Origin of the sequence: Rhodoferax sp. (genome assembly GCF_010365055.1) — a bacterium.
Lineage (GTDB): Bacteria > Pseudomonadota > Gammaproteobacteria > Burkholderiales > Burkholderiaceae_C > Rhodoferax.
Genome location: NZ_JAAFHA010000004.1, coordinates 1 through 54998, shown reverse-complemented (window position 1 = coordinate 54998; position 54998 = coordinate 1). Strand labels below are relative to the sequence as shown.

Genomic DNA, 54998 nt, shown 5'->3' with positions numbered 1-54998 from the left:
ATTGTTTTGTGAATACGACTGGATCGACTTTCAAAGTTTTGGTGATTGACGATAGCAACACCATTCGACGCAGTGCCGAGATTTTTTTGAAGCAGGGCGGGCATGAAGTCATGCTTGCCGAGGATGGCTTTGATGCCCTGGCAAAAGTCAATGATTACCAGCCCCATCTTATTTTTTGCGACATCCTGATGCCCAGGCTGGATGGTTACCAGACCTGTGCGATCATCAAGCGAAACGCCAGGTACTCAGAGGTGCCCATTGTCATGCTGTCGTCCAAGGACGGAGTTTTTGACAAAGCGCGCGGACGCATGGTCGGGGCGCAGGATTATTTAACAAAACCCTTTACCAAAGACCAATTGTTGCAGGCTGTGCAGCAGTTTGGCAAACAGACGCAAGGAGTGAATTAATGGCTATCCATAAAGTGCTGATCGTGGACGACTCAAAAACTGAGTTGATGTTCATGACCAATTTGTTGCAGAAAAACGGTATGTCGGTGCGCACGGCAGAGGGCGCTGATGAAGCGTTGCGCCGCCTTGCGGAGGACAAGCCCGATCTGATCCTGATGGACGTGGTGATGCCGGGCCAAAACGGCTTTCAGCTGACACGGTCCATCAACCGTACGCCTGAGTATTCTGATATTCCGATCATCATTTGCACCAGTAAGAGTCTGGAGACGGATCGGGTGTGGGGCATGCGCCAAGGCGCGCGTGACTACATCACCAAACCGGTTGATGCAGCCGAGTTGTTGGCCAAAATCAAGGCATTGGGCTGAAATTCTCAGGATCGCATGGCTAATCGCGAAGCACTTCGAGAACTCCAGACCCGCCTCGCCAGTCGATTGCAGGCGGCTCGCTCAGGCGGCATAGCCGTTGCGTGGCTGGCAGTCAAGGCGGGCGAGTCCAACTACCTCTTTCCACTGGCGCAATCCGGCGAGATATTTCCACTGATCAACGTTCAGGTTGTTCCCTATTGCCGCCAATGGTTCATGGGTGTTGTCAATCTTCGCGGTGGTCTTTATGGCGTTGTGGACTTGGCAAGCTTTATCAGCGATGGTTCGACTCGGGTCAGAACCGAACAGTCGCTCGCCGAGTCCAGTGTTATCACTGTCAATGCCACGTTGGAACTCAATTGTGCCTTGGTGGTGGATGGCCTTGCCGGCCTTCGCAAGCGTGACGCGTTTGCCGAGGCCGAGTTGCCACCCGAGGGGTCTCCAGTTTTTTTTGGCACGCGGTTTACTGATCGCAATGGCGCGCACTGGCAGGAGATCAACCTGCAGGCTTTGTCTCAACTTCCCGAATTTCTCAGCATTAGCGCTTAAGTCTTTACCTAGGGTTTCATTATGTCCGTCGTTGATCAACTGAAAAATCTGTTTATCAAAAAGAACCCCGAGTCTGAGCAAGATTCCCGCTTGAGCATTGACGTGCCGGGCGCCACTGTCTATCCGACAGACTTGGACCAAATGCCGCGGACTGCAGAGAGCGGACAGCGAAGTCCGGTTGCGCCAAGCCAGTCCACCGGCGATGCGGGCGAGCGGACTGATGAAGAATCGGCCAGCCTGATAGCCCTTCCGGTTCTAGGACGAAAAACGGTCCTCCAGCATCAGCGCATCCTGTCGACCCTGTTGGGCCTGGCGCTGGTCTTGCTCGCTGTTGTGACCTTGTTTGCGTTAAACCAAGCGGACAAGGTGGCACAGCAATTGGGGGCCACGGGACAGTCGCTAATGCAGTCACAACGTCTGGCGAAGTCGGTTTCCCAGGCGCTGGTGGGCGTGGCCGAGGCATTCCCGGACGTGGTGGAAAGTTCGGGCGTCTTGGCTAAATCCGTGCGCGGCCTGAAGGCCGGTGATGAGCAATTGGGCCTGAGCGCATTGAGTGCAGATTACTTGCCGGAGCTTGAAAAGATCACGCCCCTGATGGAACGGGCAGAAAAGAATGCGGCGACCGTGCTGGGGCAGCAAAAAATCTTGACACAGGTCGGTACTGCGCTTCGTCTGATTAATCGGCAATCTTCAGATTTGCTGGAAATTGCGGAGACGGTGTCGTCTCTCAAATTGCAACAAAACGCCGCCGTGACCGAGATTTCCGCGGCTGGTCAGTTGGTGATGCTGACGCAGCGTATTGGCAAGTCTTCAAACGAGTTCCTGACGGCTGAAGGGGTGAGTCCAGAGGCGGTTTTCCTGCTGGGCAAGGACTTGAACTCGTTCAAGGAAATTGCCCAGGGCATGCTTGACGGCAGTCCAGAGTTGCGTTTGGTCGCTACGAAGGATCCACAAACACGTGAGCAGCTGGTTGCCTTGATTGATCTTTTTGAGGAGACTCGCGTGCAGGCGGGCGCCATTCTGGGTAATTTGCAGGGGCTTGTTTCGGCTCGCGAAGCGCAGGTCTCCATTATTTCGGACAGTGAGCCCCTGCGCCGAAGTCTTGAAGAGTTGCAGGGCAAACTGTCATCACACGCCGGTCTTGGCGCTGGTGCCTTGTCGCTGCTCGTGGGTTCTGTCTTGTTGGCACTGCTTTGCGCCGGTGGCTTGTCCTATGTCCAGTTGCTTGACAGCCGCACGCGCCAGGTCGCGGCAGAAACTCAGCGCCTGGAAGCCGAGCGGCAGGAGAAAGAGGCGAAGCGGGTGAACGATGCGAACCAGGCGGCCATTTTGCGTTTGATGAACGAGTTGCAGACTGTTGCCGAAGGCGATTTGACCCAAGAAGCGACTGTGACCGAGGACATCACGGGCGCCATTGCCGATTCGGTGAATTACACGGTGGAAGAATTGCGATCTTTGGTGGGTAACGTGCAAAGCACAGTGACCCGTGTGGCGCAGACCACGGCTGAAGTGGACACCACTTCAACGGAGTTGTTGGCAGCCTCAAATGAACAATTGCATGAAATTCGGGAAACGGGTCGATCAGTCGTCGATATGGCTTCACGGATCAATGATGTGTCTGTGCAGGCGCAGGAGTCTGCCTCGGTGGCCAGACAGTCGCTGCTGGCCGCGGAAGTGGGTTTGAAGGCTGTGCAGAACACCATTGGTGGTATGAACTCGATTCGGGACCAGATTCAGGAGACCTCTAAACGTATCAAGCGGCTGGGTGAATCGTCCCAGGAAATTGGTGAAATCACAGAGCTGATCTCCGACATTACCGAACAGACCAACGTGTTGGCGCTCAACGCCGCCATTCAAGCGGCGTCGGCTGGCGAAGCTGGTCGAGGCTTCTCGGTCGTGGCCGAGGAAGTGCAGCGACTTGCCGAACGGTCGGCCGATGCAACCCGTCAGATTTCGGCACTGGTCAAGGCGATTCAGACCGATACCCAGGATGCGGTGGGTGCCATGGAGCGGTCAACGCAAGGGGTGGTGGAGGGCGCCAAGCTCTCGGACAACGCGGGTACGGCGTTGACTGAGATCGACCAGGTGTCCAGGCGTCTGGCCGATCTGATCGAACAGATTTCCAATTCGACCTCACGCGAGGCAAACCTGGCGAACGTGGTGGCCGACAACATTCAGCATATTTTTGCGGTTACCGAACAGACGGGGGAGGGGACGCGGTCTACGGCTACTCAAGTCCGGGAGCTCTCGAAAATGGCTGAGGAGTTGCGCCAGTCAGTGTCTCGGTTCAAGATTGCCTGACCCTCATCAATCTGAACTTGTTGTCCCCACGAGAACACGATCCCATGCAAGTAAACGCTGCCCCGACTGGCGCCAATGAGCCGGCGACCCACGACCTTGGGCCTTTGGCTTGGGTGCTCGACGAGCTGCGCAAATCATTGACGGGTGCGACCAAAGCCCTCCGTCGTTTCGTTCGTGATGCCGAACTGGCGCGTGGTTCTGATCTGGCTGCGCTGGACGCAAGTCAGTTGCGTATCGCCCGCCAGCAACTGCATCAGGCAGTTGGTGCCCTGGAGATGGTCGGCATGGCCGCACCGGCCAAGATATTGCGATCCATGGAGGCGCTGGCGCAGCGGTTCGTGCAACGCCCCGAGCTCTGCAGTGACGAGGCGGCCAACAAGGTGGAGCGTGCCAGTTTTGCGCTGACCGAATATCTGGAAGGTGTACTCAAGGGGAAAAGCGCTTCATCAGTGGCCTTGTTTCCGCAATACCGCGATGTTCTGGAATTGGTGGGCAATGATCGCGTTCATCCTGCGGATTTGTGGCCACTCGAGTTGCGCTGGATTGATGTGGTCTTGCCGCAAGCCGCGCAAGCGCTGGCTTACGACTCATCGGTTCGGCCTCGCCTCGATCGGGCGGTTTTGGAAATCGTCAAGTCGGGCGATGTTGCTGCGGCACAATCCATGTGCGGGATCAGTCTGGGGTTTGCTGCGGCTCAAACTGAATTGGAAGCGCGAGTCTTCTGGAAGATTTCTGCCGCTTATTTTGAAGCCGTTTCTTTGGGCCTGTGTCCCGCTGACGTCTACGGCAAACTGGCCGCTTCGCGAATTCTCCTTCAGTTCAGAACCCTGGCCCGGGGTGAGCCGGGCATCTCCGAGCGGTTGGTGCAGGACTTGCTGTTCTTTTGTGCGCAAGCTGTGCCGATGGGGGCGGCCGATGCGCCAGTATTGGCCGCTGTTCGCGCTGCCTATGGGCTGACCCAGACGAAATCATTCGATTACGAACGGCCCCAATTTGGGCGTTTTGATCCGGCGCTACTGGTTCAGGCCCGCAAGCGTATTGCGGCTGTCACTGAAACCTGGTCTGCGCTTGCCGGAGGTGATACCAACCGCTTGAAGGTGGCGCTTGACCAATTCAGTCTGGTCACCGATTCAGTATTGAAAATGCACCCCGAGAGTGGCGACCTGGTGCGGGCCTTGATGCAGGCGATTGAGAAAACGGCGCTATCAGGTGAGGCGCCTGCGCCCGCGCTGGCCATGGAAGTGGCTACCGTGGTTTTATACCTGGAAGCTGCCTATGACGACCTGGATCCGACCGACTCGCAGATGAGGGAACGCAGTAGCAGTCTCGCGGCACGGATGGAGCATGTCAACGCGGGCGGGCAACCGGAGCCGCTTGAAGCCTGGATGGAGGAGTTGTACCGCAGGGTGAGCGATCGCCAGATCATGGGTAGCGTTGTTGACGAGTTGCGAACGACGCTTGGGGGGGTTGAGAAATCTCTGGATTCATTCTTTCGAAATCCCCTTGACAAGGTTCCATTGCATGAGGTTCCCAGCCAGTTGGCCCAAATGCGAGGTGTGTTCTCGGTGTTGGGCCTTGACCAGGCCGCGCTGGCCGCGCTGCGCATGCGCGACAGCGTCGAGAAATTTCTCGTTGACGACGTTGACGCTGATGCCGCGCGAGCGGGCATTTTTGAGAAGTTGGGTAACAGCCTGGGGGCACTTGGGTTTCTGATTGACATGCTGAGTTACCAGCGCACGCTGGCCAAGAAGCTTTTTGTGTACGACGAGGAGTTGGGTGAATTCAAGCCTCTCATGGGGCGTGAAAAGACGACCGACCGGACCGCAGAGATCATGCCGGTGCCGAACGTTGATGACGTTGATGACGTTGCCGACGATGTGCCGGCTGTCGTTGAGATTCCCTTTGCAGGCCAGCCGACAGCGGTTTTTGCCGAAGCACCAGCGCCGGTTGTGGTTTTGGCCCCAGAACTGGTCAGTCCGGTGGTGGCAGCGCCAGAGGACGACGATGAAACCGAATTGAAGGATATTTTCCTGGAAGAAGCGCGTGAAGTGGTTCAGGCCGGGCTTGAGGCGATCCGTGCGTTGGCAGACGACCCCTCAGATATGGGACAACAGACGACATTGAGGCGCGCCTTTCATACGCTCAAGGGCAGTTCTCGCATGGTGGGCTTCAATGAGTTCGGTGAAGCCGCCTGGTCCTTGGAGCAGTTGCTCAATACCTGGCTGGCTGAGCAAAAGCCTGCCAGCCCTGAGTTGGTCAGTCTGGCAAACCGGGCCATGCATGGCTTCGACCGATGGGTTGAGGACATTGCGGCAGGAGAAGACGCCCAGTGGAATGCGCAGGCGTTTCGCAGGGCTGCCGATGGTTTGCGCCTCGATAATACTGAAGTCGCACTTGTGTTTCCGGGCGAAGAGGTTCAGGGCGCATTGCCGGATGAGACCCCACACGTCGATTTTGTCTCGACACAAATTATTGACCTGGACGTGACACAGTCTCTTGATGTCAGTCGCGCTCTGGCTGTCGATGGCGCCGGGGGACCATCGCAGGCTGTCTGGGCCGCGGACGAGCCGCTTGCGCTTGATGACTTCGATTTTGGCGTTGACGTTGATGTGACGCCATCACCTGACGAGGCCGACGCTGGATTGAACGCTCAGGACCAGGTGGAGACGTTCTCGGGCGAGCTTGCTGAGCTTGCGAGTGAAGTCGACGACTTTGAGCCAGAGCCGCATCAGGCCAGTCTTTTGGATATGGATCTGGAAGAACAGGTCAAGGTTATCGGGTCGCTGCGCATTGGTATCCCGCTTTACAACGTCTATCTGAATGAGGCGGACGAGTTGTCGCGCCGCTTGCTGACGGAATTGAGCGAATGGGCTTTGGAGTTGCATCGACCGGTGGCAGAGACAACGGTGGCACTGGCGCATTCGTTGGCTGGCAGTTCGGCAACTGTTGGTTTTTTTGCCCTGTCCGAGATGGCGCGGGCATTGGAACACGCCTTGCAGCATGTGCGCCTTCATGTTCAGGGCATTCCAGAGCACGCCCAGGCATTTATTGCGGCGGCAGAAGACATGCGTCGCCTGTTGCATCAATTTGCCGCCGGGTTCCTCAAGGAGCCCGACCAAGCCCTGCTCGACGCACTCAAGGCTATTCTGGACATCGAGTTCCCAGGCGTTTCTGCGGGTGTTGTTGACAGCTTTTACTATGAAATGCTGGATGAGTCGCAGATTCTGGAGCCGTTCGACGTTGATCAGAGCGCGGACGATGTTATGCCAGACGGAGAAGCAGAAGCAGAAGCAGAAGCAGAAGCAGTTCCCCTTGTAGTGGCCGAGACTGATCTGTCTGATGCTGGTTTGACACCGGTGCCTGCAGGTCCAGATGTTCTGGCCGATGCCGTGTTGTCCGATCAGAACTTGGCAGAGCCGCTCGAACCGCCGCCTGACGTCGCTGCCCTGGTCATCCCCGCCGTTGCTGGTGCCGAAGTTGAGCATATTGACGCACTTGATGCGCTGGACGTTGACCTCTTTCCTATTTTTGAGGAGGAGGCGCTTGAGTTGCTGCCGCAACTCGGCGGCGCGTTGAGACAATGGATGGCGCGCCCCGACAACCTGGGCGCTCGCAATGAAGTGTTGCGGGTTTTGCATACGGTCAAAGGCAGCGGGCGTTTGGCCGGCGCCATGCAATTGGGTGAGATGACCCACCGCATGGAGAGCGCGATTGAGCAGATGGGCACCGAATCCTTGTCGACGGCGCAACTGGAGCCGTTATTGGCTCGCTTTGATGCAATACAGGCCAACTTTGACCAATTGCGTTCGACGCCTGAGCAGGCCCTGAGTCTGCCCGAACTCAGTTTAGCGATTCAAGAGGAAACAGCTCCTGTCGCGCTCAGCGAGACGATGCCTGCAGGTAGCGAAGCGACAAAAGCGGCAACACCCGATAGATCAGCATTTATCCCCCGGGCAGCGCCGCGCCCTGGCGCGCAGCAAACGGTGCGCGTGCGGTCACAGCTACTGGACCGTCTCGTCAATCAAGCGGGCGAGGTCATGATCACGCGCTCCCGGATGGAGGCTCGCTTAGGTCAGTTGCGTGGGTCCTTGGGTGAACTGACCGGCAATTTGGATCGTTTGAGAAGCCAGCTGCGCGACATCGAGGTGCAGTCGGAGTCGCAGATGCAGTCACGACTGGCACAGGCCAAGGACACGGCGAAAGGGTTTGATCCGCTGGAGTTTGACCGCTTTACCCGGGTGCAGGAAATCACGCGCATGATGGCCGAGTCCGTGCATGACGTCGCGACGGTTCAGCGCAATTTGCAGCGGGCGGTGGAGGGCAGTGAGGATGATCTGATCGCCCAAGGCCGCCAAGCCCGGGAGTTGCAGCGCGACCTGCTACGCACTCGAATGGTGGAGTTTGACGGGATTTCAGACCGTTTGTACGGTGTTGTTCGCCAAGCCGCCAAGGAGGCCAACAAGCAGGTCAAGCTCGACATCAAAGGGGGCTCACTGGATATGGATCGTGGTGTGCTTGATCGCATGGCACCCGTGTTTGAGCATTTGCTGCGCAATTCGGTGGCGCATGGCATCGAAGACTCGGCGCTGCGCGTGGCAGCCGGAAAACCGGCGGCCGGTAGCATAGGCATCCATCTGCAGCAACAAAGCAATGATGTCACGGTGGAGTTCAGTGACGATGGCGCCGGGCTGGACCTGGATCGAGTCCGGGAGAAGGCACGTGCCAATGGTCTGACGCCTGAAGGGGGCACATTGACCGATGCTGAGGCCGTCGATTTGATCTTCTCCGCGGGTTTTTCCACCGCCGCGCAGGTCACTGAGTTGGCCGGTCGCGGCATTGGCATGGATATCGTGCGTTCTGAAGTCAACGCCTTGGGTGGGCGCATTGAAACCTCGACCGAGCGTGGACAAGGGACGAAGTTCAAGCTGGTGTTGCCGCTTACCACCGCTGTGACACAAGTGGTCATGTTGCGCATCGGTGAGTCTGTGGTGGGGGTGTCGGCCAATCTGGTTGAGATGGTGCGCCGCGTACCGGCTGCTGATCTTGAGCGCGCTTATCAGGATCAGGTGTTTGCGTTTGATGGCGAACAGCTCCCCTTCTTCTGGGGCGGTGCGCTATTGCAGGCCTCGACGCATAGCCACGAAGCTATCGCCAAGACACTGCCGGTGGTTATCTTCCGCAGTGCCGGTCAAAGAATTGCGGCGCATATCGATGAAGTGCTGGGCAATCAGGAAGTTGTGGTCAAAAACCTTGGGCCGCAATTGTCCCGTTTGCCGGGTCTCACCGGCATGTCGGTGTTGGCCTCCGGTGCCGTGGTCTTGATCTACAACCCAGTGGCATTGGCATCCGTTTATGGCGAACGAGCACGCCACCTTAGCCGCAATGCAATGCAGCCTGTGGGCGAGGCAGCCACCTCATCGCAGGACTTCCCCTTGGCCAGTGTCAGCCAGATGCCCCTGGTGCTGGTGGTTGACGATTCGATCACGGTGCGCCGTGTCACCCAGCGCCTGCTCAAGCGCGAGGGCTTCCGGGTGGCCCTGGCAATCGATGGCCTGCAGGCGTTGGAGCGTTTGCAGGAGGAAAAACCGGCGGTGGTTCTCTCTGACATCGAAATGCCACGCATGGATGGTTTCGACCTGGTGCGCAACATTCGCGGCGATGTCAGACTGCGCGATCTGCCCATCATCATGATTACCTCGCGCATTGCCGAGAAGCACCGTGAACGCGCGCGCGAACTCGGTGTTGACCATTACTTGGGAAAACCGTATTCAGAGGATGAGTTGATTGGCTTGGTGCGCCAATACTGCCTGTCCACGGTTGAGAACTAAATAAGCCTCTAGCCCGCGTTGATACTTAATAGTACGCTATTTATTATGTAGCAAATCAGCTGGCTGGCGGATTTTTCTTGACGATCGCATAGCGCTGCAATGTGAGGGCGCGCGCCGCATCGTGCGCCACGATGGGCGTGGGGTAGTTTTGTCCCATGGTCACCTGAGCCATTTGTAATTCAAGCGGTTTGGCATTCCAGGGCGCGTGGATGGCTTTGTTGGACAGCCCGTCCAGTTGCGGCAAGTAGCGACGGATAAATTTACCCTCGGCATCAAACTTCTCACTTTGGCTTACCGGATTGAAAATCCGGAAATACGGCTGGGCATCGCAACCGCTGGAGCTGACCCACTGCCAGCCGCCGTTGTTGGCCGCCAGGTCAAAGTCATTGAGTTGCTGGGCAAAGTATTTTTCGCCCCAACGCCAGTCGATGCCGAGGTCTTTCACCAAAAAGCTGCCCACCACCATGCGCAAGCGGTTGTGCATGTAGCCGGTCTGGTTGATCTGGGCCATGGCCGCGTCCACCAGCGGATAGCCGGTGCGTCCCTCGCACCAGGCCTGGAACAAGGAATCAGCGTGCGGGCCCTGCTCCCAGGAAATAGCGTCGTACTCTGCTTTGAAGGCGCCCTGCGCCACCTGCGGGAAATTCGCCAGGATCGAGAAATAGAAATCGCGCCAGATCAACTCGCCCAGCCAGACCGCCGCGCCCCGACTCCCTTGAATCTGCCGCTGCCAGGCGGTCGCCACGAGTTGGCGAATCGACACGGTACCAAAGCGCAGGTGCACACCCAGATAGCTCGGCCCCTTGACCGCCGGGAAGTCCCGTGTTTCATGGTAGTTGTCGATGCGTTCAAAAAAATCTTCAAACAGTTGGGCCGCGCCCGATGCACCCGTGGGAATTTTGAGTTGACTCAGGTTGGTCTTTTCAAAGCCGATGGCGGCTAGAAGCGGCACTGCTTGTTGCAGCTCCTCAGGCCGGGGGGTCAGTGCCTGCGCAAGCGTTGCGCAATCATGGCTGCGCAAATGCTGCGGCGTCACCGTCGCCAGCCAGGTGTTCTTGTAGGGTGTGAACACGCCGTAGGGCGTGCCGGCCTTGGTCAATAGCTCGCGACCTTCAAAAATCACATGGTCCTTGCAGGTGTGCAGGGCGATACCAGCGTGCGCCAGGGCAGCCCGGACCTTCTCATCGCGCACCAGCGCCTGGGGCTCGTAGTCATGGGCCGCAAACACTGCCTGCACCTGCAGTGCGGCGGCGAGCGTCACGATTTCCTCGCTGGCCACCGCGTGGCGCACGATCAGGCCGACCCCGGCCTTGCCGCTGATCTGGCGCAAGGCCAGGTCCAGCTCGCACAGCGACTCCCGGATGAATTCGACCCGCCGATCCGCGCGTGGCAAGCTGTCGAGGATGTCACGTTCAAAGACAAAAACACAGTGGAGCCCGCGGCAGGACCTCAGCGCCAGGCACAGGGCGGCGTTGTCCGTTACCCGCAGATCACGGCGAAACCACATCAAACCCGAATTGAATTGCTTGTCCATGATCACCGTTAAAATTATCAAATGCCAGCAGATTTTGCACTGACCAACCTGACGAATCATTTTTTGATCGCCATGCCCAGCCTGCAGGACGACATCTTCTCCCGCAGCGTTGTCTATGTCTGCGAGCACAGCGAGCGCGGCGCACTCGGTCTGGTCATCAACAAGCCCTGTGACATTGACATGAAGCGCCTGTTTGAAAAGGTCGAATTGCCGCTGTGCCGCGCCGACCTCTTCGGCACACCGGTTTTTTTGGGTGGGCCGGTGCAGACCGAGCGCGGTTTTGTGCTGCATGAAGCGACTTTTGCCGACGCCGACAAACCGGCCGAGTCGGTTTACGCCTCGACCATGGTCATTCCTGGTGGGCTGGAGATGACCACGTCCAAGGATGTGCTGGAAGCTATTTCCACCGGGGCCGGGCCACGCAAAGTGCTGGTGTCGCTGGGCTATGCTGCCTGGGGTGAAGGGCAACTGGAGTCGGAAATTTCACGCAACAGCTGGTTGACCGTGGCCGCCAGCAACAGCGTTATCTTTGACACACCAGTGGCCCAGCGCTACGACCAGGCCTTGCTGCTGCTCGGTCTGGAGCTGTGGATGCTGTCACCCGACACCGGGCATGCATGACGCGCTGAACCATGCCTTTACCGTCCATGCCTGAACCCTTAGCTAAGCCGCTGGCGGACGCGGCGCCCGTGCAGAAATCAGTGGACATTCCGGCGAACCTGCAGACTTTTCTGGCCCTTGACTTCGGTCTCAAGCGCACCGGCTTTGCGGTCGGCAACCGGCTGCTCCGCACGGCGCAGCCGCAGGGCACGATTGCCGCTGAAGGCGATGCGCGCTTTGTCAAGATTGCGCGCGAGCTCAAGGAATGGCAGCCCGACGCGCTGGTGGTCGGCGTGCCTTTTCACCCGGACGGCGCCGCGCACGAGAACACCTTGCGGGCGCGGCGCTTTGCGCGCCAGTTGCATGGCCGTTTCAGACTGCCGGTGTTTGAGGTCGATGAGCGCTACACCACAACCGAAGCGCTGGGGCGGGGCGCGCGCGACGCCGATGCGATGGCTGCCTGCATCATTCTGGAACAGTTTTTAAGGAGTATTCCATGAGCATATTGGCGTTGGACGCTGAAGGCCTTTATTCTGAGTTGTTGATGGGCGTGCGCGCCCTGTTTCGCCCCGGCATGCAGTTGGTCGGCGTCACATCAGGCGGGGCCTGGCTGGCCGAGCGTTTGCAGCGCGACCTGAACTTGTCTGAGCCCCATGGGGTGATTTCATCGGCCCTGCACCGGGATGATTACGCCCGCCGGGGCATGACCGCTGCGGCGCAAACGCAGATTCCTTTCGATGTCAATAACGCCAGCATCATCCTGCTCGATGATGTTCTGTTCACCGGGCGCACCATCCGCGCGGTCATCAACGAGTTGTTTGACTTCGGTCGCCCGGCGATGGTGAAGTTGGCGGTGCTGGTGGACCGCGGCGGGCGTGAGCTGCCCATTCAGGCCGACGTGTGTGCAGCCCGCATCGTGTTGCCCGCAACCCAGTCCTTGGCCCTGGCGCGCAGTGACGCCGGGGTGTTCAGTTTCAACGTGAAGGCGCGCTAGATCATGCTTTACAAACGCAACCTCCAGCTCAATAAAAATGGCGAGCTCATTCACCTGCTCTCGACCGAGGGCCTGCCCAAGAGCATCCTGACCCAGGTGCTCGACACCGCCAGCAATTTCGTCAGCATCGGGGACCGCGAGGTCAAAAAAGTGCCGCTCTTACGGGGCAAGAGTGTGTTCAACCTATTTTTCGAGAACTCGACACGCACCCGCACCACCTTTGAGATTGCGGCCAAGCGACTCAGCGCCGATGTCATCAACCTCGACATTGCGCGTTCCTCGGCGGCCAAAGGCGAGTCGCTGCTCGACACCATTGCCAACCTGAGCGCCATGGCCGCCGACCTGTTTGTGGTGCGGCACAGCGAATCGGGTGCACCCTACCTGATCGCGCAGCACGTGGCGCCGCACGTCCATGTGATCAATGCGGGTGACGGGCGCCATGCGCACCCGACCCAAGGCTTGCTCGACATGTACACCATCCGCCATTACAAGAAGGATTTCTCCAACCTCACGGTGGCTATCGTCGGCGACGTGCTGCACTCGCGCGTGGCGCGGTCCGACATTCATGCCCTGACCACGCTCGGCTGCCCCGAAGTGCGCGTGGTGGGTCCCAAGACCATCGTGCCGGGCGACATGGCGCAAATGGGCGTGCGCGTATGCCACACGCTGGAAGAAGGCATCAAAGGCGCCGACGTGATCATCATGCTGCGTCTGCAAAACGAGCGCATGAGCGGGGCGCTCTTGCCGTCGAGTCAGGAGTTCTTCAAGAGCTTTGGACTCACGCCGGAAAAACTGCGATTGGCCCAGCCCGATGCCATCGTGATGCACCCGGGGCCCATCAACCGCGGCGTCGAGATTGACTCGGCTGTGGTGGACGGCGGACAGAGTGTGATCCTGCCGCAAGTTACTTTTGGTATTGCCGTGCGCATGGCGGTGATGAGCATCGTCGCAGGGAATGAGGCCTGATATGAAAACACTGACAAATATTCTGATCAAAGGCGGCCGGGTCATGGATCCAGCCAGTGGTTTTGATGAAATAGTGGATGTAGCCCTCGCCAATGGGACGGTTCTAGCTATCAAAAATATAGCTGCTGATTTCCAGCCCGATCAAATCCTGGATGCCACCGGCTGCATCGTGATGCCCGGTTTGGTGGACTTGGCGGTGCGCCTGCGCGAGCCCGGTCATGAGCATGAAGGCATGCTCGAATCCGAAATGGCCGCAGCGATGGCCGGCGGCGTCACCAGCCTGGTGTGCCTGCCTGACACCGACCCGGTGCTCGACGAGCCCGGCCTGGTCGAGATGCTGCGTTTTCGGGCCGAAAAGCTGAATCAGGCCCGGGTCTACCCGCTCGGCGCCCTGACGCGCAACCTGGCCGGTGAATCCCTGTCCGAGATGCAGGAACTCACCGAGGCCGGTTGTGTCGCCTTCAGCCAGGGCGAAGTGCCGCTGCCCAACACCCAAGTCATGCAGCGCGCGTTTCAATACGCGAGCACCTTCGGCTACGCGGTCTGGTTGCGCCCGCAGGATTTGTTTTTGGGTCAGGGTGTGGCTGCCAGTGGCCCATTGGCCACCCGCCTGGGCCTCAGCGGGGTGCCTGTGGCGGCTGAAACCATTGCGCTGCACACCATCTTTGAGCTGATGCGCGCCACCGGGGCACGCGTGCACCTGTGCCGCCTCAGCAGTGCCGCCGGCGTGGCCCTGGTGCGCCAGGCAAAACTCGACGGCTTGCCTGTGAGTTGTGACATCAGCATCAATTCGCTGCATTTGACCGATGCCGACATCGGCTACTTTGACAGTCGGGCGCGCCTGAACCCGCCCTTGCGCCAGCAACGTGACCGCGATGCCCTGAGCGCTGGTCTGCTTGACGGCAGCATTGATGCGCTGGTGTCCGATCACACGCCGGTGGACGCGAACGCCAAGGCGCTGCCCTTTGCCGAAAGCGAGCCCGGTGCCACCGGCGTCGAGTTGTTGCTGAGTCTGGCGGTCAAATGGAGCCAGGACAGGGGCGTCAGTCTGGTGCGCGCCCTGGCTGTGGTGACCCAGGGTCCGGCTGCCGTGCTGGGTGCCTCGCTCGGCAAGCGGCAAGCCAGCACCGGTCGCCTGCTGGCGGGTGGCGCGGCTGACTTGTGCGTGTTTGACCCGGCAGCGGCCTGGACCGTGCAGCCTGATACGTTGCGCAGCCAGGGCAAGCACACGCCGTTCTCGGGATACGAGCTGCCGGGCAAGGTGCGTTGCACGATCATGGCGGGACGAATCGCGTTCGGAAAATAAGGTAGCCCAGGGCTTGGGCGAGCGAGCGAACAAAGCCACCCGGCAATGCGCCGCAATTGACGAACAACAAGGTCATTGCGCCTCGGTCGATTGAAACTACGTGCTGTGTCACGTCATTTCAAGGGACTTTCATGAGCCAGAACCTCTCCAGCACCATTCGCACGGTTGCACTGGTCGGCCACGGTGCGGCCGGCAAAACCACCCTGGCTGAGAGCCTGTTGGCAGCCAGCGGCGCCATCAAGAGCCGGGGCTCGGTTGAAAAAGGCAGCACCGTGTGCGATTTCGACCCCATCGAAAAAGAACTGGGGCACTCACTGCAGTCGGCGCTGGTCAGCTTCAAGACCGGCGGCGCCCACGTTCATCTGATCGACACCCCGGGCTACCCCGACTTTGCCAGCCAGGCCATCAGCGCGCTGGCCGCCGTGGACACCGCACTGGTGGTGATCAACGCGCAGACCGGCATAGAGCTTTCGACCGAGCGCATGTTCACGCTGGCCGGTGAGCGCGGCCTGTGCCGCATGATCGTGGTGAACAAGATCGATGCTGACAACATCGACCTGCTGGCCCTGGTGAACGATATCCGCGCGCGTTTTGGCAAGCAATGCCTGTTGCTGGAGCTGCCGCTGCATCATGGCCAGGACGTGGTGGAGCTGCTGGGACACGCGGACGGCGAGAGCGACTTTGCGTCGGTCGCAGCAGAGCACCGCGCCCTGATCGACCAGCTAATCGAAGAAGACGACAGCCTATTGGCGCGCTACCTGGAAGATGGCCTGGAGCCCAGCCCGCAGGAATTGCATGCGCCTTTTGAGCGCGCGCTGCGCGCCGGCCATCTGATTCCGATCCTGTTTGTCTCGGCCAAGACCGGTGCCGGCGTGCCGCAACTGCTGGACGCGCTGGCCAAGCTGGCGCCGAGCCCGGCAGAGGGCAACCCGCCGCCGTTTTACCAGCTCAAACCGGGCAAGCCGCCGCAAGCCTTTCTGGCGCAGCCCGATGATGCACTGCCCGTGCTGGCGCATGTGTTCAAGCTCGTGGTCGACCCCTTTATCGGCAAGCTCGGTGTGTTTCGGGTGCACCAGGGCACGCTGCGCAAAGACGCCCAGCTGTTTGCCGGCCCGGCCAAGCACGCCTTCAAAGTGACCCATCTGTACCGCCTGCAGGGCAAGGACTATGTTGAAGTGCCGGCGCTGATCCCGGGCGACATCGGGGCGATTGCCAAGGTTGACGACATCGAATTTGACTGCGTGCTGCATGAGTCGCATGAGCAGGACAGCATTCACCTCAAGGCCCTGCAATTCCCGCAGCCCATGCAAGGGCTGGCGGTTCACCCCCGGCGCAAGGGAGACGAGCAGCGCCTGTTTGAAGTCCTGAACAAGCTGGCGCTGGAAGACCCCTGCTTCAAGATCGAGCGCCATCCCGGCACTCATGAGACCGTGATTCGCGGCCTGGGCGACATGCACCTTCGCACCAAGCTGCTGCGCATGCAGCAGCAGTACAAGCTGGAGCTTGACACCAGCGCGCCGCAAATTGCCTACCGCGAGACCATCACAGCGCAGGCCGAGGGCCATTGCCGCCACAAAAAACAAAGCGGCGGTGCCGGCCAGTTTGGCGAGGTGATGCTGCGCGTGGAGCCGCTGGCGCGCGGGGCGGGCTTCGAATTTGCGGACCAGGTCAAGGGCGGCGCCATTCCGGGGGTGTTCATGGCGGCGGTTGAAAAAGGCGTGCGCCAGGCACTTGTCGAGGGCGCAGTGGCGGGTTTTGGGCTGGACGATCTACGCGTCACGGTACTCGATGGCAAAACCCATGCCGTCGACGGCAAAGACATCGCCTTCACGACCGCCGGGCGCAAAGCCACGCTCGATGCGGTGCTCAAGGCCAGCCCGATCGTGCTCGAGCCCCTGGTCAACATCGAGGTACTTTCCCCAGAGGCCAGCATCGGCGACCTCACCGGCGACTTGGCCGCCAGGCGCGGCCATGTCACGAGCACGCAGCCGCGTTCAAACGGCAACGTCGCCATTGGCGGACAAATCCCGCTGGCGGAACTGGACGACTACCAGGGCCGCTTGAAGTCACTTACCGCCGGCCAGGGTTCCTACACCCTCAGCTTTTCGCACTATGCGCCTGTGCCTGGCAGCACCCAGCAGCAGCTCGCGAGCAGGTACCAGGCACTGAACCTGGGCGAAGAGTAAGCGGCACAAAAGCAAAAGCCCGTCAAAGCATGGCTTTGACGGGCTTTTAAGCAGGGCTTGATGGGTGTTTACTTGCGCGGCTCACCCAGGTGGTTCACGGTCACGGTCTGGCCGGGGGGTGTGGTCATCTGAACGCGATGGTCCTGACCCCGGAAGTTGTAGGTGACGTCCCAGTATTGGGGCTTCTGGTTGGGGACGTTTTCGCAGCGACGCACGTCTTGGGTTGCGGCCTGTTGGTTGCCGCCGTTCACTTGGGAACCAAGGGCTGCTCCAGCGATCACGCCGCCGACGGTGGCGAGGTCCTTACCCGTGCCCCCGCCCACCTGATGGCCCAGAATGCCGCCGAGCAAGGCCCCGGCAATCGCGCCCGGAACGTTGTTGTTGCTCTGGGCGACTTGCCCGGGCTCGACCCAGCAGCGCTGCTCAGGCGTACCCATCACAGCACGCACCGAGGTGACGTTGGCTTCAAACAGCCGTTCGTCGCGTTGGGGACGGAAATCGGGCGCCGCCGCCACTGGCGCGGCCAGCGGTGCGGGTGCATAGCGACGCTCGCTGACGCGCTCATTGCGGTTCAGCATGCGCACGGACGACACGCGGTCGTTCAGCCCCATGGCGCGCAGTGACGAATAGGTGCCCTGACGCAAGACCACGCACTGCCCGCGAAAGCGCACATCGTCGCAAACCTCCCAGCGCTCGCCCACCACGGCCGCCGATGAAGCGCGGTTATTGAAGCCAAAGCGGTTGAAGTTGTTCACTTGCCGCTCGGTGGTGAAAGACCGGCCGGACAGGCCTTCATTTTCGTAAAAAGTAATCTGCGGGGTCGCAGCAGCGATCACGGGTGCGGGTGCCGGCGCATAGCGCTGATCCGCAATGCGGGCGTTGCGGCTGACGGCGCGCACCGAGGTGACGCGGTTGCTCAGGCCCATGGCATTGAGTGACGGGTACTTGCCCGGGCGCAGCACGACACAGCGGCCGTTGAAGCGTTGGTCTTCGCACGCTTCCCAGCGCGCCCCGACGACCACTGCCGACGAGGCGCGGTCGTTAAAGCCCCGGCGCTCCAAGTTATCGACTGTTCTGGAGGTCGTGAAGGACTCACCTCGATAGCCATCCTGCTCAAAGAGAGTGACCTGGGCGGACGCTTGCGCGGCCATGGCCACGGCGGTCACTGCCAATGCGTTTTTCAATAATGCGTTCATTCGTTGTTCCTGTAGAAAGTTAGGGTGGGCTGCCGATCCCCACCGACGTGCTACTGGCATCCATCAATCGGGTAGCACAGCGGCGACTATCGCCTCTCAACTCAATGGCGTCTGTGCGCCAGCAAACATAAGTCAAGCAATTCATGATTGCAGCCAAATAGCTACATATTCAATAGCGATATAGTCTTATTCCACGAGGGCTATAGCCTATTTTTCTATATAGAACAGGGCATCGACCCGATGTCTGTTGGGTGCACCTGCTGGCACCTACCGGATGCGCTTGCCAGGACGCCAGCGGCCGCAGAACCGATAATCGGCAGCCCGTGACGAACTGTCGCCCTTTTATGCAAGCCGGAACTCAACTGATGTCCACTGTCCGCCGATCCCTGCTTCTCCCGCCCGCGCCTGCGGCCATGCCGCCTGCCGGTCGCGGCGGAGTCTGCACATGAGCGTCAAGACGCCCGAGCTGCTGGCACCCGCGGGCTCGCTCACGATGCTGGAGACCGCCTTTGCCTTCGGCGCCACCGCGATTTATGCCGGTCAGCCGCGCTACAGCCTGCGCGTGCGCAACAACGATTTTGGCGACCTGGCGGTGCTGCAGCAGGGCATTGAGCACGCCCACGCCCTGGGCAACAAGTTTTACCTGGTGTCCAACATCTTCCCGCACGGCAACAAGATCAAGAGCTATGTGCAAAACATGGCGCCGGTAATTGCGCTCAAGCCCGACGCCATGATCATGTCCGACCCCGGCCTGATCATGATGGTGCGCGAGACCTGGCCCGAGATGGAAATCCACCTCTCGGTGCAGGCCAACACGGTCAACGCCGCCGCCGTGCGTTTCTGGAAAACCGTGGGCGTGAGCCGGGTGATCCTGTCGCGCGAGTTATCGCTCGACCAGGTCGAGCAAATCCGCCAGGACTGCCCGGACACCGAGCTCGAAGTGTTTGTGCACGGCGCGCTGTGCATTGCCTACTCGGGGCGCTGCCTGTTGTCGGGCTACTTCAACCACCGCGATGCCAACCAGGGGAGTTGCACCAACTCCTGCCGCTGGGACTACAAGACCTTGTCCGGCGTGGTCGATGCCTCGGGCGATGTGCTGGCACCGCAGGCGGCGCTTGAGCGCGAGCAGGAACAGGCGCACCGCGGCGCGGCCCCGGATCAGGTCTATCTGATCGAGGAAGGCCAGCGCCCCGGCAGTTACATGCCGATCGAAGAGGACGAGCACGGCACCTACGTGATGAATTCCAAAGATTTGCGCGCCATTGAACACGTCAAGCGCCTGGTCGAGATTGGCGTTGATTCGCTCAAGATCGAGGGCCGCACCAAGAGCCCGTATTACGTGGCGCGCACGGTGCAGAGTTACGCCCGCGCCATTGCCGACGCCGTGGCCGGGCGCGAGCTCGACCCACTGTTGCTCGGTCAGCTTGAAGGCCTGGCCAACCGCGGCTACACCTCGGGCTTTTTCCAGCGCCACACGCCGGAGTCCACGCAAAACTACCTGCGCGGTTATTCCGAGTCCGGCCGCAGCCTGTACGTAGGCGACGTGGCGGCCTTCGATGCGGCGCGCGGCCTGGCGCAAGTCACCGTGAAGAACCGTTTTGCCGTGGGCGACTGGCTCGAGATCATCCACCCGGGCGGCAACTTCGATCTGCAGCTTGAGCGCATGGAAGATGCCCACGGGCAAGCCGTGACGGTAGCGCCCGGCAGTGGCCACATCGTGTGGTTGCCCCTGCCCGCCAGTGCGGTGGGCGCCTTTGTGGCGCGCTACGTGGCGGCGCCAGAAGCTGACTCGGCACTCACAAGCACGAGCGCCTGAGCGCGCGTCATGGTTTCGCCTGCCGCCCTACCCCTGCTGCACATCGACGAAGCCGAGATTGAACTCTCGGCCATTCGGGCGCAAGGTGCGGGCGGGCAAAACGTCAACAAGGTCTCCAGCGCGATCCATTTGCGCTTTGACATTGCGGCCTCGTCCTTGCCGCCCGATGTGAAACAGCGATTGCTCGCGCTGCACGACAGTCGCATCACCAAGGACGGCGTGCTGGTGATCAAGGCGCAGCAGCAGCGCACCCAGGAAATGAACCGGCTCGATGCCCTGATGCGTCTGCATGAACTGGTCAACAGCGTGGCGCTGCCCCCTAAAACCCGCCGCGCCACCAAGCCCAGCTATGCATCCAAGCAGCGACTGCGCGTGGCCAAGAGCCAGCGCTCCCAGACCAAGGCCTCGCGCGGCCGGGTCGACGCGCAATCCTGATTTGAGTCGCCGTTGCTCGTCGGCGATGCGACCCGTGCGCCATTTTTCGCGCGCCAGCGTTGCGCAACATCAAGCCCCCGTGCCAGCGACTTTTCTATGCTTCCAGTTTGTCTAAGGAGGTCAATATGGCTGCACGACGTATTGTTCTGATTCAGGGTCACCCTGACGCTGTGATGCCTCATCTGGGCCACGCGCTGGCAGACGCCTATGCCCAAGGTGCCGAGGCGGCCGGGCATGAGGTGCGCCGGGTCGCGGTGGCACAACTCGATTTTCCGTTGCTGCGCAGCGAGCAGGCCTGGAACGATGGCGCCTTGCCCGAGGCGCTGACGCAGGCGCAGAACGACATTGGCTGGGCGCAGCATATCGTGCTGTTCTTTCCGCTCTGGCTGGGCGACATGCCCGCGCTGCTGAAAGGCTTTCTGGAGCAGGTGGCGCGACCTGGTTTTGCATTCAAGCCCGAGGGCGGCAACCCGTTCGCCAAGAAAGGCTTGAGCGAGCGATCGGCCCGGATCGTGGTCACCATGGGCATGCCGGCTCTGCTGTACCGCTGGTACTTTCGGGCCCACAGTGTCAAGAATCTGGAGCGCAACATCCTCGGCTTTGTCGGCATTGCGCCGGTCAACGAGACCTTGATCGGCCTGGTCGACAAGCTGGGCGAGGCTGGTGTGCAAAAGTGGCAGGCCAAGCTGCGTAGACTGGGCGGCGCCGCTCAATAGGACAATAGCGGGGTCGTCGAGCCGCTGTCGGATCGGCAAAAGGAAAAAAAGAGAATGGCTATCCAGTGGTTTCCGGGTCATATGCATTTGACCCACAAGGCGATTCAAGAACGGATCAAGAACATCGATGTGGTGATTGAGCTGCTCGATGCGCGTCTGCCGGGGTCGAGCGCCAACCCGATGCTGGCCGAGCTCACGGCGGGCAAGCCCACGCTCAAGGTGCTGAACAAACAGGACCTGGCCGACCCGGCGCGCACGACCCTGTGGCTGGCGCATTACAACGCGCTGGCGGACACGCGCGCGATTGGGCTGGATGCCAGTGTCAGCGCACCGGCCAAGGCGCTGATCAAGGAATGTTTTGCGCTGGCCCCAACCCGCGGCGGCATGGTCAAGCCGATGCGGGTGCTGATTTGCGGCATTCCCAATGTCGGCAAGTCCACGCTGATCAACACGCTCACCGGCAAACGCGCCACCAAGACCGGCGACGAGGCCGGCATCACCAAGCTGGAGCAGCGCATCGCCTTGGCCGATGATTTTTACCTGTATGACACACCCGGCATGCTGTGGCCGCGCATCATCGTGGCCAAGAGCGGCTACAACCTGGCCGCCAGCGGCGCCATTGGGCGCAATGCGTTCAACGAAGAAGAGGTGGCGCTGGAACTGCTGGCCTACCTGAAAGTGCATTACGCGGCGTTGCTGGCGGCGCGGTACAAACTCGATGTGGTCGCCGGCCTGCAAGATGAAGAATTGCTGGAGGCGATTGGGCGCAAACGCGGCGCATTGCAGAGCGGCAAGGGCGTCAATCTGCAAAAAGCCGGCGAGATCGTGATTTACGACTTTCGCGCTGCCGCCCTGGGGCGCATCACACTGGAAACCCCGCAGGAATTTGCCGAGTGGCTGGCTGCGGGGCAAAAACTCGATGCCGCGCGCCAGGTCAAGAAAGATGCGATTGAACTCGACCGCAAGATACGGTTCAAAAAGATACCACGACCCGATTCAAGGGCATCCTGAACACAAATGCAAGAATTGACCGTCCCCGCAGGTCGGATGAGCCGCGAGACGCAATCCGGCATGGGTTGGCTCAACTCTCGCGCTGCAGCGTCAAGTCCGAGCACGGATAGGCGACACAGGGCAGCACATAGCCGTCGAACCTTTCCTCAGCGCTCAGGCCCGGCCAGTCGATCTCGTAGCGCACCTGGCCCTGCGCCAATTGGCCGATGCAGGTGCGGCAGGTGCCGTTGCGGCAGGAGCTGGGCCAATCAACGCTGCCCTGTTCCAGCGAGAGCAGCAGCGGTTGATTTAGCCAGGCGTCGACCTGTTGTCCGCCCGGTGCGACACTAGCGGTGAAAAAGAGGGGGTTTTCGGCAGAACTCATTTTTGCATTATATTTTGTATTAAATTCGGCTGCAGCCCTCGTATCCATTGCGTAATAAGCTATAAAATAAGTAGCATCATAAATAAAATCATTTCTCCATGAAAACCATACTTCCCCTGCGTCTCCTGATCAAGCCCGAGCTCACCGACCCGCAGCCGCTCATTCTCTACCACGGCCGCAACTGCCCGGACGGCTTTGCGGCGGCGCTGGCCGCTTGGTTGTTCTACGCCGGCCGGGCTGAGTTTCTGGGGTTGGACCATGGCGATATCAAGGCGGTGGAGGATTTGCCCGCTCTGGCGGGTCGGGCGGTTTACATCCTCGATTTTTCCTTCTCGCCCGAGCTCACGCGCCAGATTGAAGAGCGTGCCGCCAAGTTGGTGATGCTCGATCACCACAAGAGCGCCGCTGACAAGCTGACGGGCTTTGCCTGTCGCTGTGGCGTGGTGCATTTCGACATGCACAAGTCGGGTGCCCGCCTGGCCTGGGAGTTCTTTCACCCCGAGCAGCCCTTGCCCGATCTGGTGCGTTTTGTGGAAGACCGCGACATCTGGGTCTGGCAATACCTCGAGAGCCCGGGTTTCCTGGCGGCACTGGACATGGAACCGTTCGAGTTTGAGCGCTGGCGGGACATTGCGGCCTTTGATGCCGCGCAGCTGGCCAGCTACGTGGAACGCGGCCGCGCCATGGACGAGAAGTTCAGCAAGCTCGCCTTGGACATTGCCGAGGGGGCTCAGCCGATCAGCTTCAATGGCCAGCGCGGCTTGATGGTCAACGCCCCGGGCGTTTTTCACAGCTTGGTGGGTGAGATTTTGAGCAAGAAAAGTGGCAGCTTTGCCCTGATGTGGAGTGTCGACAAGAGTGGCGTGGTCAAGGCCGGTTTGCGCTCACAACGCGGCTTCAGTTGCATTGCGCTGGCCGAAAGCATGGGCGGCGGTGGCCACGCCCAGGCCTGCGGCTTCAAGATGGGTCTGGAGCGCCTGCCTGAGCTGCTGAGCGGGACCCTCGATGCATTCGTGACGCAGTAGGGCAGGCGTTCGGCCGTCGGCCGGTCGCTCGTTGCTGTCAGGCGCTGCGTCCAACTTGGCGTGCCAGCCCGGAAACAGCTGATTCGCGTCAGCGGGCAATGGCTCCAGGGCGCGGGCAAATTCACGCAGTCTTTCAATCCCGCCCTGGGACAGTTCATGAATCTTGATGGCCTGATGGCCGGCACGGCACTGCGCTATTGATCCTTGCACACCGTGCCGCTTGAGCCAGCCAGCGGCCAGGTCGCGCTGCTGGAATTCGAAGGTTCACCTTGGCTGGGTGACTGGCACATCACGCATCTGAGTAACAAGAGGCTGTCTACGGCAGCGCGGGCCGTGAGAGCATGTTTGTTGGAGCAAGGCGCAAGCCTGATGGACGCCTGGAGTTGAAGCAAGGACAGACAGAACGCGTTGATGGTATTGATGGATATCACGTGGGCCTGCAATAGCGACGGACCGGCTTGGCGATGATTGGTTTCAATATATAATATTTAGCTGAGTAAAAAGAGCTCGAGTCATTTTTACTTGGTCCTTGCAGTTTTTCTGCATTGACAATTTCCGGAAATTGTTTCGTTAACTTATTAGGTAATTTTAAAATGAATAAATCACTCGTTTTGGCCGTTGTTATTGCTGCTGCTGCTTTGGTCGCTTGTGGCAAAAAAGAAGAAGCTCCGGCACCTGAGGCAGCTCCTGCGCCCGCCGTTGTTGAGGCTGTCAAAGATGCTGGCACTGCTGCTGCTGCTGCAACTGACGCTGCTGCCGCTGCTACCACCGCCGCATCCGCTGCCACCGGTGCTGCAGATGCTGCCACTGGTGCTGCAGATGCTGCTGTTGGCGCTGCTGGCGACGCAGCCAAGGCTGCTGAAGAAGCCCCGAAGAAGTAAGCTCAGGCTTTCTGCTTCGTAGCTAAAAAAACCACCGTCAGGTGGTTTTTTTTATGGTGCGCGCCAATAGTGCATTTGCCTTACTGGACTGGCCCCAAGTCAATCTGATCGGGTAGAGCTTCCGAGCGCGCCGCACGTCCGACGGTGCTATCGATCAAGCGGGCCAGTTTTTCGGCTGCGCCGGTCACGGCCAGATACAAGGTCTGTGCGCTGTGCGTCACGGCCAAGGGTTGACGGCCCGGCATGCGCGCTTCCACCATGCAGCGCTTGTCATCCGGGCCACTCTTGTGACCATTTTCATCGCTCAGATGGACCTCCACCCGCGTCACGCTGGCGCTGAAACGACTCAGTGCCCTTTTGACTTCACCAGTGGCCCACGCTGTCAGCGCCTCGTGACCTTCAATGTGATGGTCGGTATTGATTTGGATTTGCATAGGCTCATTATTCATCCTTATGACTTGGTCAAGCGTAAGACAAGCGGAGTTTCCCTTGCTCTCAGCCCGGTTTGCGCGCAGACGCTCAGTTGGCAGACTAAACTGACACGCATGAATTGGGCTCCTCTCCATGACTAACGCACAGTGGTTTGTTCTGATCGGCGGTCTTTTGCTTGTCCGGGGCCTCACGCCTTCCGTGCTGAAGCGCTCGCCGGTCACGGCTGCCATGATTTATCTGGCGGTGGGTTTTCTGGTGGGCCCGAGCGTGCTCAATCTGTTCCACTTCAATCCACTCAAGGAATCAGCGCTGCTGGAGGTCTTGACTGAAATCGCGGTCTTGATCTCCCTGTTCTCTGCGGGCGTCAAGATGCCCGTTCCGTTCAGCTTTTCACGTTGGCGCGCGCCGCTGCGGCTGGCGACCGTTTCAATGACCATCACGGTGGTGCTGGTTGCCGCCTTTGCGTACTACGTGCTGGGTTTGCCCTTGGGTGCTGGCGTGCTCTTGGGGGCGATCGTGGCACCGACCGATCCGGTCTTGGCCACCGATGTGCAGAGCCGCCACCCGGGGGATCGAGACCAATTGCGCTTCACCTTGACATGTGAGGCCGGTATGAACGACGGGAGCGCGTTTCCCTTTGTGATGTTGGGGCTGGGCCTGCTGGGGCTGCATGAACTCGGCGACGCCAACCTGCGTTGGGTTGTGGTCGATGTGCTGTGGGCGACCGTGGGCGGCATTGCGATCGGCATCGTCGCAGGCGTCGTGCTCGCGCGCCTGGGCTGGAAGCTGCGTCGTGTGCCGCACCAGCATGAGTTGATGGACGATTTTCTGGGTCTGGGTCTCATTGGCGTCGTATACGGCTTGTGCGTGATGCTCAACGCCTGGGGGTTTCTGGCGGTCTTTGCCGCAGCCGTGGCGCTGCGTCAGACCGAACTGAAGCTGGCCAAGGCAGCGCAGCAGGCGCCGCACCCGCGGGAGGCTGAGGCGGCCATGAGTGCAGCAGCAGGGGAGACCATCCAGCCAAGCCTTGATGCCACCCCGGAGCCACCGCCCATGGTCAGTCAAGGATCCTTGGTGTTCAAGGAACACCTGGAGCGCTTGTCGGAAGTGGTCCTGGTTCTGCTGGTCGGCGGCACCCTGTTTCTGAACTCATGGAGTTGGGCAGCAGTTGGCTTGGCCCTGTTCCTGTTTCTGGTGGCCCGCCCGATCAGCGTTTTTCTGGGTCTGTTGGGCACGCGCACTACCTGGCGTATACGCGGCATGGCAGGCTGGTTTGGTGTGCGTGGCATTGGCTCACTTTATTATTTGATGTACGCCATACAGCATGGCTTGCCCGAAGCGCTGGCGCTGCAATTGATACAGCTGACACTGATGGTGGTGACGCTGTCCATTCTTCTGCATGGCATCAGCGTCAAGCCGTTGATGGCGAGCTTCTGGAAGCAAAAAGTACCGGAGTGATCGCCCCAAATGCGGCGGTTAAACTCACGCCTGTCATAAGAACGTCATCTGACTGATAAATTTCCCCTGGAGTAAGCGATGCTGTTTGCCAAGTTGTTGCCGCGTGATGGCAATTTTTTTGAAATGTTCAACCAGCATGCGGACCGGATCGTTGAGGCGGCCCACGCATTTTCCAAACTGGTGGGCAATTACAGTGACCCGCACCTGCGCCAGAAATTCAACCAGGACGTTGACATCGCGGAACGCGCGGCCGACCGGGTCACCCATGAGGTCAACAAAGGCATTCACAAGACCTTCATCACGCCGATCGACCGCGAACAGATTCATACGCTGATCAACACCATGGACGATATCGCCGACCTGATTCAGGATTCGGCCGAGACCATGGCGCTGTACGACGTGCACCATATGACCGAGGATATTGTGCGTCTGACGGATGTCAGCGTGAAATGTTGCGAGCGCGTGCGCGACGCCGTCAAACTGCTGGCCAAGATTGCCGACCCGGCAACGGCGGAGGCGGCCTTGAAGACCTGCGAAGAAATTGACCAGTTGGAGTCGGACGCCGACCGCATCATGCGCAGCGCCATGAGCAGACTCTTTCGGGAAGAACCCGACGTGCGCGAGCTGATCAAGCTCAAGGCCATCTATGAATTGCTGGAAACCATCACTGACAAATGCGAAGACGTCGCCAATGTCATCGAGGGCATCGTCCTCGAGAATTCCTGAGGCCGATCCGTCATGGCATCGGTTCAGGTGGGGCTTTGGGTGGTCGTGTTGCTGGTGGTACTGGCAGTCGTCTTTGATTTCTTGAACGGCTTTCACGATGCCGCCAATTCAATTGCAACCGTGGTCTCTACCGGCGTGCTCAAGCCAGGGCAGGCGGTGCTCTTTGCCGCTTTTTTTAACTTTGTCGCGATTTTCATTTTTCAATTCAGCGTTGCGGCCACGATTGGAAAAGGGCTGGTTCAGCCGGGCGTGGTGGATGTCAATATTGTCTTTGGTGCACTGGTTGGTGCCATCAGCTGGAATTTCATCACCTGGTATTTCGGTATTCCCAGCAGTTCGTCTCACGCGCTGATCGGCGGCATCGTGGGCGCTGTCCTGGTCAAAGTCGGGGCTTCGTCCCTGGTGTTCGCCAGCGTGATGAAGACTGTGCTGTTCATCTTCGTGTCGCCCTTGATGGGATTTTTGCTTGGATCCCTCATGCTGATCGCGGTCTCCTGGACCTTGCGCCTGAGCACCCCGAGTCGGGTTGATCGCTGGTTTCGTCGCCTGCAACTGGTGTCGGCCGGCGCATACAGCGTGGGGCACGGCGGCAATGATGCGCAGAAAACCATCGGGATTGTCTGGATGCTGTTGATCGCCACGGGCTACACCGCAGTTGGCGACGCATCACCGCCCACCTGGGTCGTGTTGACCTGCTATTCAGCCATCGCCGCGGGCACCATGTTTGGGGGCTGGCGTATTGTCAAGACCATGGGGCAGCGGCTGACCAAGCTCAAGCCGGTCCATGGCTTTTGTGCGGAGACAGGGGGCGCGATCACCCTTTTCATGGCGACAATTATGGGTATTCCTGTGTCCACCACGCACACAATTACCGGCGCGATTGTGGGTGTCGGCGCTACTCAGCGCGCCAGCGCAGTGCGCTGGGGTATAGCCGGTAACATCATCTGGGCCTGGGTCCTCACCATTCCGGCCACGGCGTTGATAGCGGCGCTGGCGTACTGGCTTAGTTTGCAGATTTTTTAACAGCCCGAATACAAGGGTTATCCGCCAGCCTTTCAAGCCGGTTGACCCGCAATTTCATTGGGAAATCTTGCGCGCCTCCTCGATTTGGTATTCGAAATAGCGTTGAAAGCTGAACGCCAAGCTGCTCATCAACGCGGTGGTGCCCACCAGCAGCGCCAGGCTGATAGCACCAATGGTGAACCAGTTGGTGCGCCCGGGTGCCGCATCCGTGGATGCTGACGGGTTGAACCGGGCGTTCCACTTCTCAGGCGTCGTCAAACCATAAACAATGGCGGTCAAGGCGCAACCGGCCATGGTGAAACCCAGCAACGGGATCAAGATCCAACTCCAGAGGTCGTCCAGGCCATTTTGCTGCACACGCTCCAGGCCGTACAGGCCCAGTGCCGTGGGCACCGGCAGCAACCAGCCCAGCAAGTCGCCCTTGCCATGCAAATAGAAGCGGTGCAGGCCCAAGGGACCGCCGATGAAGGCCAGCCAGGCGGCCACAGTCTTGTTTTTCATGTGGGTGGATTATGGTTGCGGGGCGCAGGTGTCGCCCAGACCCAGGGCTTTGTCCATCATGACCACATCCAGCCAATCATCGAATTTCCAACCGCATGATTTGAGCACGCCAACCATGGAGAACCCCGCTGACCGGTGCACGCCGACGGACCCCTGGTTGGCGGAGTCGCCAATGACTGCGATCATTTTGCGCACGCCAGCTTTTTCAGCCTGGGCCATCAGTTCTGCCAGCAACGCGCGCCCCAGGCCCTGCCCCATGGCTTCTTCAGCTAGGTAGATCGAGTCCTCGGCCGAGAAGCGATAGGCCGGGCGTGGTTTGAACCAGCTGCAGTAAGCAAAGCCCAACACCTGCTCGCCCCGTGCCGCCACCAAGTAGGGCAGGCCCTTGGCCAGCACGTCAGTGCGGCGTTGTGCCATGTCGTTGGGGGAGGGCGGGTCAATCTCAAAGGTGCCGGTTCCGTGCAGCACATGGTGGGCATAAATGGCGGCGATGGCGGGGATGTCTTCAATTTGGCTGGGGCGAATGAGTGTCATAAGAATTGGAACGTTATAATGTCCGGCTATTCAGTGTGTCGCTGGCCGGGTGGCTATGTCGCGTGTCTCAAGCGCTGAATTAGATACTGAATCAAACGATGGATGTCAAACTCCGTCTCCCAAAGGATAAATCATGGTCGTCATCCGACTCGCCCGTGGCGGTGCAAAAGCACGCCCGTTTTTCAATATTGTCGTCGCTGACAAGCGTACCCGTCGTGACGGCCGTTTTATCGAACGCCTGGGTTTTTACAACCCGATTGCAACTGCCAATGAAGAGAGCATCCGCATCGCACAAGACCGCTTGACCTACTGGCGCAGCGTTGGTGCTCAGGCCTCTCCCACGGTGGAACGCCTGATCAATCAAGCGGCCAAAAAAGCGGCTTGAAGTTTTATGGCCCCCACGCTTGCCGCTTCGCGTGCTGCGCTGCCCCCCAAGGGGCTGCAGTCGCCTTGGGGCGGCCCGGCGGCGCCTGATTTGTGATGCTGCCTGGCCTTGAAGCCGCCGAATTGCCGGCGGATGCAATCGAAGTTGGGCGCATCGCGGATGCCTGGGGCATCAAAGGCTGGTTCAAAGTCCTGCCTTACAGCGCCGATCCCGAGGCGCTTTTTTCTTCCAAGCACTGGTTTCTATTGCCAGCCGAAAAAGGCGCAAAGACCTTTACCGGCGTCGCCCAACTGGCGATCAAGGAGGCCAAGGTGCATTCAGACACCGTCGTCGCGTCAGCCCACGAGGTGGACGACCGCACGGCCGCCGAAGCCTTGCGTGGCGCGCGTATTTTCGTAGCCCGTTCGAGTTTTCCAAGCGCTGAAAAGGACGAGTATTACTGGGTTGACCTGATTGGACTGGACGTGGTCAACCGCGAGGGTGTGGCACTGGGCACGGTGAGAGAATTGCTCTCAACCGGGGCGCAGACCGTGCTGGTGCTGGCGTATGCGCAAGACGGCAAACCGCAGGAGCGGATGATTCCCTTTGTGTCGGTCTATATCGACGAGGTCGATTTGCCCGGTCGTCGCATACTGGTGGATTGGCAAGCGGACTTCTAAGCGTTCCCCATGCGTTTTGACATCGTCACGCTGTTTCCAGAGCTATTCGCCCCTTTTCTGTCCAGTGGCATCACGCGCCGCGCCTTTGAGTCGGGCCTGGTCGATGTCCAATTGACGAACCCGCGAGATTTTGCGGCCGGCAATTACCGGCGGGTCGATGATCGCCCGTTTGGCGGTGGTCCCGGCATGGTCATGATGGCCGAGCCCCTGACTCAAAGCCTGACAAACATTCAGTCGCAACGAACTGACGTCGCGCCGGTGCTGCTTTTTTCGCCGGCGGGCCAGCCGCTCAACCATGCGATGGTTCAACGTTGGTCTGACAGCCAAGGCGCGATTCTGATTTGTGGCCGCTACGAGGGCCTGGACCAACGCTTTGTCGACGCCTATGTCACCGAGCAGATCAGTCTGGGTGACTTCGTGCTGTCGGGTGGCGAAATTGCGGCCATGGCCCTGCTCGACGCCGTGGCGCGTTTGCAACCCGGTGTCTTGAATGCGTCGGACAGCCACCAACAGGATAGTTTTAACCCCGTCCTGGATGGCCTGCTCGATTGCCCGCACTACACTCGGCCGGAGCAGTGGGCGGGTCGGTCGGTGCCGGAGGTGTTGTTGTCAGGTCACCATGTCCAGATTGAGCGCTGGCGGCGCGAACAGCGGCTGGCGCTGACCTTGCGTCTGCGCCCCGAGTTGATCGACCAGGCGCGTCGCGAAGGGCGTCTGAGTGGCGCCGACGAAGCTTTTCTTGCCACCCCACACTAAGTGCGCCTCGCAGCTCTTGCCAAAGAGGTCAATCGTCCTTAAAGACCGTTCTTGATCTGGCTATAATGGCGGGCTTACCGATCCTCTGGCTGGCCGTTCGACTGCTGCGTGCAGTTGGCTTCTTGTGTCAATCCCGACACTGGCGCATCCAAGATCATTTGAGGACATCATGAATCTGATTGAAACCCTTGAGCAGGAAGAAATTGCTCGTCTCGGAAAAATAATCCCCGTCTTTGCCCCAGGCGACACCGTTGTGGTGAGCGTCAACGTGGTTGAAGGTGCGCGCAAACGTGTGCAGGCCTATGAAGGCGTCGTGATTGCAAAACGTAATCGTGGCCTTAACAGCGCCTTCACGGTGCGCAAAATTTCCAGCGGCGAAGGTGTCGAGCGCACGTTCCAGACCTACAGTCCGCTGATCGCTGCTATCGAAGTCAAGCGTCGTGGCGATGTGCGTCGCGCCAAACTGTATTACTTGCGTGATCGCAGCGGCAAGTCTGCACGTATCAAAGAAAAACTGCCAGCCCGGAAAATCAAGACGGCCGCTGTCTAAAGCGGGTTGTCTTTCAAAGAAGCCGTCCCAGCGGATGTTTGGGGCGGCTTTTTTGTTGTCTTTTTCAGGTGCTGATTTCTCATGACCATCGACTTGCCCAACAGCGCGCTGTCCAGCGTGCCGCAATTTGATCCGCGTCAGATTCCAGTGATCGGCGTGGACACCCATCTGCCGCCAGTGCCACTGGCCGCCTTACAGGCTGCGGCGTTGCAGGCAAGATTTATTTCACCCCCGGTCTGGCAGCCCGAGGTCATCGCGGAGCCCCGCTTTTCGCAGCGCGCACCCAGGCATGCCGCGGTGCTTGTGCCCATCGTGTTGCGCGAGCACCCGACGATCTTGCTCACTGAGCGCACCTTGCATCTGTCCAACCATTCGGGGCAAATTGCTTTTCCCGGCGGCAAGGCAGACGACGACGATGCCGATGCTGCGGCCACCGCCTTGCGCGAAGCCCAGGAAGAAGTCGGACTGGATTCGGCGTATGTGCAGGTGCTGGGTGCGCTGCCGCAGTACGTGACCGGGTCGGCATTCATCATCACGCCGGTGGTGGCGCTGGTGCAGCCCGGCTTCACGCTGACCCCCAATGCCTATGAGGTGGCCGATGTCTTTGAGGTGCCACTGGAATATCTGATGAACCCCGCCCATCATCAACGCCACGCGATGGAGTGGCAGGGCGCCCGGCGCGAATGGTTCTCCATGCCTTATCAGGATCAGTTGCGCCAGCGCTTCATTTGGGGCGCCACGGCGGGCATGCTGCGCAACTTCTATCGTCTGCTGTCGGCCTGATGCCTTGTGCCGTTATGATAAAGCCATGAGTTTTATCTCAGTGCTTTTTGCCCTGCTGCTTGAGCAGGCCCGCCCCTTGAGCAAAGGTAACCCGATCCATGCCGGGCTGCGGGCTTGGGTGCGTTGGAGCACCCGCAATTTTGACGCTGGCAAGCCCTTTCATGGCTGGCTGGCCTGGGGTTTTGCGGTTGGTGGCCCCTCCGTGGCGGCATTGCTTGTCTACTGGTTGCTGATTACGTTCTTGGGCTGGCCGGTGGGGGTGATCTGGAGTGCGGCCGTACTGTATGCCTGTTTGGGCTTTCGGCAGTTCAGCTTCCATTTCACCGAGATTCGCGATGCTTTGGCCGACGGTGATGAAGTCCGCGCTCGCGAGTTGCTGGCCAGTTGGAAACAGATGGATGCCAGCGAGTTGCCGCGCAGCGAGATTGTGCGGCACGTCATTGAGCATTCGGTGCTGTCGGCCCATCGCCACGTGTTCGGTGTGCTGGCCTGGTTTTCGGTGCTGGCGGCATTTGGCTTTGGCCCGACCGGTGCTGTGCTGTACCGGCTAAGTGAATTTGTCGCACGCTACTGGCAACACAAGAGCAAAGCAAATCATCAGCCAGTCAGTGATGCGTTGCAGCAGACCGCAACGATCATGTGGACAGCGATTGACTGGCTGCCGGCCCGCATGACCGCCATCAGCTTTGCGGTAGTGGGCAGTTTTGAAGATGCCATTGATGGCTGGCGCAATTACGAGCCGCGCTTTGCCGGGGACAACGACGGCATCGTCCTGGCGGCCACAGCGGGCGCGGTGAACATCCGCTTGGGTGTCGCCGCCCCGGTGACTTCGGTCGCGGCCCATGGCGCACCCGCGTTGCCGCCAAGAGCGGTTGACCGGCGCCGAGAAGTCAGGCCGGGCCAGACCCCTGAGATGGCACACCTGGTCACCATTGTCGGCCTGGTGTGGCGCGCCGTGGTGATGTGGATGTTTCTGCTGGCCCTGTTGACGCTGGCCCGGCTGTTGGGCTAGTTTTATACAAAATTGGCCTCTAGCCCCCGTTCCTACTGCGTGAGCAGCTATTCAAATTGAAGCAAAATTCTGACCTGAATGCCTCGTTTTACAGCCCGGTCGTGCGTCGCCTCGTGCCCTACGTACCGGGGGAGCAGCCCAAGATCGACGGCTTGGTCAAGCTCAATACCAATGAGAACCCCTACCCGCCGTCACCCCGTGTGCTGGCCGCGATCCAGCTGGCGGCACAGCAGGGTTTGCAGCTCTATCCCGATCCTGAAGCGACGGCATTGCGCCAAACCATCGCAGCCCATCACGGATTGGAGCCACAGCAAGTGTTCCTGGGCAATGGCTCCGATGAGGTGCTGGCCCATGGCTTTTTTGCCTTTTTTCAGCACGGTTGCCCGCTCTTGATGCCCGACATCAGCTACAGCTTTTACCAGGTGTATTGCCGGCTCTACGGCATCCCGGTTGAAACTGTGCCTTTGACCGAATCCCTGTGCCTTGACGTCGCGGCTTACGCCCGTGCCGACGGCACTGCGATTGCGGGCGTCGTCATTGCCAACCCCAATGCCCCCACCGGTGTCGGCCTGGCGCTGCAGCAGGTGGAGCAACTGCTGCGTCTGCACCCGCGGCGCGTGGTGCTGGTCGATGAAGCCTATGTGGACTTCGGCGGCGACAGCGCGATGGGCTTGATTGCTCAGTATCCAAATCTGCTGGTGGTTCACACCTTGTCCAAGTCACGCTCGCTCGCCGGTCTACGCATTGGCTTTGCCTGCGGCCAGGCGCACCTGATCGAGGCGCTGGAGCGTGTCAAGAACAGCTTCAATTCCTATCCGCTGGACCGATTGGCCATTGCCGGCGGGGTGGCGGCCTTTGAGGATCAGGCCTGGTTCGAGCAGACGCGCCGCGCCGTCATGAGCAGCCGCGAAGGGCTGGTGCTGGCGTTGGAAGATTTTGGCCTGCAGGTGCTGCCGTCCCAGGCCAATTTTGTGTTTGCACGGCATCCCACGCAGGATGCGGCGGCGATCGCGGCTGGCCTGCGCGCACGCGGTGTGCTGGTGCGGCATTTTAAACTGCCCCGCATCGAGCAGTACTTGCGGATCAGCGTCGGCACGCCCGCGCAATGCGATGCTTTGGTGCAGGCGCTGGCCTCAGTACTTGCGGCGCTGGCTTAACTCCGCATACAAGTCGCTGTAGATCTTGTAGCGGTTCGCGCTGATGCCGTCAAGGCTACCGTCGGGTTTGACGGCGGCCATCACGCCGCAACCGGGTTCATGCAGGTGGCTGCAGTTGTAGAACTTGCAGTTGGCCACATGGGGTTTGAAGTCCGGCATATAAGCGGCCAATTGCGCCGGGTCGATGTGGTTCAAGCCAAACTCCTGGAAGCCCGGTGAATCAATCAAAGCCGTGGTCTTGTCCGCGTCGACCCAGTACCAAGTGGTGCTGGTGGTGGTGTGTTTGCCCGAGTTCAGGGCCTGCGAAATCTCGCCCGTCTGCGCCAGTGCGCCCGGTGCCAGCAGGTTGATCAAGGTGCTTTTGCCCGCGCCCGACGGTCCCAGCACCAGCGTTGTTTTACCGTGCAGCAGCTTGAACAGTTCCGCGTGATCGACATCACCCGATTGTTTGAGCGACAGCGGCAGCACACCGTAATGCATGCGCCGATACGGCCGCAGCCACGCCCAGGCGCGCGCGAAGGGCTCGACCAGATCACTTTTGTTGAGGGCAATGATGGGCGTGATGTGCTCCGCCTCCGCCGCGATCAGGGCACGCGAGATCTGACTGCTGGAGAACTCGGGCTCTGCCGCGATCAGGATCAGGATCTGGTCCAGATTGGCCGCAAATGACTTGGTGCGAATTTCATCCTGACGGTAAAAGACATTGCGGCGTTCTTCGATCTTTTCAATCGTGCCTTCGTCCTGCGAGGCCTGCCACAGGACGCGATCACCCACCAGCCCCTGGCTTTTCTTGCCGCGCGAATGGCAAATCAGTCGCTTTCCTTCCGGCGTCTCCACCAGAAAGTGGCGACCATAGTTGGCGACGATCAGGCCGCGGTCGAGGGTGGCCCGTTCCATCAAGCGTGTCCTTGGTGCGTGGCCGTCATGCCAACAACGCGTCAACCCGCGCCGCGCAGTCAAAATCGGCCATCGAGAGACCGCCCACGTCATGGGTGCTGAAGCGCACCACGCAGTGCTTGAAATGCACCGACAAGTCGGGGTGGTGATCTTGCCTGTGTGCGATGAAGGCCAGCGCATTCACGAAGGCAATGGTCTCGTGGTAATTCGCAAAGGTGAAGGTCTTTTCAATGGCCACTGCGGCACCATCGCCAGTCAGCCGCCAGCCTTCCAGTTTGGCCAGATTTGCTACTATTTGTGTAGCATTAAACGCATTTCTGACGGGGGCTAGAGCCTCATTTGTCTTATGAATAGTGTTCATGGCGTCATTCGGTCGCTGTGTTCAGCTTGTCATCCGCGCCAGACGCTCCGACGCCGGTGGATGCGAGTAGTGGAACTTCACATACAGCGGATCCGGTGTCAGCGTCGAGGCGTTGTCCTCATACAGCTTGAGCAGAGCCGTGGCGAGGTCCGGGCCACTGGTTTGAGCCACGGCATAGGAATCGGCCTCAAACTCATGCTGGCGCGAGAAATGGGCCAAGACAGGCGCGATGAAGAAGCTGAACACTGGCAACGCCAGCATGAACAACAACAGCGCCAGTGCGTCATTGGGCGCACCCAGGTTGGGCTGCACCCCCAGCCCGGCATAAAACCAGGCCTGCGTTGCCAGCCAGCCCAGCAGGGCAAAGCCCACCAGGCTAAGGGCAAACATGGACACGATGCGCTTGAGGATGTGTTTGTGCTTGAAGTGACCGAGCTCGTGTGCCAGCACGGCGTCCACTTCACTGGCGGATAGTTTGGCCAACAAGGTGTCATAAAACACCACCCGCTTGGAGGCGCCAAAGCCGGTGAAGTAGGCATTGGCGTGGGCGCTGCGTTTGGAGCCATCCATCACGAACAAGCCCTTGGCAGCAAAGCCGCAACGTTTCATCAGCGCCGTCACGCGGGCCTTCAGGGCCTCATCCTCCAGCGGCGCAAACTTGTTGAACAGCGGCGCAATGAAGCTCGGGTAGATCAAAAGCAGGAGCAAATTGAAACCCATCCACACGCCCCAGGCCCACAGCCACCACCAACTGCCCGTCGCACCCATCATCCATAAAATCAATGCGGCAATCGGCAGGCCCACGACGGCACCGATCAGACTTGATTTGAGTAAATCCAGCAGCCAGAGCTTGGGCGTCATCTTGTTGAAGCCGAAGCGCTCCTCGATCACGAAGGTCTGGTACAGTGTCACCGGCAAATCGATCAGGCCGCTGATCAGCACAAACGCCGCGAGCAGCGCAATTTGCTGCCCCATGCCGCCGCCCAGCCAACCGAGCAGTGCTTGGTTGAGGCTTGTCAGCCCACCCAGCAAGGTCCACCCCAAAAGAACAGCAGCGCCGAGCGTCAGCTCCAGCAGCCCAAAACGTGCTTTCGTGATGGTGTAGTCGGCTGCCTTCTGGTGCGCTGCCAGCGTGATGGTCTGGGCGAAGGCCGGCGGCACTTGTCCGCGGTGTTGTGCCACATGCCGGATCTGCCGCGAGCTGAGCCAGAAGTTCAGCACCAGACCGGCGAGCAACGCCAGCGCAAAGACAAGGGTGAACACCAATGAAGGGGAAAGAGAGGGAAACGGATCAGCCATGGCGAGCGAGTTTATGTCATCGGCGACAATTCCCACGATGGATTCCACCAACACCCCTGTGGCGAGCGCAACGCTGGCCAAATCCGACCAAAACTTGGTGTGGCTTGATTGCGAGATGACGGGCCTGGATCCGGAGATTGAACGGATCATTGAGATCGCTGTCATCGTCACCGGCCCCAACCTTGAATGCCGAATCGAGGGCCCGGTGCTGGTGATCCACCAGAGCGATGAGTTGCTTGGCAAGATGGACAAGTGGAACACCGGCACGCATGGCAAGACTGGTCTGACAGACAAGGTCAAGGCATCGACCTTGCTGGAGGCGCAAGCGGAGGCGCAGTTGATCGAATTCCTGAGCCATTACGTGCCCAAGAAGACCTCGCCCATGTGCGGCAACAGCATCGGGCAGGACCGGCGTTTTTTGGCGAAGTACATGCCCAAGCTGGAGGCCTACTTCCACTACCGCAACCTGGACGTGAGCACGCTCAAAGAGTTGTCCAAACGTTGGCGCCCCGATGTGTACAAATCGTTCAAGAAGAAACAGCGACACACCGCCTTGGCCGACGTGCACGAGTCGATTGACGAACTGGAGCACTACCGCAAGCACTTCATCAGGATGTCCGATTAGGTAGAAACCCGAATCCGTGCCATAATCTACGGCTGCACTGCAAACTGCCGTGCATATTTGTACATCTCCCTTCATTCACAGGCCCACAGCGAATTCGCATTTGCGTTTTCCACAAAAGGGCCCCAGCGCTGATTGAACTCCTAGTGAGTCAGAGCAGGTTTCGTTTGATGGTTGATGTTTTTTAACCATTGACGGAGCAGTCGCAAACCTTGCGACGCTCGCGTGTGAGTAAATTCATGACTGACGCTATTCAAGCGACAGGCGAAGTATCGCTTGTCGAAAATTTTTCCAATGACACCGCCGAAGTGACGCAAGACGTGGCGCAAGCCGCGACAGTGAGTCACCTCCCCGAGGCGCCTACCGCCGTTGAGGTCGTGGCCGAAGTCCCCAACGGCTTTGTCACCCTGGGCCTGGCGCCCGAGTTGATTCAGGCCGTGAAGGACCTGGGCTTCACCCAGCCCACCACTGTGCAGCTCAAGACCATTCCGCTGGCCATGCAAGGCCACAGCGCCAACGATGCTGCAGCCCGCTTCATTGACCTGATGGTGTCAAGCCAGACCGGCAGTGGCAAGACCGCGGCTTTTCTGTTGCCCGTGCTGCACACCCTGCTGACCCAACAAGCACAGGCCGAGGCGAAAGAACGTAGCGATTTCGAACGCGCTGTGGCTGATGCGGCGGCCAAAGGCGAGGCGCCCCCGAAGCGCGCCAAGCGCAAAGACCCGACTAACCCGCGCCATTTCGCTCCGGCCGCACCTGGCGCCCTGATCGTTTGCCCGACGCGCGAACTGGCCCAGCAAGTGGCACACGACGCGATTGATTTGGTACAGCATTGCCGTGGTTTGCGCGTTGCCAACATTGTGGGTGGCATGCCTTACCAGTTGCAAATTGCCAAGCTGCAAAATGCCAACCTCGTGGTCGCCACGCCGGGACGTTTGCTCGATCTGCAGCGCTCCATGCAAATCAAGCTTGATCAAGTGCAGTTTCTGGTGGTGGACGAAGCCGACCGCATGCTGGACCTGGGTTTCTCCGATGACCTGGCTGAAATCAACCAGCTGACCATCGAGCGCAAGCAGACCATGATGTTCAGCGCCACGTTCGCACCGCGCATCCAGCAACTGGCGTCACGTGTCATGCGCGAACCCCAGCGCCTGCAAATCGATTCGCCGCAAGAAAAACATGCCAACATCAGCCAAAAGCTGTTCTGGGCTGACAACGCCCAGCACAAGCGCAAGTTGCTCGACCACTGGCTGCGCGACACCACCATCAACCAGGCGCTGGTATTTGCCAGTACCCAGATCGAATGCGACGGCTTGGCCAACGATCTGCAGCAAGAGGGCTTCTCCGCTGTCGCCTTGCATGGTGCGTTGAGCCAGGGCCTGCGCAACCGCCGCTTGATGGCCTTGCGCCAAGGTCAAGTGCAAATTCTGGTGGCAACCGATGTCGCCGCGCGCGGCATCGACGTACCTACAGTCACGCACGTGTTCAACTTCGGTTTGCCCATGAAGGCAGAAGATTACACGCACCGCATTGGACGCACCGGCCGCGCCGGGCGTGACGGTATTGCCGTGACCTTTGCCGAGTTCCGCGATCGTCGCAAGATCATGGACATCGAGCACTACACCCACCAGCAGTTCAAGGGTGAAACCATTCCCGGCATGGAGCCGCAACAGCGTTTCCCTGACTCGCGTCCCACTTCCAATTTTGGTGGTCGTGACAGCCGCAATGGTGGCGGAGACTACCAGTCCCGTGAGCGCGGTTTTGGCGGTGGTGCCCGAGCCGGCAGTTTCGGCGCCAATCGTGGTGGCTTTGCCGACAGAAACGCGGGCGCTCCCCGTGATTCAGGCAACAACGGCTACCAAAATGCCAGCAATAACGGTTTCGGTCAGCGCGACACCCGCAGTGGCGGCGCGCCCGAAGGTTTCAACTACGAACGCAAAGGCGGTTTCAACGACCGTTTTGCCGGCGCCCGCAACGACGGTCCCGCGCCGCGCGGCGACTTTGGTGCCCGCAAGCCAGCGTTTGGCAAGCCGATGGGCGTGAAGCCTGGGAATGGTGGCAAGGTATTTGTGCCGCGCGACGCTAAAAAACGCCCCGCACGTAGCGCTTGAGCTAACGGCTGGGCACCTCTTCAGAAGCCGGCCCCCCGGCACTGAAAGGATATCCCTTCCATGGACCTCGCTGTCGTGACGACAGCGAGGTTTTTTTTGCCCAAATTTAGGTAGCCCCACCGATACAAAGCTAAGGGTAAACCCTTATACTGCACAGCCATAACTGTAGAGAGGACTTACCATGTCCAAATTCATCCGGCTTATCAAAGCTCTTGCGCTCAGTGCCAAGTCCCAAAAGGACCTCGACAACGCGTATCTTTCAGAATCAACCGACGTCTATGATCTTGAGCGGCGAATGCGCGAAGTCGACCTTCGAGGTCGCAGTTCCGCCCGTGCTCTGAGTTTTGGTCCCAACCCATTGTGAGGGACTCCACCATGAGCTATCCCCAAACTGTGGCCAATACAGCGGCATCGCTCGGGAAAACGTCTAGCCTCATGCTTGGCATCCCGTTTGACATTGCCCGTGAGCAATACGCCAAGGCCGTGCAAGCCGGAATCATCGAAAGGTCGATGCTCAAATGGGCGAAATTTGAACGGGAACTCAGTGCCATGGAAAAACTGACCCTGGGACCTTGGGCTCGGCGCGTTTGATTTTTTGATGGTTTTGGGTCACCTTTGCGGATCGCTCCAAATCAAGCGCCGCTGCCACTGTCAGCCGACTGACGCCAAGTGACGACCGCGATCATGGCCGCCAGCGCCTGAACCAATGCAATGGTGAGCACCGAGCCACCCCAACCCCAACCTTCGTAGGCCATCCCTGCCACCACCGTGCCTACCGCCCCGCCCGCGTAGTAGCTCATGTAGTAAAGGCCAGTGGCCAGGGAGCGTCCTTCGCGGACGTTTTGCGCAATCGCGCTGATGGTGGCAGACTGGCAAATGAATACGCCTGTTGAACACACCGCCAGGCCGACAATGACCGCGGTCAAGGATGGCCATAAGGTCATGAGCAACCCCGCAGCCGATATGGCCAAGGCCCCCAGCAGTGATCGCAGGAAGCCGAGCCGGACAATATAACGTCCTGCCAGTGGGGTCACCAAGACGCCGACGAGATAGACGCCGAAAACATTGGCCAAGCCAGCCGACGATAAATTGAACGGGGCAGACGCCAGGTGCAGATTGACATAGGTGAACGTGCCGACTAGCGAGAACAGCACGCAGAAACCGACAGCACAGGCCGCCATCAGTCGTTGGTGATGCAGGTGACGCCACAGCGTCCTGAACCCCCCACTGATGTTTCGGTTTGCAACAAAGCTGCGTGACGGTGGCAGCAGCCACACCACCAGCAAAGCCCCAAGAAGATTGAGTATGGCCAAAGTGACGAAGGCACCGCGCCAGCCGAGCAAGTGACCGGCATGACCGGTGATGAAACGCCCGCAAAAGCCCCCCATGACCGTGCCACCCACATAGGTGGCGGTCATGCGGGCGACCCCGCCAGAATGGAACTCCTCGGAAATGTAGGCAATCAGGACCACCACGATGCCAGGAACGGCGAGCCCCTGCACGAAGCGCAGGGCAATCAGCGCATTGAGGCTGTCGGCCAAAGGTATCAGGGCCGTCGGCACCGTCAGGGCGAATAAGGAGGCGCAAATGATCACTTTGCGTCCGTAGGCATCGGAGAGCATCCCCATGAAGGGAGACACCAGCGCCACCGCCAGGATGGTTGCCCCCACCGTCAAGCCGGCTTGCACCGGTGAGGCCTGAAAATCGCTCATCACCATGGGCAATACCGCCTGCATGGAGTAGACATTCAGAAAGGCAAAAAAGCCAATCAACCAGACAATCGGCTGGGACGCCTGTTTGCCATTCTGAAGCAGCAAGGGCGGCAATTTTCTGGCAAACATGGCTAAAAGACCGGCCCTCACCAAGAACCTATGCCGTTGCCCGCATACGGTCTCAGATGCCTCAACTGGCCAAAGCCGCTGTCATGTCGTTAATACGCACCATGACCTCGGGCGTTAACTTGGGTATGACATTCACAGCGCCGAGGTTGTCGTGCAGCTGCGAGATTTTGGATGCCCCCGTGATGACAGTGCTGACCCTGGGGTTGTGTGCCGCCCAGGCAATTGCCATCTGACTCAGGCTGCAACTCAAGTCCGCCGCAATGGCCGTCAGTTGCGCCACTGCAGAATTTTTTGCGGTATCGGTCAGCCCCTCAACAAGAAAACCCATTCCCTTGACGGCCCCGCGGCTGCCTTCGGGAATGCCATCCCGGTACTTGCCGGTGAGCAAACCGCTGGCCAGGGGGCTCCAAGTCGTCAGACCCAGACCAATGTCTTCGTATAGCCGGACATATTCCTGCTCGACCCGTCGGCGGTGAAACAGGTTGTACTGGGGTTGCTCCATCACGGGTTTGTGCAGATGATGACGTTCAGCAATGTCCCAGGCGGCACGAATTTCGTCGGCCGACCATTCACTGGTACCCCAATACAAAGCCTTGCCGCGGCTGATCATGTCGCTCATGGCCCAGACCGTCTCCTCAATCGGCGTGAGGGGGTCGGGTCGGTGGCAATACACCAGATCAATGAAATCGAGCCCCATGCGCTTGAGCGAGCCATCGATCGCCTGCGTCAAGTACTTGCGGTTGAGGGTGTGCTTTCGGTTCGCAGATTGGCCCTCACGGTCCAGCCCCCAAAAGAACTTGGTGGAAACGATGAAATTCAGGCGCGGCCATTTCAACGCCTTGATGGCTTCGCCCATAACGACTTCGCTCTCGCCGCCCGCATAGACTTCGGCATTGTCAAAGAAGTTGACGCCAGCATCGAACGCAGCGGCCATCATCTCGCGGGCCGCTGGCACATCGACCTGATTGTGGTAGGTCACCCAGGAACCCAACGAGAGTTCGCTGACCTGTAGGCCGCTGCGGCCAAGACGTCGGTATTGCATAAAGTTGCCTCTTCTGATGTGAACGATTGCTGGAAGGCTAACAGACCCAGTCCATTCGTGCTGTCTCCAGCAAATTGCGGCTGGCAATTTCTCGCAGTGACCGGCGCGCGGTGTTTGACTTTGCGGCTCAATCCGCCGCAATTCACTGCAGGGTGGTCAATTGCTCGCCCATCGGGTACGCCAGAATGAGTTGGCTCAAACCTTGCGCCCATAGCGAATAGCCAAGTGGCCCTGGATGAAAGCCATCGGCTGCCAAGCCAGGGGCAGCCGCTCCAAGCAAGGGTGAGTGCAGGACCCGCCTGGCCTGTCCAGAAAGAGATGTGGCCAAATGCCAATTCATCTCAAGCGCCCAGCGACCCATGAACCACCGCAACGGCTGCGGCAAGGCCGTGAAACCGTGCATGGGCGGCAAAGCACTGTGAATCAGCAGGCCGGGCTCAAATCGGTGTTCAACACTCCTGGCCAGACGGCTTTGCCATTGCAGCCATTCGGACGGTGAACGCAGGCCGGTCACGTCATTGACGCCGATGGACAGCACCACAACATCAAAATGCTCAACCGGTGTTGCCTCAAGCAGTCTGAGCAACCCGGGCGAATCCAGACCATTGACAGCCATCAGGCACCACTGGACGGTGCGGTGTTGGCTCAGCCGACTCACCAGTTGCCCGCTCAATGCTTCGTGCTGCGAGGGCGCACCGACGCCCGCAGCAGCCGAATCTCCGGCAATCAGAACCCGAAGCAACGGACCCTGCCCGGCAGTGCCCTGCCGCGCGCCCGGTGGCTCCGGCAGACGTGGTGTCACCCGACGTACGTGTTTTCCTTGTAGCCAAAGGAGGGGACCCAGCAGGGTCAGCCACAAGTAACGCTCCCAATCGCGCATCAGGCAGGCACTACCCTTCGCCCCGACATTTTTTCAAGACTGTCGTGACGACGCATGACAGCCTGAGCGCTGTTAAGTCCACGCCGATGCCATGGGCTCGCGCACCGGGACCGAACTGGTTGACGATTGCGTATCGCTGCCGTGTCGCTCAAGTCGATTTTCCCGCCAGATTCAGCCCAACGACGCCCAGCACAATCAGACCAATTGAGGCCAGTTTCAGCGGTGGAAGCTGTTCTGAAAACAAGAAATAACCGACCAGCGCCATCAGCGCCGTTCCTGCGCCTGACCAAATTGCATAGACGACGCTGACCTCCATGCGCTTCAATGTGAGCGACAGCAGATAGAACGAAGCAGCGTAGCCGACGACTGTCAGACTCGCTGGCAGAGGTCGCGTGAAGCCATCGGAGGCTTTCAGCGCCGACGTGGCGATCAGCTCGAAAAAGATGGCAGAACCAAGTAGCAATGCGTTGTGCATTGGGTTACCCCCGAATGAGCCCGCTGGCCTGTTACTTGACCGCCGCTTTTGCTTTTTTCCGCGCTGCCGCCTTGGGGTCTACGGCGGCCTTGAACTTTGAGCCTGCCGTGAACTTTGGCACGGTGCCTGCAGGAATTTTGAGCGTGGCGCCGGTGCTCGGGTTCTTGCCCGTGCGTGCTGCGCGCTTGACTGACTTGAAAGTGCCAAAACCGACGAGGGTGACCGAGTCCCCTTTTTTGACGGCAACCTGGATGGTGTCAATCAGCGTGTCCAAAATTCGGCCAGTGGCTGTTTTGGTCAGGTCGGGATGCTTGGCAATAATTTTTTCGATGAGTTGAGTGCGGTTCATTTTTGATGGCTGGTTGTGGTTGATGAGGTGCCCATGGTACCGGGCGAATGGGGGCGGCCACCGCTGGTGCTGTTGTGGCCGCTGGAAAAAAATCAGGGCCAAGCCATATGCCACATGCTCGACACCAAACGGTGTGTCAGCCACCACACCCCCGATTGCAGTCTCAGGCTCTCAATTCGGCTTTATGTGCGAAATCGGCATCTAGCCCCCGTCCTATAAGCGCAAGCAGCTATTTAAATCATATCAATGCGGGGAACTTCTCGAGCGCAACAACCCAGACGATGCCAATGGATCGGCGCCGATGTTTGCTTGTACTGTGGCATCAAGCCATCAGCGGTGGCAATGCCCGTGAACGGCGCGCGGCATTGCCGCTTGATCGACGCACGACCTCTGAATGGCTAGTGCCCCACATCGACAGAAGTGCAGTCCTGATTGACCTCATCAATTCTGCCGCGCGGTTGGCGCGAGGGTAAGAAAGATTTGGCAATAAAAAACCCTAAGTAAATCAATTACTTAGGGTTATATTTTGGCGGAAGCGGTGAGATTCGAACTCACGAAACCTTGCGGTTTGCCGGTTTTCAAGACCGGTGCAATCGACCACTCTGCCACGCTTCCAAGCCGCGTATTCTAGCTGGCTTGCTGCCTACCACTAACGGCCAGGATGGGCGTCAGTTGCCTGACGCTTCAACGGGAGGGCGCTCATGACGCTGCGGCGCCAAGGGCTCAAAGCGCGGGCGCTGCGATTTCTTTCAATGAGGCTCGTCCGGTCGGTGCCAAAATCACTGCATGCAAACGCCTCCTTCCCCGCCCAGTGTGCCGCCCGGCCAAGCTGCTGCTCAAGTCCGCAACCCTCTGCATGGGCTCACCTTGGAGGCCATCGTCACCGCGCTAGTCGCGCACTACGGTTGGGCGGGACTGGCCGTGCGCATCCCGGTGCGGTGTTTCGCCAGTGATCCCAGTATCGCGTCAAGCCTGAAATTTTTGAGAAAAACGCCGTGGGCGCGTGACAAGGTGGAAGGGCTTTATCTCTTCATGTTGCGCGAAACACGCCGTGCCGGTGGAGCTCGCCCGCCAGCATAATCCCGAGGGCTGCGGCTGAACATGGATTGGAAGACCTTGCCCTTGACACCGTATCGGCTGCAGGTGTGCGCCAGATTTCTTGGAGTTTCATGATGAAAACAACGCCCGTGAAAAGCCTTCGCCATTTCTCCCGCATCCCGTTTGCCGCTGAGGTGTCGCTGCAACTGCATGACCGCACGATCAACGTGCATCTGGTCGACATCGCGCTCAAGGGCGCCCTAGTACAGACCGCGACGGTGCAGCCGCTGGTACTCCAGGAAAAATGCCGCCTGGTGCTGCCGTTGACGGATGGCGGTGAGGCGATCGAGATGGCTGGAAAAATTGTGCATCTGGAAGATCGGCGCGTCGGCATTGAATGCCAGGACATTGAGGTCCTCAGCATGACCCGGCTGCGTCGACTCCTGGAGCTGAACGCGGGGGATGCGGACAGCGTGAACCGGGAGCTCGCCTTCTTGTTTGCCAAGCCTTAGCCGGCGCGGCCTGCCAAGGCGATGTGTCGCGCCGTGCACTGGCGCGTGAATCTGGTCTATTTATGCCTATAGCCCCCGTAGAATAAGCGTGTACAGCTATTCAAATGATAGTAAATCAGGCGAAGCGACGGCCACTGTCTGCTCGCCCCATTGGCTTGCCAATTGCAGCAGACAACCGTCGCTTGCGCCTCGGCCTGGCAAAATCTTGCAGCGCCCAGTCGCCTCGGCATGCAGGGCGTTGGTCTTGTGCCGTAACTCGCTTTGCTGGACGGCTCCATGCACGACCTGATGGAAGGCCAGCAGCATGCCCAGGATGATCAGACTTCCCAGAATGGTCGACCAGACCGGTGTCTGCAGTCCGGCGGGCAGGCGATGCCACCATTGCTGTGGCGTGTGTGTACGCACCACGAGGTCGCCGACCCCGCCATCCGGCGAGGTGAAACTTGTGCGAAGGTGGTTCATGGAAGGACTCCTGATTCGGCTGCGCGGGGTGCGGACCGGTTGGGGGCCAATGTATGGGGGCCCCGCGGCAACGTCTGTGCGGTAGGTAACGTTGTGCCGGAACCATGTCCATTTTCCATTTTGCTGTTGAATGGGCGCGGCGGGCGGTGACGAGTGGGTGTGCAGTGCGGTTTCATGTCCAATAGGGGCATGGACAAACCCAACGACACCGAACAGCGCCTGATGGCGCTTGAGATCAAGGCTGCTTTCACCGAGGACTTGCTGGATCAGCTGGACCAGGTCATCGTGCGCCAACAGGAACAGATTGACCTGCTGATGCGTGAGCTGGCGCAACTGCGTGAGCAGCCCCGCGATGAGGGCGTGGTGGGGTCGCGCTCGCCGCACGATGATTTGCCGCCCCACTACTGATTCGCTTGGCCTCAATCGGGTGCCATGGGGCTAGCCGCTTTGGTGGCCGCGCCGCCGGTGCGCAGCGTCAAACCGCCGGCCTGGCGCCTTGGTTCACCGAGCGCCGGCCGATTGCTGTTGGTGGCAAGACGCGTGCGCAAGACAGTCACGTTCTCACTCAAGCTTGGCGCGTCAGCAATTTTGTCGAAATAGCGATCCAGCACCCGATAGGCGGTTTCGATCAAATTGGCATCGAGGGTGGCATTGCCGTGAAACAGCGGGAGTTCATCGGCGGATCAATTGCAGCGCCAACTCATGGGATAGATTGGGATGAGATACCTTGGTGTAGGGTGGCTTGGGCCAAATCCAATCCCTTTGCGGGAACAAGGCGCGCATGGCATTGATGTCGCAGTGGTAAGGCGGCCCCTGAATCAAGCCCTCTTCGGTGGCCGCGGGTCGAATCATTTGCATGAACAGTATCCAGAGGCTGCCCTGCGGTTCCAGCCATTGGTGCAATTGCCGTGCGTAGTCGACCCAGTGCTCGGGATGAATCGCGCACAGGCAGGTTTGCTCGTAGATGGCGGCAAATTTCTTATCCGGCTGGTAGCTCAATACGTCGGCTTGAAGAACTTGCGCCTTCAGGTCTCGGGCCTCACAAAGCGCGCGTGTCCCCGCTACCGCCGCAGCGGTGTAGTCGAGGCCGACGACGTCAAAGCCGCGCTGGGCCAGTTCCGCCACTTCCCAGCCGCTGCCGCAGCCCGGCACAGCGATGCGACAGGGTTGCAGGGCGCCGCTGGCCAGCCAGGCGAGTAACTGAGGGCTTGGAATGCCTCGGTCCCAACCGGTCTCTTTTTTTTCAAATCGCTCTTGCCAAAATTCAGTCGTTGGGCCAGCCATATCAAGTACCCCGTGTCAGGTCAAACACCGTGCCACCAGCGGCGCCAGTGCCGCTGCATTGTGCCAGCAGCACTGCGTCGGCCTTCAGGGCGTTCGGCGGCGCGCGGGCGCGGGCTTTGCCTGGACCCGCTTGGGCGGCGCCCGGTCAGTGCGCGCCCTTGACGTGCGCAGCAGGATCTGGAATTCGTGCTGGAACTGGTCGGAGATGGTCTGTGGATCGGGCACCAGTCGCGCATCACCGATCACAGACAAAGTGGCAAATCCGTGGTAGCTCAGGATGGTGATGGTCATGCCGAGCTCGTGGCCTGGATGCGGCGCCCAGGAGATCATGCGGTCGATCGGAACACCGGCCAGGTACAGCACTTCACGCGGGCCCACGACATTGCTCATGACGAGGCTGGCCTTGCGGCCGAACAACACGTTGGAGAAGTCTTCCAAGGCCTTGGGCGCACGGCCCAGAATCTCCATCAGCATGAGTGTCGCAACGGGCTCCGGTGAGCGCTTGAGCGCGTCCATGCGCGCCCGCGTGATCGCTAGGCGTTGCACCGGGCCGGCGCTGGTCACCGCCAGATCGAGGATCACCAGGCCGAACTCATTGCCGAGCTGGCCCAGGCGCTCAGGAGGGCGCAGATCCACGGGAACCATGGCGCGCAGGGAGGTGTGGTTCACGTCGACGCCGCGCCCCTTCAGGTAGCTGCGCAGCGCGCCGGTCATGGCGGCGACCAATACGTCATTGACCTTGGCGCCATAGCGTGCACCAATGGCCTTGATGTCCTCAATGGGGACCGGCCTTGACCAGGCCACCTGCTTGTGCGGTCCAAACTCCCCTTTGAAGGGGGATTGCGGATCGTTTGTTTTCAGTAGCTCGCTCACCAGCATGCCGGCACCACCCAGCACGGTGGTCGCCGTGTCGAGCGCTTGCCGGGGATGCATGACGACATCCACCGTGTCACCGGCCATTGCCATCGCACTGCGGACGGTGCGCTCGATGGCTTTGAGCGCGGGTGCCAGTAGCCCATCGCCCGCGGGGTGGCCAGCAGGCGTGGCGTCAGCCGGCGCGTCAGTCCGGATCGGCGTTCCGGGCCCGGTGTCAAAGAGCTTGCCGATCACCGTCATCATCCCGGTGCCGTCCGCGATGCAGTGGTGCACGCGCATGATCAGCGCGCTGCCGTCTTCCACGCCATCCACCACATACACCTGCCACAGGGGCTGGCTGTGGTCCAGCGGCGTGCTGGCAATATCGCTGACCAGCGTGCGCAAGGCGCTTTGGTCGTTGGGCTCGGCCAGCGCGATGTGGTGCAGATGCTGGTCGATGTCGAAGTTCGGCATGTTCTGCCAGTGCGGCGTTGCGAACGGCAGGCCGACCTCTACTACCCGTTGGCGAAAGCGCTCAAAGCCCATCAGTCGCTCGCGGTAGACGGCGGGCACGCGGTTGAAGTCGAGCGCTTGCCGCGTGATCAGAAGACCGTTCATGATGGCCAGATTCGCCGGGCCGTCCATGTGAAACCAGGCCGCGTCGCCGGGGCTCATCGGGTAGGTTGTCATCGCTTGCCTCTCATCCCCGCCTTGAATTCGCCGCAGCGGGGCGGGTCCGCACGCGGCTCGTTGAGGCGCTCATGGTAGAGACGAGTCCAGCCTTGGTATTGATCGCTATCAAGCGTCGTCGTCGTCGTGGCCCTTGAGAAATGTCAATCCGGCAGGGCGCCCGAGCCATAGAGTGCAGTTGGCTTGCGGTGCCAGCATGAATGGAGGAAATATGGCGATCACTGTTGACGGTCAAGAGCGAAGAATTGCGCTCGCTTTGTCGGGCGGCGGGTTTCGCGCCGCTGCATTTCATCTGGGGGTGATGCGAAAGCTGCAGAGCCTTGGGTTGTTGTCCCGCGTTGACCTGCTGTCCTGCGTGAGCGGCGGCAGCATTGCGGGTGCCTTTGTGGCGCTGAACTGGCAGCGTGCCACGGTCCTTGACGAGCTCGAAAACTACCTGGCCACCCGTTCCATCGCGGTGAGTTCCGTCATTGGCGGCATTCTCGATCCGTTCGAGAGTCGCCTGGATAAGTTGGCGAAAACCTATGACCGTGATCTGTTCAAGGGGGCCAGTCTGAGCGCCCTGCGGTCTGGTCCCCGCCTCTATCTCAACGCCACCAACCTGTCGACCGGCAACATGTTTTTCTTTGTCGCCGGTGGGGCCGGTCCCGAAGAAATGGGGGAGCATGAACTGGGCGTGGTCGGGGCGGCGAACTTCAGCCTGGCACGCGCCGTTGCTGCGTCATCGGCGTTTCCACCCGTGTTTCCCCCGCTGAGGATTGATGCCCCGGAATATGAACCGGCCGCGCAAGTTGACTATGTCACGCTGGCGGACGGCGGGGTTTATGACAACATGGGTGTGAACCCGACGCTGCGTCCGCGCAACGCGATCGACTACCTGATCGTCAGCGATGGTGGCAAACCGTTTGCCAATGATGCGCAACCCACCGAGTCCGGCGGCATGGTTTTGAAGGCGGCGCTCGACATCATGATGGAGCAAATCCGTGGGCTTGAATTCGACCGGATGCAGCATCGCCACCAGGCCGGGGTCGGGCCCAAACCCATGTGGTTTTCGATCGACAGCACCAATGGGCAAGCGCAAGACGGCGATGCACAATTTGCCAGTTCTATTAAGACGAACCTCACGTCATTGAATGCAGCCCAAAGAGCGGTGCTGGTCCGTCATGGCGGGGCATTGGTCGAATCGCGCATCAGGGTCTACGCGCCTGAACTGTTGGCGTAGCACGTCAGGAGCACATTGACCCATGATGCCCTTGCCCAGCGCCGAGTACCGTGAAAGCCCGCCGGAGCAACTGGCGAACCGGCCCCCATTTCGGCGCTTGCGAGGCTATGCTTTTGATCCCAGTTTGTCGATGCGGCTGGAGACGGCGGCCATCAATCACACCGTGTTCGAGATTCCGTGGGAAGGCAACCTCAAACCGGGGCCCCGTGGCGAGTATGTGGAGGTGGTTGACTATGACCCGGCCAGCGCGTGCTGGTATGAACCGGTTGACCTGAATGCGACCAACCTGCTGGCGCAGGACGGGCTGGCACCGTCTGAAGGCAATCCGCAATTTCACCAGCAGATGGCGTATGCCGTGGCCATGAACACCATCACCCACTTTGAACACGCGCTGGGGCGCCAGGTGTTGTGGTCGCCCCGCGTGGACCCCCGGGCTGAAGCCGGACTGCAGGAGAGCTTTGTGCGAACACTGCGCATCTACCCGCATGCGATGCGCGCGGCCAATGCCTACTACAGCCCACAGAAAAAGGCACTGCTGTTTGGCTACTTCCAGGGCTTGACCGGCACCGTGTTCAGCTGCCTGTCGCAAGACATCGTGGCGCATGAAACCACGCACGCCCTGCTGGACGGAATGCACCGCCGCTATGTCGAAGACAACCACCCTGACACGCTGGCCTTTCATGAGGCCTTTGCCGACCTGGTTGCGCTTTTTCAACACTTCACTTTTCCCGAGGTACTGCGACACCAGATCGCGCGTACCCGCGGCGATCTGGAAACACAGTCGCTGCTGGGTGAACTCGCGCAGCAGTTCGGGGAAGCCACTGGCCGCTATGGGGCGCTGCGCAATGCCATTGGTGAAGTGGGCGCAGACGGCGTGTGGCGGCTGGTTGAACCCAACCCGCTGCGTCTGCGTGACGCCAAGGAACCGCATGAACGCGGCGCCATTCTGGTGGCTGCCATGTTCTCGGCGTTCCTGGCGATCTACAAGGTGCGCACCAAACGCATCATTGCCCTGGCCAGCGCCGGCTCCGGCGTATTGCCGCAGGGTGCCCTGCATCCGTACCTCGTGGATGCCCTGGCGCAGGAGGCTACCAAAACGGCGCAACATTACTTGGGCATCTGCATCCGTGCGCTGGACTATTGCCCACCGTTCGACATCAGCTACGGTGACTATCTGCGGGCTCTGATCACGGCCGACTACGACATGGTCGCCAACGACAAACACGGCTACCGGGTGGCGCTGATCGAGTCGTTTCGCCGCTGGGGCATCATCCCGCAAGGCTTGAAAACGCTGTCAGAAGAGCAACTGCGCTGGCCTTACGCCCGACTTGAGTATGAGGATTCGGACGCCGACGGCACCCAGTGGAATGCGCTGGCATTGCTGGCGATTGAGCTGAAGGATTTGATCAGCAAGTCGCTCTACCTGCAGGACCGGGAAGAAGTATTCAACACCTTGCGCGAGGCGAGAATCGCGGCCCATGAATTCCTTCGCAGCGTGTTCGAAGACCACGCCACGCTGCAGCGTGAGAACTTCATGAAAGTGACGGGGCTGAACATGAACCTGGACGCCGGCATGTCCGGCCTGAGTTACCGCGCCTCCGGCTTGCCATCGTTTGAGGTTCATTCCGTGCTGCCGACGCTGCGCGTGACACCGGATGGACTGATCATGAAGCAGTTGATCATTTCAATGACGCAGCGCCTGCGCGCCATGCCGATCGATCCGGACGATGCGGCCAAGGGCAGCTTTGATTTTCGCGGCGGCAGCACGCTGATTTTCGATATGGAAGGTGAATCGCCCACCTTGCGCTACGCGATCACGCGTCCCATCAACGATGCCGCCAGGCTGGAGGCGATTCAGGCCTACAAGCAAATTCGGATTGAACGGGGCCTGTCGCTCCGGGAGACCTACTTTGGCGACAGCGCGACTTTGCAGGCAAATGAGCCTTTTTGCATGCTGCACAGCGACTACTGAGAGGCGGCCATGGTGAGCACGACAAGCCCAACACGCAAGCCCAGCACGCCAGGCGCGACCAGAACCCGCGCTGGCCCGGCTACGAAGAGCGTTGCTCCACCAACCCAGCGGGCTGCACCCCGGCTCAGGATCCGCATGTATGCGCACGGCCTGGGCGATTGTCTGCTGCTGCGGTTTGCCAAGGCCGACGGCGGCTTGTTCAATGTGCTGATTGATTGCGGCATCATCACTATGGCCACCGGTGCCCGGCAGACGATGAAACGGGTGGCCGAGGATATTGCGCAGGCCTGTGAGGGCCGGCTTGACGTTGTGGTGATGACGCACGAACACTGGGACCATGCGTCGGGCTTTTCCGCGCAGCAGGCGCAGAAGATTTTCGACGCCATCGACATCGGGGAAGTCTGGTATGGCTGGACCGAAGACCCGCAAAACCAGCTGGGCCAGCGTCTGCGCCAAGAGCGCGCCGAGAAGGTCCAGGCGCTCGCGATGGCCACGCTGGCGCTGCAACGCTCGCCCAACCTGGCCGCCCAGGAGCGATCCAAAGGGCTGGCTGCCATGCTCGGCTTTTTTGGCATCGACCCGGCCGCGGCTGAGCCGGGCGCTGGCCAACCCATTCAGCGCACACGGGCCGCCTTTGAGTACCTGCAGAAGCGGCGCGGCGTCAAGACCCGCTACCTGTATCCAGAGCAGGCCCCGATGTCCCTGCCTGGCGTGGCGCAGGGGCGGGTGTTTGTGCTGGGGCCACCGCAGGACGAATCCCTGATCAAGAAAAGCACACCCAGCAAGAAGGCCCGCGAGGTCTATGAACTGGCCGCCGAGGCTGGGCTGGTGACCAGCCTGGGTGCAGCCTTCCGCCGGATGGCGCTCGGCGAAGAGGCGCATGCGCCTTTGGACGACTGCCCGTTTGATTCAGGTTTTCAGCAGAGCAGCAAAAAGTCGCGCGTCTCACCGGGACTGGAAGACCTGATCGTCGCCACCTGGGATGCGCCGGGCGAGGAATGGCGAATGATCGAAGAACACTGGACGCAGGCGGCTGAAACCCTCGCGCTGAACCTGGACGCCCACACCAACAATACCTGTGTCGTGCTAGCGTTTGAGTTTGAGGACACCGGCGAGGTGTTTTTGTTCCCGGCCGACGCACAGGTGGGCAACTGGTTGTCCTGGCAAGACCGCAAATGGCGGGTCAGGTCAGCGGCCGGTTCGGTCGATGTGACCGGGCCCGAGTTGCTGTCGCGCACGGTGTTCTACAAGGTGGGTCACCATGGCAGCCACAATGCGACCCTCAGTGCGGCCGGTCTGGAGCAGATGAACAGCGAGGCGCTGATGGCCTTCATCCCGGTCTTCAAAGCGCAGGCGCGCATGAACCGGTGGATGAACATGCCGTTCAATCCGCTAGTCAACAAGCTCATGGAGAAGACCGCGGGGCGCTTGGTGCAATCGGACGAAAAACTGCCGACGGCGCAACAGCTGTCAGGCTTGTCGCCTGGCGCCAGGAAGAAGTTCCTGTCATCCATTCAACGCGATCCGGGCGGCCTGTACTTTGAATGCAGCTTCGGCTGAGCAGTTCGCATGAGCAGCCGCCGAAGTTGACCCAGCGGATCGCACAGCGCCGGCCCGCCTGCTCAGTTGTGACTGCGGATCACACTGCCGATCAGTGGCAACGCCACCACTGCCTGTATATTGGCACCATGAAACCAAACCATCCCCACCACCGCTCCGACCTCGTCCGCATTGCCACCCGCGCCATGGCCGAGCGGGGGCTGGAGCCCGAATTTCCAGTGCGTGTCGAACGCGAGCTGGTGGCGATCACCGGACCCGGCAGCGAGGTCGGTCTTGATATCCATGACCTGACGGCTCTGCTGTGGTGCTCCATTGACAACGACGATTCGCTCGATCTGGATCAGCTCACGGTTTGCGAGTCGCTGGATCAGGGCGTGGTGAGGCTGTGGGTGGCCATTGCCGACGTGGACGCGCTGGTCAAAAAGGGCAGTGCCATTGATGAGCATGCGCTCACCAACACGACTTCGGTGTACACGTCGGCCCGCATTTTCCCGATGCTGCCCGAGCGTCTGTCCACCGACCTGACCTCGCTCAACTTTGCCGAGGATCGGTTGGCGCTGGTGACCGAGATGGTCTTCAACGCCGACGCCTCGCTGGCGGGCGCTACGGTGTACCGCGCCCGGGTGCGCAACAAGGCGAAGCTGGACTATGACGCCGTCAGCGCCTGGATTGACGGTGATGGCGCGCTGCCAGCTGCAGCGGCGGCCGTGCCCGGCATGGAGACGCAACTGCGTACGCAGGATGCACTGGCCCAGCGTTTGCGCGTGCGCCGGCGTCTGGAGGGCTCGCTGGAGTTGGAGACCTTTCAGCCGCGCGCCGTGTTTGAGGGTGAACAGGTTGTCGATATTCGTCAGCAGGTGCAAAACCGCGCGCGTCAACTGATTGAGGAAGTGATGATCGCCACCAATGGCTGCACCGCACGCTATCTGGCGGGGCGGGGCGGCGCCTCATTGCGGCGGGTGGTGCGCTCGCCCGAGCGCTGGCTGCGCATTGTGGCGGTGGCCCAGGAGTATGGCGACACCCTGCCTGCCGAGCCCGATTCGAAGGCGTTGGAAGCCTTTCTGGCCAAACGT

At 60.0% G+C, this 54998-nt stretch carries 58 protein-coding genes and 1 tRNA gene; 39 read left to right on the top strand and 20 right to left on the bottom strand.

The features are described 5' to 3' along the window. The first annotated feature begins 8 nt into the window (after positions 1-8). Genes GZ093_RS01885 through GZ093_RS01865 form a run of 5 tightly spaced genes read left to right on the top strand, consistent with a single transcriptional unit; the run spans position 9 to position 9447 of the window. On the top strand, positions 9-407 hold the full coding sequence (locus GZ093_RS01885; protein WP_296481573.1) for a response regulator: 399 nt from the start codon (positions 9-11) through the stop codon (positions 405-407). After that, the gene (locus GZ093_RS01880) at positions 407-772 is read left to right on the top strand and encodes a response regulator (RefSeq protein WP_296481305.1); all 366 of its coding nucleotides are present in this window, start codon (positions 407-409) and stop codon (positions 770-772) included. The genes GZ093_RS01885 and GZ093_RS01880 overlap by 1 nt, the downstream gene beginning before the upstream one ends. Before the next feature lie 15 nt (positions 773-787). After that, entirely contained in the window at positions 788-1318 is a 531-nt protein-coding gene (locus GZ093_RS01875) for a chemotaxis protein CheW (protein ID WP_296481303.1), read from the top strand. A gap of 21 nt (positions 1319-1339) precedes the next feature. Continuing rightward, positions 1340-3619, top strand: a complete 2280-nt coding sequence (locus GZ093_RS01870) for a methyl-accepting chemotaxis protein (RefSeq protein WP_296481300.1) — start codon at positions 1340-1342, stop codon at positions 3617-3619. A 44-nt stretch (positions 3620-3663) separates the two neighbouring features. Next, a complete protein-coding gene (locus GZ093_RS01865) occupies positions 3664-9447 on the top strand; it encodes an Hpt domain-containing protein (RefSeq protein WP_296481298.1) in 5784 nt (1927 codons plus the stop codon). Between the two features lie 55 nt (positions 9448-9502). On the opposite strand, the gene GZ093_RS01860 is transcribed toward GZ093_RS01865, so the two are convergent. Beyond that, on the bottom strand, positions 9503-10981 hold the full coding sequence (locus GZ093_RS01860; RefSeq protein WP_296481295.1) for a deoxyribodipyrimidine photo-lyase: 1479 nt from the start codon (positions 10979-10981) through the stop codon (positions 9503-9505). A 21-nt stretch (positions 10982-11002) separates the two neighbouring features. Between GZ093_RS01860 and GZ093_RS01855 the strand changes: the two genes are divergently transcribed. The 6 genes from GZ093_RS01855 (at position 11003) to fusA (ending at position 17033) form a co-directional block, all read left to right on the top strand. Next, entirely contained in the window at positions 11003-11602 is a 600-nt protein-coding gene (locus GZ093_RS01855; protein ID WP_296481293.1) for a YqgE/AlgH family protein, read from the top strand. Positions 11603-11628: 26 nt separating this feature from the next. After that, entirely contained in the window at positions 11629-12081 is a 453-nt protein-coding gene (gene ruvX, locus GZ093_RS01850) for a Holliday junction resolvase RuvX (protein WP_296481290.1), read from the top strand. After that, positions 12078-12575, top strand: a complete 498-nt coding sequence (gene pyrR, locus GZ093_RS01845) for a bifunctional pyr operon transcriptional regulator/uracil phosphoribosyltransferase PyrR (RefSeq protein ID WP_296481287.1) — start codon at positions 12078-12080, stop codon at positions 12573-12575. Before ruvX ends, pyrR begins: the two co-directional genes overlap by 4 nt. A 3-nt stretch (positions 12576-12578) precedes the next feature. Continuing rightward, a complete protein-coding gene (locus GZ093_RS01840; RefSeq protein WP_296481284.1) occupies positions 12579-13541 on the top strand; it encodes an aspartate carbamoyltransferase catalytic subunit in 963 nt (320 codons plus the stop codon). A 1-nt stretch (position 13542) separates the two neighbouring features. Then, complete coding sequence (locus GZ093_RS01835) at positions 13543-14847, top strand: dihydroorotase (protein ID WP_296481281.1); 1305 nt, start codon at positions 13543-13545, stop codon at positions 14845-14847. 131 nt (positions 14848-14978) lie between these two features. Then, a complete protein-coding gene (gene fusA / locus GZ093_RS01830) occupies positions 14979-17033 on the top strand; it encodes an elongation factor G (RefSeq protein WP_296481279.1) in 2055 nt (684 codons plus the stop codon). A gap of 68 nt (positions 17034-17101) precedes the next feature. Here the strand turns inward: fusA and GZ093_RS01825 are convergent, their stop codons facing one another. Then, a complete protein-coding gene (locus GZ093_RS01825; RefSeq protein ID WP_296481277.1) occupies positions 17102-18229 on the bottom strand; it encodes a beta/gamma crystallin-related protein in 1128 nt (375 codons plus the stop codon). A gap of 445 nt (positions 18230-18674) precedes the next feature. Between GZ093_RS01825 and yegQ the strand changes: the two genes are divergently transcribed. From yegQ to ylqF, 4 genes are all read left to right on the top strand, one after another. Next, a complete protein-coding gene (gene yegQ, locus GZ093_RS01820) occupies positions 18675-20045 on the top strand; it encodes a tRNA 5-hydroxyuridine modification protein YegQ (protein ID WP_296481274.1) in 1371 nt (456 codons plus the stop codon). 9 nt (positions 20046-20054) lie between these two features. Beyond that, positions 20055-20480 (top strand): alternative ribosome rescue aminoacyl-tRNA hydrolase ArfB, encoded by a 426-nt coding sequence (gene arfB, locus GZ093_RS01815; protein ID WP_296481273.1) that lies wholly within the window; start codon positions 20055-20057, stop codon positions 20478-20480. 125 nt (positions 20481-20605) lie between these two features. Further along, positions 20606-21196, top strand: a complete 591-nt coding sequence (locus tag GZ093_RS01810) for an NAD(P)H-dependent oxidoreductase (protein ID WP_296481270.1) — start codon at positions 20606-20608, stop codon at positions 21194-21196. Between the two features lie 54 nt (positions 21197-21250). Continuing rightward, the gene (ylqF, locus tag GZ093_RS01805; RefSeq protein ID WP_296481267.1) at positions 21251-22207 is read left to right on the top strand and encodes a ribosome biogenesis GTPase YlqF; all 957 of its coding nucleotides are present in this window, start codon (positions 21251-21253) and stop codon (positions 22205-22207) included. 70 nt (positions 22208-22277) lie between these two features. Here ylqF and GZ093_RS01800 read toward each other — a convergent pair whose 3' ends face one another. Then, positions 22278-22571, bottom strand: coding sequence for a 2Fe-2S iron-sulfur cluster binding domain-containing protein (locus GZ093_RS01800; protein ID WP_296481264.1), 294 nt, complete (start codon positions 22569-22571; stop codon positions 22278-22280). A 98-nt stretch (positions 22572-22669) separates the two neighbouring features. Here GZ093_RS01800 and GZ093_RS01795 point away from each other — a divergent pair, with 98 nt between their 5' ends. Beyond that, a complete protein-coding gene (locus GZ093_RS01795; protein ID WP_296481261.1) occupies positions 22670-23596 on the top strand; it encodes a DHHA1 domain-containing protein in 927 nt (308 codons plus the stop codon). Positions 23597-23656: 60 nt separating this feature from the next. Next, complete coding sequence (locus GZ093_RS01790; protein ID WP_296481259.1) at positions 23657-23797, top strand: hypothetical protein; 141 nt, start codon at positions 23657-23659, stop codon at positions 23795-23797. A gap of 226 nt (positions 23798-24023) precedes the next feature. Here the strand turns inward: GZ093_RS01790 and GZ093_RS01785 are convergent, their stop codons facing one another. Continuing rightward, entirely contained in the window at positions 24024-24311 is a 288-nt protein-coding gene (locus GZ093_RS01785) for a hypothetical protein (protein WP_296481256.1), read from the bottom strand. A gap of 2 nt (positions 24312-24313) precedes the next feature. Here GZ093_RS01785 and GZ093_RS01780 point away from each other — a divergent pair, with 2 nt between their 5' ends. Next, the gene (locus GZ093_RS01780) at positions 24314-24499 is read left to right on the top strand and encodes a hypothetical protein (RefSeq protein ID WP_296481253.1); all 186 of its coding nucleotides are present in this window, start codon (positions 24314-24316) and stop codon (positions 24497-24499) included. A gap of 58 nt (positions 24500-24557) precedes the next feature. Here GZ093_RS01780 and GZ093_RS01775 read toward each other — a convergent pair whose 3' ends face one another. Beyond that, positions 24558-24911, bottom strand: a complete 354-nt coding sequence (locus GZ093_RS01775; RefSeq protein ID WP_296481250.1) for an HPF/RaiA family ribosome-associated protein — start codon at positions 24909-24911, stop codon at positions 24558-24560. Between the two features lie 130 nt (positions 24912-25041). Between GZ093_RS01775 and GZ093_RS01770 the strand changes: the two genes are divergently transcribed. The 3 genes from GZ093_RS01770 to GZ093_RS01760 all read left to right on the top strand — a co-directional run bounded on the left by GZ093_RS01770 (position 25042) and on the right by GZ093_RS01760 (position 28116). Then, positions 25042-26367 carry a cation:proton antiporter gene (locus GZ093_RS01770; protein ID WP_296481245.1) on the top strand — a complete coding sequence of 442 codons (1326 nt, stop codon included), beginning with the start codon at positions 25042-25044 and terminating at the stop codon, positions 26365-26367. A gap of 78 nt (positions 26368-26445) precedes the next feature. Further along, positions 26446-27093: a DUF47 domain-containing protein gene (locus tag GZ093_RS01765; protein WP_296481242.1), complete on the top strand. Its 648-nt coding sequence runs from the start codon at positions 26446-26448 to the stop codon at positions 27091-27093. 12 nt (positions 27094-27105) lie between these two features. Further along, positions 27106-28116, top strand: coding sequence for an inorganic phosphate transporter (locus GZ093_RS01760; RefSeq protein WP_296481238.1), 1011 nt, complete (start codon positions 27106-27108; stop codon positions 28114-28116). Positions 28117-28170: 54 nt separating this feature from the next. Here the strand turns inward: GZ093_RS01760 and GZ093_RS01755 are convergent, their stop codons facing one another. Further along, on the bottom strand, positions 28171-28617 hold the full coding sequence (locus tag GZ093_RS01755; protein WP_296481235.1) for a hypothetical protein: 447 nt from the start codon (positions 28615-28617) through the stop codon (positions 28171-28173). Positions 28618-28626: 9 nt separating this feature from the next. After that, positions 28627-29151 (bottom strand): GNAT family N-acetyltransferase, encoded by a 525-nt coding sequence (locus GZ093_RS01750; protein WP_296481232.1) that lies wholly within the window; start codon positions 29149-29151, stop codon positions 28627-28629. A 133-nt stretch (positions 29152-29284) separates the two neighbouring features. Here GZ093_RS01750 and rpsP point away from each other — a divergent pair, with 133 nt between their 5' ends. The 7 genes from rpsP (at position 29285) to hisC (ending at position 34453) form a co-directional block, all read left to right on the top strand. Next, positions 29285-29536, top strand: a complete 252-nt coding sequence (gene rpsP, locus GZ093_RS01745; RefSeq protein WP_296481229.1) for a 30S ribosomal protein S16 — start codon at positions 29285-29287, stop codon at positions 29534-29536. A gap of 95 nt (positions 29537-29631) precedes the next feature. Further along, complete coding sequence (rimM, locus tag GZ093_RS01740; protein ID WP_296481226.1) at positions 29632-30195, top strand: ribosome maturation factor RimM; 564 nt, start codon at positions 29632-29634, stop codon at positions 30193-30195. Positions 30196-30204: 9 nt separating this feature from the next. Next, the gene (gene trmD / locus GZ093_RS01735; RefSeq protein ID WP_296481224.1) at positions 30205-30951 is read left to right on the top strand and encodes a tRNA (guanosine(37)-N1)-methyltransferase TrmD; all 747 of its coding nucleotides are present in this window, start codon (positions 30205-30207) and stop codon (positions 30949-30951) included. Positions 30952-31120: 169 nt separating this feature from the next. Further along, a complete protein-coding gene (gene rplS / locus GZ093_RS01730; protein ID WP_296481221.1) occupies positions 31121-31501 on the top strand; it encodes a 50S ribosomal protein L19 in 381 nt (126 codons plus the stop codon). Positions 31502-31582: 81 nt separating this feature from the next. Then, a complete protein-coding gene (locus tag GZ093_RS01725; protein ID WP_296481218.1) occupies positions 31583-32284 on the top strand; it encodes a CoA pyrophosphatase in 702 nt (233 codons plus the stop codon). A gap of 25 nt (positions 32285-32309) precedes the next feature. Beyond that, complete coding sequence (locus GZ093_RS01720) at positions 32310-33296, top strand: CobD/CbiB family protein (RefSeq protein ID WP_296481214.1); 987 nt, start codon at positions 32310-32312, stop codon at positions 33294-33296. Positions 33297-33352: 56 nt separating this feature from the next. After that, a complete protein-coding gene (hisC, locus tag GZ093_RS01715) occupies positions 33353-34453 on the top strand; it encodes a histidinol-phosphate transaminase (protein ID WP_296481212.1) in 1101 nt (366 codons plus the stop codon). On the opposite strand, the gene rsgA is transcribed toward hisC, so the two are convergent. The 3 genes from rsgA to GZ093_RS01700 are packed head-to-tail and all read right to left on the bottom strand — an operon-like array spanning position 34430 to position 37010. Continuing rightward, a complete protein-coding gene (rsgA, locus tag GZ093_RS01710; protein WP_296481210.1) occupies positions 34430-35350 on the bottom strand; it encodes a ribosome small subunit-dependent GTPase A in 921 nt (306 codons plus the stop codon). The genes hisC and rsgA overlap by 24 nt on opposite strands. A gap of 25 nt (positions 35351-35375) precedes the next feature. Further along, positions 35376-35711, bottom strand: a complete 336-nt coding sequence (locus tag GZ093_RS01705) for a 4a-hydroxytetrahydrobiopterin dehydratase (RefSeq protein WP_296481207.1) — start codon at positions 35709-35711, stop codon at positions 35376-35378. A gap of 21 nt (positions 35712-35732) precedes the next feature. Further along, positions 35733-37010: a M48 family metallopeptidase gene (locus GZ093_RS01700; protein ID WP_296481571.1), complete on the bottom strand. Its 1278-nt coding sequence runs from the start codon at positions 37008-37010 to the stop codon at positions 35733-35735. A gap of 37 nt (positions 37011-37047) precedes the next feature. Between GZ093_RS01700 and orn the strand changes: the two genes are divergently transcribed. The 4 genes from orn to GZ093_RS01680 all read left to right on the top strand — a co-directional run bounded on the left by orn (position 37048) and on the right by GZ093_RS01680 (position 40334). Next, positions 37048-37635: an oligoribonuclease gene (gene orn / locus GZ093_RS01695; RefSeq protein ID WP_296481204.1), complete on the top strand. Its 588-nt coding sequence runs from the start codon at positions 37048-37050 to the stop codon at positions 37633-37635. Positions 37636-37871: 236 nt separating this feature from the next. After that, positions 37872-39743: a DEAD/DEAH box helicase gene (locus tag GZ093_RS01690; protein ID WP_296481201.1), complete on the top strand. Its 1872-nt coding sequence runs from the start codon at positions 37872-37874 to the stop codon at positions 39741-39743. 181 nt (positions 39744-39924) lie between these two features. Next, positions 39925-40107 carry a DUF3563 family protein gene (locus GZ093_RS01685; RefSeq protein ID WP_296481198.1) on the top strand — a complete coding sequence of 61 codons (183 nt, stop codon included), beginning with the start codon at positions 39925-39927 and terminating at the stop codon, positions 40105-40107. An 11-nt stretch (positions 40108-40118) separates the two neighbouring features. Beyond that, positions 40119-40334 carry a hypothetical protein gene (locus GZ093_RS01680; protein ID WP_296481195.1) on the top strand — a complete coding sequence of 72 codons (216 nt, stop codon included), beginning with the start codon at positions 40119-40121 and terminating at the stop codon, positions 40332-40334. Between the two features lie 41 nt (positions 40335-40375). On the opposite strand, the gene GZ093_RS01675 is transcribed toward GZ093_RS01680, so the two are convergent. The 6 genes from GZ093_RS01675 to GZ093_RS01650 all read right to left on the bottom strand — a co-directional run bounded on the left by GZ093_RS01675 (position 40376) and on the right by GZ093_RS01650 (position 44945). Next, positions 40376-41584: an MFS transporter gene (locus tag GZ093_RS01675; RefSeq protein ID WP_296481192.1), complete on the bottom strand. Its 1209-nt coding sequence runs from the start codon at positions 41582-41584 to the stop codon at positions 40376-40378. A 61-nt stretch (positions 41585-41645) separates the two neighbouring features. Further along, a complete protein-coding gene (locus GZ093_RS01670) occupies positions 41646-42626 on the bottom strand; it encodes an aldo/keto reductase (RefSeq protein WP_296481190.1) in 981 nt (326 codons plus the stop codon). A 142-nt stretch (positions 42627-42768) separates the two neighbouring features. Next, the gene (locus GZ093_RS01665) at positions 42769-43428 is read right to left on the bottom strand and encodes an SGNH/GDSL hydrolase family protein (RefSeq protein ID WP_296481187.1); all 660 of its coding nucleotides are present in this window, start codon (positions 43426-43428) and stop codon (positions 42769-42771) included. Positions 43429-43654: 226 nt separating this feature from the next. Further along, entirely contained in the window at positions 43655-43981 is a 327-nt protein-coding gene (locus GZ093_RS01660) for a multidrug efflux SMR transporter (RefSeq protein ID WP_296481184.1), read from the bottom strand. 31 nt (positions 43982-44012) lie between these two features. Further along, on the bottom strand, positions 44013-44330 hold the full coding sequence (locus tag GZ093_RS01655; protein ID WP_296481182.1) for an HU family DNA-binding protein: 318 nt from the start codon (positions 44328-44330) through the stop codon (positions 44013-44015). A 527-nt stretch (positions 44331-44857) separates the two neighbouring features. Next, a tRNA-Ser gene (locus tag GZ093_RS01650) sits at positions 44858-44945 on the bottom strand. A 171-nt stretch (positions 44946-45116) separates the two neighbouring features. Between GZ093_RS01650 and GZ093_RS01645 the strand changes: the two genes are divergently transcribed. Continuing rightward, a complete protein-coding gene (locus GZ093_RS01645; RefSeq protein WP_296481178.1) occupies positions 45117-45410 on the top strand; it encodes a VF530 family protein in 294 nt (97 codons plus the stop codon). Positions 45411-45502: 92 nt separating this feature from the next. Next, positions 45503-45880 carry a PilZ domain-containing protein gene (locus GZ093_RS01640; RefSeq protein ID WP_296481175.1) on the top strand — a complete coding sequence of 126 codons (378 nt, stop codon included), beginning with the start codon at positions 45503-45505 and terminating at the stop codon, positions 45878-45880. Between the two features lie 96 nt (positions 45881-45976). On the opposite strand, the gene GZ093_RS01635 is transcribed toward GZ093_RS01640, so the two are convergent. After that, positions 45977-46342, bottom strand: a complete 366-nt coding sequence (locus GZ093_RS01635) for a hypothetical protein (RefSeq protein ID WP_296481172.1) — start codon at positions 46340-46342, stop codon at positions 45977-45979. 189 nt (positions 46343-46531) lie between these two features. On the opposite strand from GZ093_RS01635, the gene GZ093_RS01630 reads away from it, so the two are divergent. Beyond that, positions 46532-46750: a SlyX family protein gene (locus GZ093_RS01630; protein ID WP_296481169.1), complete on the top strand. Its 219-nt coding sequence runs from the start codon at positions 46532-46534 to the stop codon at positions 46748-46750. 11 nt (positions 46751-46761) lie between these two features. On the opposite strand, the gene GZ093_RS01625 is transcribed toward GZ093_RS01630, so the two are convergent. From GZ093_RS01625 to GZ093_RS01615, 3 genes are all read right to left on the bottom strand, one after another. Further along, positions 46762-46974, bottom strand: a complete 213-nt coding sequence (locus tag GZ093_RS01625; RefSeq protein ID WP_296481166.1) for a hypothetical protein — start codon at positions 46972-46974, stop codon at positions 46762-46764. Positions 46975-47014: 40 nt separating this feature from the next. Continuing rightward, on the bottom strand, positions 47015-47626 hold the full coding sequence (locus GZ093_RS01620; RefSeq protein ID WP_296481164.1) for a methyltransferase domain-containing protein: 612 nt from the start codon (positions 47624-47626) through the stop codon (positions 47015-47017). Between the two features lie 84 nt (positions 47627-47710). Further along, a complete protein-coding gene (locus tag GZ093_RS01615) occupies positions 47711-49171 on the bottom strand; it encodes a wax ester/triacylglycerol synthase family O-acyltransferase (protein ID WP_296481162.1) in 1461 nt (486 codons plus the stop codon). Between the two features lie 211 nt (positions 49172-49382). On the opposite strand from GZ093_RS01615, the gene GZ093_RS01610 reads away from it, so the two are divergent. The 4 genes from GZ093_RS01610 to GZ093_RS01595 all read left to right on the top strand — a co-directional run. Continuing rightward, on the top strand, positions 49383-50393 hold the full coding sequence (locus GZ093_RS01610; protein ID WP_296481160.1) for a patatin-like phospholipase family protein: 1011 nt from the start codon (positions 49383-49385) through the stop codon (positions 50391-50393). A 22-nt stretch (positions 50394-50415) separates the two neighbouring features. Beyond that, a complete protein-coding gene (locus GZ093_RS01605; RefSeq protein WP_296481157.1) occupies positions 50416-52365 on the top strand; it encodes a hypothetical protein in 1950 nt (649 codons plus the stop codon). Positions 52366-52374: 9 nt separating this feature from the next. Beyond that, a complete protein-coding gene (locus tag GZ093_RS01600) occupies positions 52375-53925 on the top strand; it encodes a hypothetical protein (RefSeq protein WP_296481154.1) in 1551 nt (516 codons plus the stop codon). A 128-nt stretch (positions 53926-54053) separates the two neighbouring features. Continuing rightward, on the top strand, positions 54054-54998 hold a 945-nt coding region (locus GZ093_RS01595), incomplete at its 3' end, for a ribonuclease catalytic domain-containing protein (RefSeq protein ID WP_296481151.1).

Bases quoted from the DNA above. Each gene is read 5' to 3' on its own strand.
- GZ093_RS01835 (WP_296481281.1), top strand. From the start codon at position 13,543: ATGAAAACACTGACAAATATTCTGATCAAAGGCGGCCGGGTCATGGAT.
- GZ093_RS01615 (WP_296481162.1), bottom strand. From the start codon at position 49,171: ATGACAACCTACCCGATGAGCCCCGGCGACGCGGCCTGGTTTCACATG.
- GZ093_RS01635 (WP_296481172.1), bottom strand. From the start codon at position 46,342: ATGAACCACCTTCGCACAAGTTTCACCTCGCCGGATGGCGGGGTCGGC.
- GZ093_RS01860 (WP_296481295.1), bottom strand. From the start codon at position 10,981: ATGGACAAGCAATTCAATTCGGGTTTGATGTGGTTTCGCCGTGATCTG.
- rplS (WP_296481221.1), top strand. From the start codon at position 31,121: ATGAATCTGATTGAAACCCTTGAGCAGGAAGAAATTGCTCGTCTCGGA.
- GZ093_RS01670 (WP_296481190.1), bottom strand. From the start codon at position 42,626: ATGCAATACCGACGTCTTGGCCGCAGCGGCCTACAGGTCAGCGAACTC.
- GZ093_RS01685 (WP_296481198.1), top strand. From the start codon at position 39,925: ATGTCCAAATTCATCCGGCTTATCAAAGCTCTTGCGCTCAGTGCCAAG.
- ruvX (WP_296481290.1), top strand. From the start codon at position 11,629: ATGCCTGAACCCTTAGCTAAGCCGCTGGCGGACGCGGCGCCCGTGCAG.
- GZ093_RS01795 (WP_296481261.1), top strand. From the start codon at position 22,670: ATGAAAACCATACTTCCCCTGCGTCTCCTGATCAAGCCCGAGCTCACC.
- GZ093_RS01770 (WP_296481245.1), top strand. From the start codon at position 25,042: ATGACTAACGCACAGTGGTTTGTTCTGATCGGCGGTCTTTTGCTTGTC.
- GZ093_RS01855 (WP_296481293.1), top strand. From the start codon at position 11,003: ATGCCAGCAGATTTTGCACTGACCAACCTGACGAATCATTTTTTGATC.
- GZ093_RS01755 (WP_296481235.1), bottom strand. From the start codon at position 28,617: ATGAAAAACAAGACTGTGGCCGCCTGGCTGGCCTTCATCGGCGGTCCC.
- GZ093_RS01630 (WP_296481169.1), top strand. From the start codon at position 46,532: ATGGACAAACCCAACGACACCGAACAGCGCCTGATGGCGCTTGAGATC.
- GZ093_RS01675 (WP_296481192.1), bottom strand. From the start codon at position 41,584: ATGTTTGCCAGAAAATTGCCGCCCTTGCTGCTTCAGAATGGCAAACAG.
- GZ093_RS01690 (WP_296481201.1), top strand. From the start codon at position 37,872: ATGACTGACGCTATTCAAGCGACAGGCGAAGTATCGCTTGTCGAAAAT.
- GZ093_RS01840 (WP_296481284.1), top strand. From the start codon at position 12,579: ATGCTTTACAAACGCAACCTCCAGCTCAATAAAAATGGCGAGCTCATT.
- GZ093_RS01645 (WP_296481178.1), top strand. From the start codon at position 45,117: ATGCAAACGCCTCCTTCCCCGCCCAGTGTGCCGCCCGGCCAAGCTGCT.
- GZ093_RS01765 (WP_296481242.1), top strand. From the start codon at position 26,446: ATGCTGTTTGCCAAGTTGTTGCCGCGTGATGGCAATTTTTTTGAAATG.
- fusA (WP_296481279.1), top strand. From the start codon at position 14,979: ATGAGCCAGAACCTCTCCAGCACCATTCGCACGGTTGCACTGGTCGGC.
- GZ093_RS01800 (WP_296481264.1), bottom strand. From the start codon at position 22,571: ATGAGTTCTGCCGAAAACCCCCTCTTTTTCACCGCTAGTGTCGCACCG.
- rimM (WP_296481226.1), top strand. From the start codon at position 29,632: ATGCTGCCTGGCCTTGAAGCCGCCGAATTGCCGGCGGATGCAATCGAA.
- GZ093_RS01825 (WP_296481277.1), bottom strand. From the start codon at position 18,229: ATGAACGCATTATTGAAAAACGCATTGGCAGTGACCGCCGTGGCCATG.
- GZ093_RS01780 (WP_296481253.1), top strand. From the start codon at position 24,314: ATGCTGGCACTGCTGCTGCTGCTGCAACTGACGCTGCTGCCGCTGCTA.
- GZ093_RS01760 (WP_296481238.1), top strand. From the start codon at position 27,106: ATGGCATCGGTTCAGGTGGGGCTTTGGGTGGTCGTGTTGCTGGTGGTA.
- GZ093_RS01600 (WP_296481154.1), top strand. From the start codon at position 52,375: ATGGTGAGCACGACAAGCCCAACACGCAAGCCCAGCACGCCAGGCGCG.
- orn (WP_296481204.1), top strand. From the start codon at position 37,048: ATGGATTCCACCAACACCCCTGTGGCGAGCGCAACGCTGGCCAAATCC.
- rpsP (WP_296481229.1), top strand. From the start codon at position 29,285: ATGGTCGTCATCCGACTCGCCCGTGGCGGTGCAAAAGCACGCCCGTTT.
- GZ093_RS01720 (WP_296481214.1), top strand. From the start codon at position 32,310: ATGAGTTTTATCTCAGTGCTTTTTGCCCTGCTGCTTGAGCAGGCCCGC.
- GZ093_RS01680 (WP_296481195.1), top strand. From the start codon at position 40,119: ATGAGCTATCCCCAAACTGTGGCCAATACAGCGGCATCGCTCGGGAAA.
- GZ093_RS01870 (WP_296481300.1), top strand. From the start codon at position 1,340: ATGTCCGTCGTTGATCAACTGAAAAATCTGTTTATCAAAAAGAACCCC.
- GZ093_RS01750 (WP_296481232.1), bottom strand. From the start codon at position 29,151: ATGACACTCATTCGCCCCAGCCAAATTGAAGACATCCCCGCCATCGCC.
- trmD (WP_296481224.1), top strand. From the start codon at position 30,205: ATGCGTTTTGACATCGTCACGCTGTTTCCAGAGCTATTCGCCCCTTTT.
- arfB (WP_296481273.1), top strand. From the start codon at position 20,055: ATGGTTTCGCCTGCCGCCCTACCCCTGCTGCACATCGACGAAGCCGAG.
- ylqF (WP_296481267.1), top strand. From the start codon at position 21,251: ATGGCTATCCAGTGGTTTCCGGGTCATATGCATTTGACCCACAAGGCG.
- GZ093_RS01865 (WP_296481298.1), top strand. From the start codon at position 3,664: ATGCAAGTAAACGCTGCCCCGACTGGCGCCAATGAGCCGGCGACCCAC.
- GZ093_RS01775 (WP_296481250.1), bottom strand. From the start codon at position 24,911: ATGCAAATCCAAATCAATACCGACCATCACATTGAAGGTCACGAGGCG.
- GZ093_RS01705 (WP_296481207.1), bottom strand. From the start codon at position 35,711: ATGAACACTATTCATAAGACAAATGAGGCTCTAGCCCCCGTCAGAAAT.
- GZ093_RS01700 (WP_296481571.1), bottom strand. From the start codon at position 37,010: ATGGCTGATCCGTTTCCCTCTCTTTCCCCTTCATTGGTGTTCACCCTT.
- GZ093_RS01660 (WP_296481184.1), bottom strand. From the start codon at position 43,981: ATGCACAACGCATTGCTACTTGGTTCTGCCATCTTTTTCGAGCTGATC.
- GZ093_RS01605 (WP_296481157.1), top strand. From the start codon at position 50,416: ATGATGCCCTTGCCCAGCGCCGAGTACCGTGAAAGCCCGCCGGAGCAA.
- GZ093_RS01875 (WP_296481303.1), top strand. From the start codon at position 788: ATGGCTAATCGCGAAGCACTTCGAGAACTCCAGACCCGCCTCGCCAGT.
- pyrR (WP_296481287.1), top strand. From the start codon at position 12,078: ATGAGCATATTGGCGTTGGACGCTGAAGGCCTTTATTCTGAGTTGTTG.
- GZ093_RS01610 (WP_296481160.1), top strand. From the start codon at position 49,383: ATGGCGATCACTGTTGACGGTCAAGAGCGAAGAATTGCGCTCGCTTTG.
- GZ093_RS01880 (WP_296481305.1), top strand. From the start codon at position 407: ATGGCTATCCATAAAGTGCTGATCGTGGACGACTCAAAAACTGAGTTG.
- GZ093_RS01620 (WP_296481164.1), bottom strand. From the start codon at position 47,626: ATGGCTGGCCCAACGACTGAATTTTGGCAAGAGCGATTTGAAAAAAAA.
- GZ093_RS01725 (WP_296481218.1), top strand. From the start codon at position 31,583: ATGACCATCGACTTGCCCAACAGCGCGCTGTCCAGCGTGCCGCAATTT.
- yegQ (WP_296481274.1), top strand. From the start codon at position 18,675: ATGAGCGTCAAGACGCCCGAGCTGCTGGCACCCGCGGGCTCGCTCACG.
- GZ093_RS01640 (WP_296481175.1), top strand. From the start codon at position 45,503: ATGAAAACAACGCCCGTGAAAAGCCTTCGCCATTTCTCCCGCATCCCG.
- GZ093_RS01810 (WP_296481270.1), top strand. From the start codon at position 20,606: ATGGCTGCACGACGTATTGTTCTGATTCAGGGTCACCCTGACGCTGTG.
- rsgA (WP_296481210.1), bottom strand. From the start codon at position 35,350: ATGGAACGGGCCACCCTCGACCGCGGCCTGATCGTCGCCAACTATGGT.
- GZ093_RS01655 (WP_296481182.1), bottom strand. From the start codon at position 44,330: ATGAACCGCACTCAACTCATCGAAAAAATTATTGCCAAGCATCCCGAC.